48 protein-coding genes (2 of these 48 cut by a window edge) are annotated in these 57671 nt (G+C 43.1%); 28 read left to right on the top strand and 20 right to left on the bottom strand.

The features are described from left to right. On the top strand, nucleotides 1-832 hold the 3' portion of the coding sequence (locus OZ660_RS14185; protein WP_274741342.1) for a hypothetical protein. Its footprint begins 278 nt before the window's first position; 832 of the gene's 1110 nt are visible here — the last part of the coding sequence; its start codon lies beyond the left edge, outside the window; it ends in the stop codon at nucleotides 830-832. Nucleotides 833-1109: 277 nt separating this feature from the next. Then, on the top strand, nucleotides 1110-1577 hold the full coding sequence (locus OZ660_RS14180; RefSeq protein WP_159627148.1) for a DUF3718 domain-containing protein: 468 nt from the start codon (nucleotides 1110-1112) through the stop codon (nucleotides 1575-1577). Nucleotides 1578-1662: 85 nt separating this feature from the next. Here the strand turns inward: OZ660_RS14180 and OZ660_RS14175 are convergent, their stop codons facing one another. Then, nucleotides 1663-3000, bottom strand: coding sequence for a M24 family metallopeptidase (locus OZ660_RS14175; protein WP_446698935.1), 1338 nt, complete (start codon nucleotides 2998-3000; stop codon nucleotides 1663-1665). A 256-nt stretch (nucleotides 3001-3256) separates the two neighbouring features. On the opposite strand from OZ660_RS14175, the gene OZ660_RS14170 reads away from it, so the two are divergent. Next, entirely contained in the window at nucleotides 3257-3892 is a 636-nt protein-coding gene (locus OZ660_RS14170) for a transporter substrate-binding domain-containing protein (RefSeq protein WP_274741341.1), read from the top strand. 69 nt (nucleotides 3893-3961) lie between these two features. On the opposite strand, the gene OZ660_RS14165 is transcribed toward OZ660_RS14170, so the two are convergent. Next, a complete protein-coding gene (locus OZ660_RS14165) occupies nucleotides 3962-4342 on the bottom strand; it encodes a VOC family protein (RefSeq protein ID WP_274741340.1) in 381 nt (126 codons plus the stop codon). Between the two features lie 85 nt (nucleotides 4343-4427). On the opposite strand from OZ660_RS14165, the gene soxR reads away from it, so the two are divergent. After that, a complete protein-coding gene (soxR, locus tag OZ660_RS14160; protein WP_274741339.1) occupies nucleotides 4428-4907 on the top strand; it encodes a redox-sensitive transcriptional activator SoxR in 480 nt (159 codons plus the stop codon). 40 nt (nucleotides 4908-4947) lie between these two features. Beyond that, nucleotides 4948-5850 carry a 23S rRNA (adenine(1618)-N(6))-methyltransferase RlmF gene (gene rlmF / locus OZ660_RS14155; protein WP_274741338.1) on the top strand — a complete coding sequence of 301 codons (903 nt, stop codon included), beginning with the start codon at nucleotides 4948-4950 and terminating at the stop codon, nucleotides 5848-5850. On the opposite strand, the gene OZ660_RS14150 is transcribed toward rlmF, so the two are convergent. From OZ660_RS14150 to betB, 5 genes are all read right to left on the bottom strand, one after another. Further along, complete coding sequence (locus OZ660_RS14150) at nucleotides 5782-6531, bottom strand: hypothetical protein (RefSeq protein WP_274741337.1); 750 nt, start codon at nucleotides 6529-6531, stop codon at nucleotides 5782-5784. The genes rlmF and OZ660_RS14150 overlap by 69 nt on opposite strands. A gap of 200 nt (nucleotides 6532-6731) precedes the next feature. Next, entirely contained in the window at nucleotides 6732-7430 is a 699-nt protein-coding gene (locus OZ660_RS14145) for a TorF family putative porin (protein ID WP_274741336.1), read from the bottom strand. 112 nt (nucleotides 7431-7542) lie between these two features. Next, a complete protein-coding gene (locus OZ660_RS14140) occupies nucleotides 7543-8760 on the bottom strand; it encodes a BCCT family transporter (protein WP_202262134.1) in 1218 nt (405 codons plus the stop codon). A gap of 176 nt (nucleotides 8761-8936) precedes the next feature. Beyond that, nucleotides 8937-10595 carry a choline dehydrogenase gene (betA, locus tag OZ660_RS14135; RefSeq protein WP_274741335.1) on the bottom strand — a complete coding sequence of 553 codons (1659 nt, stop codon included), beginning with the start codon at nucleotides 10593-10595 and terminating at the stop codon, nucleotides 8937-8939. A 15-nt stretch (nucleotides 10596-10610) separates the two neighbouring features. Beyond that, complete coding sequence (betB, locus tag OZ660_RS14130) at nucleotides 10611-12077, bottom strand: betaine-aldehyde dehydrogenase (protein WP_274741334.1); 1467 nt, start codon at nucleotides 12075-12077, stop codon at nucleotides 10611-10613. Between the two features lie 496 nt (nucleotides 12078-12573). On the opposite strand from betB, the gene OZ660_RS14125 reads away from it, so the two are divergent. Further along, nucleotides 12574-13092 (top strand): Mpo1 family 2-hydroxy fatty acid dioxygenase, encoded by a 519-nt coding sequence (locus OZ660_RS14125; RefSeq protein WP_202262131.1) that lies wholly within the window; start codon nucleotides 12574-12576, stop codon nucleotides 13090-13092. A gap of 111 nt (nucleotides 13093-13203) precedes the next feature. On the opposite strand, the gene OZ660_RS14120 is transcribed toward OZ660_RS14125, so the two are convergent. After that, on the bottom strand, nucleotides 13204-13860 hold the full coding sequence (locus tag OZ660_RS14120; protein WP_202262130.1) for a crotonase/enoyl-CoA hydratase family protein: 657 nt from the start codon (nucleotides 13858-13860) through the stop codon (nucleotides 13204-13206). Nucleotides 13861-14086: 226 nt separating this feature from the next. Between OZ660_RS14120 and OZ660_RS14115 the strand changes: the two genes are divergently transcribed. From OZ660_RS14115 to OZ660_RS14080, 8 genes are all read left to right on the top strand, one after another. After that, nucleotides 14087-16033 (top strand): aminotransferase class V-fold PLP-dependent enzyme, encoded by a 1947-nt coding sequence (locus tag OZ660_RS14115; RefSeq protein WP_202262129.1) that lies wholly within the window; start codon nucleotides 14087-14089, stop codon nucleotides 16031-16033. A gap of 15 nt (nucleotides 16034-16048) precedes the next feature. Then, nucleotides 16049-17287, top strand: coding sequence for a hypothetical protein (locus tag OZ660_RS14110; RefSeq protein ID WP_274741333.1), 1239 nt, complete (start codon nucleotides 16049-16051; stop codon nucleotides 17285-17287). Then, entirely contained in the window at nucleotides 17284-18072 is a 789-nt protein-coding gene (locus OZ660_RS14105; protein WP_274741332.1) for a transglutaminase-like domain-containing protein, read from the top strand. The genes OZ660_RS14110 and OZ660_RS14105 overlap by 4 nt, the downstream gene beginning before the upstream one ends. 93 nt (nucleotides 18073-18165) lie before the next feature. Further along, complete coding sequence (locus OZ660_RS14100) at nucleotides 18166-18927, top strand: TrmH family RNA methyltransferase (protein ID WP_202262126.1); 762 nt, start codon at nucleotides 18166-18168, stop codon at nucleotides 18925-18927. A 49-nt stretch (nucleotides 18928-18976) separates the two neighbouring features. Continuing rightward, entirely contained in the window at nucleotides 18977-19981 is a 1005-nt protein-coding gene (gene ylqF / locus OZ660_RS14095; RefSeq protein ID WP_202262125.1) for a ribosome biogenesis GTPase YlqF, read from the top strand. 102 nt (nucleotides 19982-20083) lie between these two features. Further along, entirely contained in the window at nucleotides 20084-22144 is a 2061-nt protein-coding gene (locus OZ660_RS14090) for a glycoside hydrolase family 97 protein (protein WP_274741331.1), read from the top strand. A 24-nt stretch (nucleotides 22145-22168) separates the two neighbouring features. After that, nucleotides 22169-22678, top strand: a complete 510-nt coding sequence (locus OZ660_RS14085) for a WbuC family cupin fold metalloprotein (RefSeq protein ID WP_274741330.1) — start codon at nucleotides 22169-22171, stop codon at nucleotides 22676-22678. A gap of 316 nt (nucleotides 22679-22994) precedes the next feature. Continuing rightward, a complete protein-coding gene (locus tag OZ660_RS14080; RefSeq protein ID WP_159627131.1) occupies nucleotides 22995-23216 on the top strand; it encodes an XRE family transcriptional regulator in 222 nt (73 codons plus the stop codon). Nucleotides 23217-23227: 11 nt separating this feature from the next. Here the strand turns inward: OZ660_RS14080 and OZ660_RS14075 are convergent, their stop codons facing one another. Beyond that, on the bottom strand, nucleotides 23228-24511 hold the full coding sequence (locus OZ660_RS14075; RefSeq protein ID WP_274741329.1) for a pectin acetylesterase-family hydrolase: 1284 nt from the start codon (nucleotides 24509-24511) through the stop codon (nucleotides 23228-23230). Between the two features lie 306 nt (nucleotides 24512-24817). Here OZ660_RS14075 and upp point away from each other — a divergent pair, with 306 nt between their 5' ends. Further along, on the top strand, nucleotides 24818-25447 hold the full coding sequence (upp, locus tag OZ660_RS14070) for a uracil phosphoribosyltransferase (RefSeq protein ID WP_274741328.1): 630 nt from the start codon (nucleotides 24818-24820) through the stop codon (nucleotides 25445-25447). Nucleotides 25448-25584: 137 nt separating this feature from the next. After that, nucleotides 25585-26610: a LacI family DNA-binding transcriptional regulator gene (locus OZ660_RS14065; protein ID WP_274741327.1), complete on the top strand. Its 1026-nt coding sequence runs from the start codon at nucleotides 25585-25587 to the stop codon at nucleotides 26608-26610. 50 nt (nucleotides 26611-26660) lie between these two features. Here OZ660_RS14065 and OZ660_RS14060 read toward each other — a convergent pair whose 3' ends face one another. The 3 genes from OZ660_RS14060 to OZ660_RS14050 all read right to left on the bottom strand — a co-directional run bounded on the left by OZ660_RS14060 (nucleotide 26661) and on the right by OZ660_RS14050 (nucleotide 32464). Then, the gene (locus OZ660_RS14060; protein WP_274741326.1) at nucleotides 26661-29564 is read right to left on the bottom strand and encodes a TonB-dependent receptor; all 2904 of its coding nucleotides are present in this window, start codon (nucleotides 29562-29564) and stop codon (nucleotides 26661-26663) included. A 290-nt stretch (nucleotides 29565-29854) separates the two neighbouring features. Continuing rightward, nucleotides 29855-30433, bottom strand: coding sequence for a thymidine kinase (locus OZ660_RS14055; protein ID WP_202262119.1), 579 nt, complete (start codon nucleotides 30431-30433; stop codon nucleotides 29855-29857). Nucleotides 30434-30445: 12 nt separating this feature from the next. Beyond that, a complete protein-coding gene (locus tag OZ660_RS14050) occupies nucleotides 30446-32464 on the bottom strand; it encodes a putative bifunctional diguanylate cyclase/phosphodiesterase (protein WP_274741325.1) in 2019 nt (672 codons plus the stop codon). Nucleotides 32465-32948: 484 nt separating this feature from the next. On the opposite strand from OZ660_RS14050, the gene OZ660_RS14045 reads away from it, so the two are divergent. Beyond that, nucleotides 32949-35453: a TonB-dependent receptor gene (locus OZ660_RS14045; protein ID WP_274741324.1), complete on the top strand. Its 2505-nt coding sequence runs from the start codon at nucleotides 32949-32951 to the stop codon at nucleotides 35451-35453. A 121-nt stretch (nucleotides 35454-35574) separates the two neighbouring features. Here the strand turns inward: OZ660_RS14045 and OZ660_RS14040 are convergent, their stop codons facing one another. Both OZ660_RS14040 and OZ660_RS14035 read right to left on the bottom strand, forming a co-directional pair. Further along, entirely contained in the window at nucleotides 35575-36249 is a 675-nt protein-coding gene (locus OZ660_RS14040) for a hypothetical protein (protein WP_274741323.1), read from the bottom strand. A gap of 173 nt (nucleotides 36250-36422) precedes the next feature. Beyond that, nucleotides 36423-38672: an acyl-CoA dehydrogenase gene (locus OZ660_RS14035; RefSeq protein ID WP_159627123.1), complete on the bottom strand. Its 2250-nt coding sequence runs from the start codon at nucleotides 38670-38672 to the stop codon at nucleotides 36423-36425. Nucleotides 38673-38938: 266 nt separating this feature from the next. Here OZ660_RS14035 and OZ660_RS14030 point away from each other — a divergent pair, with 266 nt between their 5' ends. The 4 genes from OZ660_RS14030 to OZ660_RS14015 all read left to right on the top strand — a co-directional run bounded on the left by OZ660_RS14030 (nucleotide 38939) and on the right by OZ660_RS14015 (nucleotide 41807). Continuing rightward, a complete protein-coding gene (locus OZ660_RS14030; protein WP_274741322.1) occupies nucleotides 38939-39493 on the top strand; it encodes an outer membrane beta-barrel protein in 555 nt (184 codons plus the stop codon). 143 nt (nucleotides 39494-39636) lie between these two features. Further along, the gene (locus tag OZ660_RS14025) at nucleotides 39637-39894 is read left to right on the top strand and encodes a DUF3081 domain-containing protein (protein ID WP_159627118.1); all 258 of its coding nucleotides are present in this window, start codon (nucleotides 39637-39639) and stop codon (nucleotides 39892-39894) included. 125 nt (nucleotides 39895-40019) lie between these two features. After that, complete coding sequence (gene lpxL / locus OZ660_RS14020) at nucleotides 40020-40949, top strand: LpxL/LpxP family Kdo(2)-lipid IV(A) lauroyl/palmitoleoyl acyltransferase (protein ID WP_274741321.1); 930 nt, start codon at nucleotides 40020-40022, stop codon at nucleotides 40947-40949. Nucleotides 40950-41189: 240 nt separating this feature from the next. After that, nucleotides 41190-41807: a TcpQ domain-containing protein gene (locus OZ660_RS14015; RefSeq protein ID WP_202262114.1), complete on the top strand. Its 618-nt coding sequence runs from the start codon at nucleotides 41190-41192 to the stop codon at nucleotides 41805-41807. 30 nt (nucleotides 41808-41837) lie between these two features. Here the strand turns inward: OZ660_RS14015 and glnE are convergent, their stop codons facing one another. Beyond that, nucleotides 41838-44741 (bottom strand): bifunctional [glutamate--ammonia ligase]-adenylyl-L-tyrosine phosphorylase/[glutamate--ammonia-ligase] adenylyltransferase, encoded by a 2904-nt coding sequence (gene glnE / locus OZ660_RS14010; protein WP_274741320.1) that lies wholly within the window; start codon nucleotides 44739-44741, stop codon nucleotides 41838-41840. 97 nt (nucleotides 44742-44838) lie between these two features. On the opposite strand from glnE, the gene OZ660_RS14005 reads away from it, so the two are divergent. Continuing rightward, complete coding sequence (locus OZ660_RS14005; RefSeq protein ID WP_226433017.1) at nucleotides 44839-45744, top strand: DUF350 domain-containing protein; 906 nt, start codon at nucleotides 44839-44841, stop codon at nucleotides 45742-45744. A gap of 30 nt (nucleotides 45745-45774) precedes the next feature. Here OZ660_RS14005 and OZ660_RS14000 read toward each other — a convergent pair whose 3' ends face one another. Continuing rightward, nucleotides 45775-46152: a GIY-YIG nuclease family protein gene (locus tag OZ660_RS14000; RefSeq protein ID WP_342455323.1), complete on the bottom strand. Its 378-nt coding sequence runs from the start codon at nucleotides 46150-46152 to the stop codon at nucleotides 45775-45777. Here OZ660_RS14000 and hldE point away from each other — a divergent pair. After that, nucleotides 46151-47581, top strand: a complete 1431-nt coding sequence (gene hldE, locus OZ660_RS13995; protein ID WP_274741319.1) for a bifunctional D-glycero-beta-D-manno-heptose-7-phosphate kinase/D-glycero-beta-D-manno-heptose 1-phosphate adenylyltransferase HldE — start codon at nucleotides 46151-46153, stop codon at nucleotides 47579-47581. The two genes, OZ660_RS14000 and hldE, sit on opposite strands and share 2 nt — an antisense overlap. A 113-nt stretch (nucleotides 47582-47694) precedes the next feature. After that, nucleotides 47695-48762, top strand: coding sequence for an XrtA/PEP-CTERM system-associated ATPase (locus OZ660_RS13990; protein WP_202262110.1), 1068 nt, complete (start codon nucleotides 47695-47697; stop codon nucleotides 48760-48762). A 131-nt stretch (nucleotides 48763-48893) separates the two neighbouring features. On the opposite strand, the gene OZ660_RS13985 is transcribed toward OZ660_RS13990, so the two are convergent. Genes OZ660_RS13985 through OZ660_RS13970 form a run of 4 tightly spaced genes read right to left on the bottom strand, consistent with a single transcriptional unit; the run spans nucleotide 48894 to nucleotide 53784 of the window. Then, nucleotides 48894-50576: a TIGR03016 family PEP-CTERM system-associated outer membrane protein gene (locus OZ660_RS13985; protein WP_274741318.1), complete on the bottom strand. Its 1683-nt coding sequence runs from the start codon at nucleotides 50574-50576 to the stop codon at nucleotides 48894-48896. Next, complete coding sequence (locus tag OZ660_RS13980; RefSeq protein ID WP_274741317.1) at nucleotides 50545-51552, bottom strand: XrtA-associated tyrosine autokinase; 1008 nt, start codon at nucleotides 51550-51552, stop codon at nucleotides 50545-50547. Before OZ660_RS13980 ends, OZ660_RS13985 begins: the two co-directional genes overlap by 32 nt. After that, nucleotides 51552-53120 (bottom strand): XrtA system polysaccharide chain length determinant, encoded by a 1569-nt coding sequence (locus tag OZ660_RS13975; RefSeq protein WP_202262107.1) that lies wholly within the window; start codon nucleotides 53118-53120, stop codon nucleotides 51552-51554. Before OZ660_RS13975 ends, OZ660_RS13980 begins: the two co-directional genes overlap by 1 nt. Before the next feature lie 31 nt (nucleotides 53121-53151). After that, on the bottom strand, nucleotides 53152-53784 hold the full coding sequence (locus OZ660_RS13970) for an XrtA/PEP-CTERM system exopolysaccharide export protein (protein ID WP_202262106.1): 633 nt from the start codon (nucleotides 53782-53784) through the stop codon (nucleotides 53152-53154). 149 nt (nucleotides 53785-53933) lie between these two features. Here OZ660_RS13970 and OZ660_RS13965 point away from each other — a divergent pair, with 149 nt between their 5' ends. The 4 genes in view from OZ660_RS13965 to OZ660_RS13950 are tightly spaced (at most 4 nt apart) and all read left to right on the top strand, a layout consistent with a single transcriptional unit that may run on beyond the window. Then, nucleotides 53934-55346 (top strand): TIGR03013 family XrtA/PEP-CTERM system glycosyltransferase, encoded by a 1413-nt coding sequence (locus tag OZ660_RS13965; RefSeq protein WP_202262105.1) that lies wholly within the window; start codon nucleotides 53934-53936, stop codon nucleotides 55344-55346. A gap of 2 nt (nucleotides 55347-55348) precedes the next feature. Continuing rightward, entirely contained in the window at nucleotides 55349-56185 is an 837-nt protein-coding gene (locus OZ660_RS13960) for an XrtA system polysaccharide deacetylase (RefSeq protein WP_274741316.1), read from the top strand. Next, nucleotides 56166-57656, top strand: coding sequence for an exosortase A (gene xrtA / locus OZ660_RS13955; protein WP_274741315.1), 1491 nt, complete (start codon nucleotides 56166-56168; stop codon nucleotides 57654-57656). The genes OZ660_RS13960 and xrtA overlap by 20 nt, the downstream gene beginning before the upstream one ends. A gap of 4 nt (nucleotides 57657-57660) precedes the next feature. After that, nucleotides 57661-57671, top strand: partial view of a glycosyltransferase family 2 protein gene (locus OZ660_RS13950; RefSeq protein WP_274741314.1) — the 5' end (the start) only. It continues 799 nt past the right edge of the window; 11 of the gene's 810 nt are visible here — the first part of the coding sequence; it begins with the start codon at nucleotides 57661-57663; its stop codon lies beyond the right edge, outside the window.

Raw genomic sequence — 57671 nt, 5'->3', positions numbered from 1 at the left:
TCGCTATCCTACGGCGGCACTAGCGGGCTTAGATGCACCATTTATAAAACGGATGCGCTCTGAATATTTTCACCGAGTAGACGAAGATAGAAGTATCTGTCGGCCAGTAAATTTATCTTACGGGATCAAAAGTCGAGGTAAAGCCGATAACCGCTTGGAGTACGAAGTCTGGATGCCAGATGAAGCACCAGATCAAAATCCGCTACCCTTACTTATTGATTTATACGGCGAGGACCTCCCTAATGATGTGCGACATTTTGTCGAGCAGCCGTCTAAAGTCCATGGCTGGATGGGGGTGAAAAGAGCTGCATTTGAAGCGCTGTATACCCACAAAGAATGTGGTGATCTAATAATATGTGTGGCGATGAGTGTCGATGCTTACAATATTGGTGCTAAGCCAGACTTGTCTTATTCTCCCGAAGCTGAAAGCTCAATTGCCATTAACAACGCAGAATTCGAGTGGGAGGTAGAGGGGTACTATGCGCCGCGCGATTGGCAGTTTGACCACGACGCTGTATGGCATGCCATCAACCATACATTAGAAGCAATTAATGCGCCGCTAGAAGACCTTTATATAAGCGATATTATTCCTAGCACTGAAAGCAAAACCGAGCGAATCCTCTCTACGTTAGCGTCACTGGGAGTTACTCAAAACGAAATTGACGCATTGAACCTGCAGCCCTGGGAGTTCATGTTGACAGAAAGTGAGCACAGAGTAAAAGCGCACGATCCTACGCGTTCTGTGAACTTACTGGGTAGATTGAATCGTCTGTTTTACCAACCAGAGCAACAGTTGCCTTCTCTTAATTGGATCCATGACCTTATTTTGTAAGGTCATGGTATCCAAATCATCTTTTTTTCTTATCACTTTTTCCATTCTAACAGTGAATACGACGGCAAGGGCTGTCATGAATTCGTCTTATTTGTAAATTTTTAGATAAAATTACATTATTTTTGTAAATAACTTTCAGTTTTGTCGTGATCTGACTGTTTATTTCGTATTTTTTGTAATTAAATTACGAAAAGTGCTTTATTTATTGAAAGCTTTGTTCATAATGTACACATCACTGAGGTGATATCTAATTTAGTTACAAAATAGGAATTCAAAAATGAAACTGTCTACATTCGCCATTGCTTTAACACTTTCTGTTGCTGCAACTCAATCTTTTGCTAAAGACGTTCGTCTTAAGCCTGTAAACAATAATATCGAAACACAAGCGTGTTTAACTGCTGCTGAAGAAGGTTTTGGTCCAGCATTGCGCTTTATCCGCAACAGCGGTTTTAACGCAGAAGAATTCAGTGCATCTGTACGTTGTAATGGTGAGTCATTACGTACGTTTGCTTATATGTATAAAAACAATGAAGTAACTGAGAATGCAAAAACGGTTGCATTGGTTGCTAAAAATCAAGACGCTGCGTCACAAGCTTGTCTAGAAGCACTTACTATCGGTAAAGATGCTGCTTTGGTTAAGTATGGCCTAGAAGGTGAAAATATTATTTGTAACCATCAAGACATTTCAGACTTTGTACGTCAGTACAGTGCTGAAAATGTCATCGTGCGCTCTAACGCAGAGTAAGCACTAAGCAAATTATTGCTTACAAAATTGTACAGTTTCATGGCCTTTCGCTTGAGAAAGCGGAAGGCCTGACACTTTACCCAAATCACTGCTTTGAAGCGCTAATCAAGTGAAAGGCCTTTTGCCTTCCATCCAAATACACCACTTCACGCCCGTCAAAAAACGCATCTTCTTCTAGCATAATTCGAATTTCTTTATTCCACGCATTAACTACGCTAGCTGCATTTAATTCTATTGAATATACCGTTTGACCATACATAGGGTAGTCGCCCTGAACAGGCACACCTTCTTGCGCATCCCACATTCCTATTGTTGGGCCTGCAGCATGACCGTGTAATCCCAACGGGTGAGTATAAATTGATGGTGTAATGCCTTCTTCTATTGCTTGTTCTCTGGACATTTTTAAAATGGCATTACCTGTTCGCCCAAGTTTAAAGTTGCTGGTTAAAATGTCTTGTAGACGATTGGCAGTAGCTAAAGCTCTCTTTAAATCCTCGGGTGCATCAGTTTCGCCTTCTTTTAGAACATAAGCATGTTGTTGCTGGTCAGTGTTAAGCCTAAGATAAGTAATGCCGAAATCAACATGAAGTAGGTCACCAGGTCGAATCACATTTTCGCCCGGACGCTTACTAAATGCTTTTATCTGGTCAAATTTTTCGTCATCAGCGCGTTGTATTGAAACGGTAGGGTGAAACCAGTTTGTGAGTCCAAGTTCGAGAGTTTGATCTCTAAGCCACCACACCACGTCATCTGTGGTGGTAATGTTTGGGGTTATCACGTCGTTAGAAAACGCTTTTGCTATAAGGTCGTGGCCAATTTGAGTGAGTATTGGATAGTGTTGCATTTCCAGTTCACTACGTGTTTCTAACCATCCGATAGCCAGTTTTTCACCAGTCACAACTCTTGATGCAAAGGTGTCAGGCAAAGCAGTCATTAAGTTTGCGTATTCTGTTGAACTCATGCCATCTGCTAGCGCAAATTCCTCCGACGTATTAATAGCAATGCGCTTGGGGTTACGTTGTTTAATAATTTTTACCAGTGCTTGCCACTGATCAGGCTGCGCTTCCTTATCCCATGCTTTTTCAAATATATCGCCAACGGCATAACGTGCAACGGCAAGTGTCTCAAGCGCACGGCTGTCTTGAGGGCGATAAATGACAAGCATAGTATGGCGCCTTGCTGACAGCCAAGTAGAGGGAAGCATAGTCTTAAGGATAGGATCTTCATTGTATTCCCTAGACATAACGATCCACATATCAATGTTTTCTCGTTTCATTATGTCAGGAAGCACCTGCTCGAAACGCTGTTTTGTAATGCGATCAATTAGCTCGCTTCTTTCTTGCATGCTTAAAATGGGGGCAGCGCTAACAGAATAAATCGAAAACACGGCGAGCATGGCAATGGGAAATAGTTTACTTAGCATTGATTTTTCCTTGTGCATTGACTAATGACTAATACAGCCCGTATAAAAAAGCCCCTATATTAACACTAGGTCCATATATTAAACGCTAAGTGCGTTGACAGGCGTCTACCGCATTTGAGTTGATCTATATCGCGGTAAGATTGATATTATCTTTTTTGTAACACTTGTCATGGTTTGGTGAAACGGTTTCATGAAGTATTTTGCGCTCTTATTACTTTTTTTATCTGCGTTTGTTAGGGCAGAGGGAGCCACTACGGTGAAATGGGGCACTGATCAGTGGGAAGGGTTTACTGATTACGATGGTACTGGCTTCTACCACGAGCTGATGAGACAAATTTTTCCTTTGCCGCAATTTGAGCTCGAAGTGAGTTACTTCCCATGGAAGCGTTCCTTAAAGCATTTGACGCAGGAAGAAATTGACATGACGGGAGGAATGCCTAAAAACAATGCTTTCTATCAGTCTGACAAGCCTGTTTTGAGTGAAAAAATTCTGCTCGTAAGCCGTGAAACACTTGATCGTGGCGACATACAACAAATGCTAGGTGCATACCGAGCGGGGTACGATGACGTAATTTTTTATGCTGCATTACCTAACAGCGCGTCTGGCATTGAAGTGAAGAGTGTTGAGCAAGGCTTGGCACTACTAAGACAAGGCAAAGTTGATTTTTATGTGGACACCGAAATTCTGATTAATCGTGTTTTCAGTGAGGGAATTCGCAATGGTGAATTTCAGTCTGCAGAAGTGGGTGACTTTGAGCTTTTTTGGTCTTTCGCAAGAAATAGTAAAGGCAAAGCGCTCAAACGTCATTTTGATGCACAGGTAGCGTTGCTTAACCAACAAGGCACTATACCTGCACTGTATCAAAAATACGCCATTGCAATGCCTTATTAGTGCCAGTCGCCCCTGGTGTGAAAGCGTGCCTTTTAATAAGCACGCCCAAGTGTATCGTTCTAATAAATGCTAGGTGTAGCTTACCACTTCAATTTCAATATTATCTTGTGCCATAAAATAAAAGCGTCGTCCCGGTTCATAGTCGCCATGGCTGAATGTATCAATGCCCATGGAAAGTATTTTAGCCTCTACAGCATCAAGATCAGCTACCACCACGCCAATGTGGTTAACGTTGGCAAGTGTTTTGTAGTCACTCACAATAGCATTTAGTTTTACAGGTTTATACAAAGCAAGATAGGCATTGTCATCGCCAACATGCACGCTATACCCCTCATTTTTTGCACCGCCTTGCCACCGAACCTTCCATTCAAACAACGTGCAAAGTAGCTGTGCCATCGCATCAGGATCGGTAACGGTAATATTGGCGTGTTCTAGATATGCATTCTTCATTATTTACCCCTTTAAGTAGATAGTTAACGAAAACCAGCTTAATATCTAAAGCTAACTTTAGATCAAGTGCTGATTGGGATTTTTTATGTCACCAGAACCGCTAGTCAGTATCGGCTTCATTGCGAAGCGGACAGGTAATGCCGTTTCGCTCATTCGTTACTATGCCAATGAAGGGTTGATCCCGTCGGTACGTACCGAGGGAGGAAACCGCGTTTTCCCCCGTTCGGTCATAAGACGTGTATCATTTATTCTTATTGCACAGAATATGGGCTATTCACTTGCACAGATAAAGACGTTGTTATCGTCTTTGCCAAATAACAGAACCCCCACGCAAAAGGATTGGATAGCGCTTAGTGAAACATTCAACCAACATATTGAACAAAGAATAGCAGCGCTTACTAGCTTAAAAACGTCGCTGCAAGGCTGTATCGGTTGTGGTTGTTTGTCACTAGAGCGGTGTAAGCTGTACAATAGCGATGACAAAATGGCCGCGCATGGGGCAGGTGCACAATTGCTAGATGATAATGTTCAGTCTATGTATCTCGCACAGCGCCTTAAAGGGTAGCGGTCTTACTTCAACTAAATACAAGATTTCACAATCTCTCATGCACGTAAGAAACCTCCATAAAAATGGTTACCCAATGGCGGCACTTTGTCAGTCATTTCCCGCGCTAATCCCTTTTGTTGTTAATGCTAAAAGCGGGAACAAAAGCATAAATTTTGCCGATCCTAATGCCGTAATGGCACTGAACGCGGCTTTGCTCAAGCTCTATTACAAGGTCGATTTTTGGGAAGTACCAAAAGGCTACCTTTGCCCACCTGTGCCGGGGCGTGCTGATTACATTCACGCAATTGCCGATTTATTGGTGGCAAAGCCGCCCCAAAAAACAAACACGGTAAGGGGGCTCGACATTGGTGTTGGGGCCAATGCTATTTATCCAATAATAGGTGTAAGTAGCTATCAATGGGAGTTTGTGGGAAGTGATGTCGATGAAGTCGCGTTTGTAAACGCGAGCCGAATTGCCCAGAAAAATGCGCACTTATCTGAGCGGTTTAGTGTGCGTAAACAGGCTAGTTCCGACTACATATTCAAAGGTGTGATAAAAGACGACGACTACTTTACCTTTACGATGTGCAACCCACCGTTTCACAAATCGCGGGAAGACGCGTTATCGGGCACGCGGCGAAAAACAAAAAACCTCAAGCGCAACGTGAGCAAGCGGGGTGGAAAGTCTAGCGCAATAGGTAAAGCCAGCGCTAACCTTAACTTTGCAGGTCAGGCGAATGAGTTGTGGTGCAACGGCGGTGAACTCGCTTTTATACAGCGGATGATAGAAGAAAGTACCCAGTACAAAACTCAGGTAGGTTGGTTTACCTGTTTGGTTTCAAAAAGTGCGCACCTCAAACCTCTTGAAACCAGTATTCGCTATCACCAAGCCTCAGAATTCGACATTGTTGAAATGGGGCAGGGGAACAAGCTTAGCCGGTTTGTGGCATGGCGTTTTTAGCGCATTTCTGTGTTTTGCTGCAATAGGGCTCACTGCTACCCACTTGAACAAATACATGATGACCAGCTTAGTTATTCCACTTGTCACGGCTAATACTAAGAGGGGCCAACCTTTTGAAAACCCCATGGTTAGCGCAAAAGCAATTGTTGATATGTCCATCATAAAAATGAACTGACTCATTTTTAAGTCTACCGCTCCTGTGCGCCCCGATTTATAAATAAGCCTGATTTGATGAAAATAGCCCTGCGCGATTAACACTGAAACACACAATATAATAGAGGTGGATATTACCTTTCCTTTATCAGATATGGATTCACCGTAAAAAAGACCAATAACAGCAAGTAAGAGACCGCTCGCGGACAGCACAAAGCTGACTATCGACCTGGCCGATTTCCTATCCATCATGATTTCCATAATGATGCATAAAACCAGCAAAGAGGCGATTAGCCTTGGCCAAACAATGTAGTGATTAAAAGGCTCTATTGAGTATCCATACACGAAAAAAGACAAATAAGCCAAGAAGCTCACAGTAAATTGGTTTAAAGATAAAAGCTCGGTGGGATGCAAACCATTATCCGTATTTTTTCTTCGCCATATTTTCCTTAACTGTGAAAATACACCTATAAGGCTTATGAATATAAATGCAGTATTAACCGCACCTGTAATGTCGTAAAGGTTCAAGTGCTCGCCTCTTAATGATATTTTGTCGACAAAATATCATTAATAATGAGTTTATAAGTATTTATTTATCTTATAATGCAGATGTTGTCGACATTTTGGTGTTTGTAAGGCTTGATTGTAGGGAGAGCCATAAAGGCTACACGTAACGCATCGTTTGGAAAGCGGGAATGCTAAACGTGTAGCCGGACGAGATATATAGTCTAAAACCCGAACGTTTTTGAAATGCCGAACACAACTCTCTCGTCAGCCGTGTTGTAGTCTAGATTGGTATTTTCTGCCGCAATTTCTATGTTGAAGCCCTGGTAACTGGTTTGATAGGCCAAGCGGTAGTGATAAAACGACGTTTCATTGTCTTGCCATAGCCACTTATCGCTATCGAGAGAGTTTGATACATCAAAACTTGCACGCAATGCATGGTTTTCTGCTAGCTGAAATGTATGTGCAACCATTGCGATAGCATGCTTTGCGCCGGTACCAAAGTAGTCCCACGTGTACCAAAAGTTTAGCTCTGATGCGCCATAATCACTGACATAACCAAACTTGGTATAAAGCTCAGGATAGTTTCCGTCGCTTGAATCGCTTGCGCCGTGATAAGAGTAATAGGCAATGCCGTAGTCAACACTGACGGTTTCAGTGAGCATTTGGTAGCGACCAACGTAAAAGTCCCACTCAAGATTTGTGTCACCACCAAAATCGACATTTGATGCCCATGTACCTGCATATAATCCACTATCAAATGCTTTGTCTATGCCTACTTGCAAAGCGGGATCATTTTGGGTTTGGCTAACACCATTGAAGGTGTAATCTGATACGCCAGATACAGTAGCACTCCAATTGGCATGTGTGGGGAATGTGAAAAGCGCAGCAAGTGCAGCAATAATTGAATATGTTTTGTTCATTTTATAAAAACCTTTTGTCTTTATTTTTTCGTTAGTTATTACAAATCGCACGCGAGCAAACACACGGCTTGCTTTCGCAAGCCATGATGTATGCAAAGGAAAAAGCGTGAAGTTAGTTCAGATTTTCGATCTTCGTGAAATCGATTTTGTTTTCTTTAGGCGATGCTTTTATCGCCATGACCGACTTATATTTTTGGCTGAGAATATAGCCAAAGCAGCCAAAGAACAGGGCGATGACGAGAGCGCCGACCCATTGAATTTGCAAGAAGTCTAGCTTGAACAATAACGTTAGCATCGAAAGAGCGACAATGTTTAATGCAAGGTAGTTGGCACGACCGATGCGTTCTACCGTAATATTTAAATTGTCGGTGTAAAGGCGAATGAGTGAATCGAGTGAGTTGATCACAAATACAATACCAACAAATACCATGGCAAAGTTAACCAAACCATCTGTTGAAATACCCGCACTGTGGTAATGGTAAAGCACTGAGAACCACGCGGCAATTGGGATAGACGGTATCACCATCATTGCAATTAGTACCTGATAGGTTTTAAGGCCACCGACAAAGCGCGATGTAAACTGGCCAATCATAATGCTCCAGCTAAACCACCAGAATAGATAAAACTCATGATATTCATTAATCGGTAGTACAAATTTATCGATATTGGCAAAGTAGCCGCCGATTAACCCTAAGTTTGCAAAGTAGCTTGCCATCTTACTTTCGCCAAATATGAAAGCGCCTGCCCACATACCTGCAATTAGTGCGATAAAAACCCATGTTGTGGTAATACTCAATATGCGAACAAACTTGATACTGGTACTTGAATACACAGCAAACGCAATAGCAGCAAAAACAATGGCGTAGAACGTCGGCACAATTGACTCACCATCGCCTACGCTGGGCAAGTACCAAGGCAAGTTAGAGAGTAATAGAAAGGCCGTAAATGCACAGGTGCCAATGATCACAACGTTGTTAACGAACTTTACTGCTGGAAGCTCGAAAAACTTCACCTTTGGCTCGATTACGCAGAAATAAAAACAAGTTAAAAAGTAAAACCCCCAAATTAAGAACCCCCAGAAGCCAAATTCTATAGCCAACGGGTTGGTAAATGCGTATTCGGGGCTTGCGCTTATGTCAGCATAACCGGCAAATTCAGTCAGTGGGAACATAATTAAGCCCACGTCTAAACCTGAGGTAAAGAGGATAGCAATAAAGGTAAGGGTTCTCACTGGCATAACGCCAACCACTTTCACATTGCCCCATTTAAACAAAATATAGGCCACAGAAAGTAGAGTGAAAATAATGCCTGCACTAAGCCATACTGTCATTATCACCCTCCCAATATTGATAAAAATGTAACATGTTTTTTCCTTTTTTTAGTTATAAACATTGTGCCCAAATTACCTTGCTAATCGCACGATAATACACTGCACAGGGTGACCTACCCGGTAGGTAGAACACTGGTGTAAATGCTCGACTTTAATGGTGTTTCACGTTTTATTTCCTAACGCAGCGCGGTCTGCCAATTGGCGTTTAGTCCAACACTGACGTTTTGCTCAGGCAGCCTCGGCTTTCCCAAGATAATATCTGCTGCTTTTTCCGCTACCATAATGGTGGGGGCATTTAGATTGCCATTTGGAATGGTTGGGAATATAGATGAATCGACAACTCTTAGGCCTTTAATACCATGAACCTTGGTATCAGAATCTACCACCGCCATATCGTCTTCTCCCATCTTGCAAGAACAAGACGGGTGGTATGCACTTTCTACGGCATCACGAACAAACGCATCTATTTCTTCGTCGCTTTGAATGTGCTCTCCAGGCTGAATTTCACCATCGCGAAAATCATCAAATGCCGATTGCGAAATTATTTCGCGAGTCAGACGCACACAGGCGCGGAATCCTTCGATATCCTCTTTATGCTGTAGATAATTAAACACTATCTTTGGCGGCACTTTAGGATCTGATGATTGAATGGTTACGCTACCGCGACTCTTAGGCTTGTTATGGCCTACGTGCACTTGGAATCCATCGCCGTCAAACGCCGACTTACCGTCATAGCGAATTGCTGCCGGCAAAAAATGATATTGAATATCAGGCCATTCGACCTGAGGCTTTGAACGGATAAATGCACATGACTCAAAATGATTGGTCGCACCTAGCCCTGAGCGATTAAGCAACCAACGAGCCCCAATAAGCCCTTTTGAAATAAGCCCCAACTTGCGATTAAGGGTAATAGGTTGTTTACATTTGTACTGGAAGTAAAACTCCAAGTGGTCTTGCAAGTTTTGTCCAACACCAGGCAAGTGGTGTTTGACCTCTATCCCAGCAGCATTAAGGGCATGAGTTTCTCCTATACCTGAAAGTTGCAGTATATGGGGAGAACCAATAGAACCTGCGCTTAAGATTACCTCTTTACCTGATATTGCGTTATGCGTCTTTCCTTTTACTTGGTACTCAACGCCAGTAGCTTTTTTGTCTTCAAGAAGCACTTTGGTCACGAGTGCGCCTGTTACTACAGTTAAATTCTTACGCGATTTTACGGGGTCGAGATATTCACGGCTGGTTGAACTTCTAACACCATTTTTTACCGTCATATGCATGGGGCCGAAGCCTTCTTGTTGGCGACCGTTGTAATCAGCAGTAATGTCGTAACCAGCCTGCTCGCCTGCCTTTACAAAAGCAGTGTAAAGCGGGTTTTTCATTTCATTACCGTTGTTAACGCCTATTTCACCGTTACCGCCGCGATAGGCATCATTTCCTTTGTACCAACTTTCGGCTTTTTGAAAGTAGGGTAAACAAGCTTGGTAGTTCCAATCTTTAGCGCCGTGGGCTTCCCACTCGTCAAAATCTTTTGCATGCCCTCGAACATAAACCATGCCGTTGATTGAAGACGAACCTCCCAACACTTTACCTCTAGGGCAGTGCATTTTTCGGTTATTAAGGTAGGGCTCTTCTTCAGTGTGAAATTGCCATGCGTACTTGTCGGTGTTCATTGGAATAGACAAAGCAGTGGGCATCTTTATGAAGATACTTTTATCTGAACCACCCGTCTCTAATAGCAGTACGCTATGCTTAGGGTTTTCGGATAAACGGTTTGCCAGTACGCACCCCGCAGAGCCCGCACCTACAATGATGTAATCAAATGTTTGTGATGTCATTAGTAAAACTACTCCTTAAAACGGGCTCTCAATATCAACCATACCGACATAGACTGACTTCGTCTGGGTATAGCTGTTGAGTGTTTCTACGCCGTTTTCTCGGCCAATACCGGACTGTTTATAGCCTCCAACTGGCATTTCAGCAGGTGAGTTACCGTAAGCATTAATCCAACAAATTCCCGCTTGAAGCTGATGAATGACGCGGTGTGCACGTTGAATATTTTGACTAAATACTCCAGCGGCAAGCCCAAGTGTTGTGTTGTTTGCACGTGTTATCACTTCATCTTCGTCATCAAAGACGAGTACGCTCATGACGGGGCCAAATATCTCTTCTTTAACAATGGTCATGTCATCCGTACAGTCAGTAAAGATAGTAGGGGCGACGAAGAACCCGTTCGGGGCTGATTCAGGTGAAACTGCGTGTCCGCCAGTAAGTAATGTGGCACCTTCCTGTTTACCTTTATCGATATAATTTAGTACCAACTCTTGGTGCTTTTGTGAGATCAGAGCCCCCATATTGACGTTGGGGTCAAGGGGATCACCAATGATGATGTTCGCTTCGGTACGTGTTTTTAGCTCATCGATAAATCTTTGATATACAGAACGTTGTACGTAAACGCGCGTACAGTTTGTGCAAATTTCGCCTTGGGTGTAGAAGTTGCCTAGCATCGCGGCACTTACCGCCTGACTAATATTGGCATCTTCAAAGACGAGCAATGGCGATTTACCGCCAAGCTCCATGGTAACGTCTTTTAGGTTTGTCGCTGCAGCACTTTGCATAACCCTCTTGCCAGTACCGACTTCACCGGTAAACGAGATTTTTTCAATGTCAGGGTGTGAGGTTAGCCATTGACCCACTTCTGCAGCGCCGTGGACTACGTTAAATACACCAGCAGGAACACCTGCTTCTATGAATATCTCTGCAAGTTTCATAGCGCCCATTGGCGTTTCTTCAGAAGGCTTGAATATAAATGCATTGCCTGCCGCCAATGCAGGGCCTGATTTCCAACAAGCTATTTGAATGGGGTAGTTCCAAGCGCCAATACCAGCGCAAATACCTAGCGGCTCTTTTCGCGTATAAAAGAAGTCACCGCCCACACCTTGCTGTGTTCCTAATTGTGTTGGCGCGAGACCTGCGTAGTACTCAATAACATCGGCACCCGTTTCAATATCAACGCAGTCTGCTTCTTGAATAGGCTTACCCGTGTCTAGCACTTCTAATTTAGCGAGTTCGTCGTTACGACTTCTCAACAACGCAACCGCCTTATTAAGAATACGCATGCGCTCAACAGGCATCATGGCAGACCAAGCAGCAAAGCCCTGTTTCGCACTCTCTATTGCCTGTTGTTGAATGAACTCATCAGCAATTTCGACGTGATAAATCACCTCTGCTGTTGCGGGGTTAGTAACAGCGAAGGTTTCTCCGTTTTTATTTGCCAACGGCTTGCCATGAATGAAATTCTGATAAGTCGGTAATGCCATGTAAAACTCCTAACGCTGTTTACTTAAAATCATCGAGACACTTTCTATAAACACAACAAACACTACGGTTTCATGAATATGTGTTTAAAAGTTAAGCACTTAGTCTGTCAAAATCATTTAATATTTGATTAATTTATTTTGATTGACTGTTCAATAAAAATAAATTGTATAGTGCTCTAACTAATTTTTCAACTTGATAAGTTTATTAACTGATGTGTGGAACGCTTTTTTTAATCTTGTCTTTAATGTAGTTTTTTGATTTTTAATGGTTATTTTTAGGTTTTGCGGCTAGTGTTAAATTTTGCGGTAAATAAGATATTGTCATCAAGGATTTTGGTTACCCAAGTAAAAACCGAAAAATAGTTCGGAGTCTAACTATTTTGCTTGGTGAGAATTAATGTGTTTTCAAAAATGGTGAAATGTCTTTTAGGCGACAGTTTAAGTGCAAAAGCAGACATACACTTATTGCTCAATATGTGAAATGTGGTAACAACTTATGAAGACATTAGAGCAATACCTCGGCGAATACGGCCATTATCATAGAGATCAGAGAAATATATATACCCACTATGCGGGTATACCACTTATTGTCTTTTCGGTGTTTTGTCTTTTAAGTAAGCCTGCGTTTTTAACGGATGTACCGCTTTTGGGCGAGACTATAGTGAGCCCCGCTATAGCAGTATGGGTTATTGGAAATCTATTTTATTTTAAGCTCGATAAAAAACTGGGTTCAGTAATGGCCTTAATTACCGCCGTTATGGTGTACTTTGCTCAATCAGTTGCCGCGCTTGGTGTTATCTCTTGGTTATCTGTGTCGCTAGGTATTTTTGTGGGTGGTTGGGCGCTTCAATTCGTGGGCCATCACTTTGAAGGAAAAAAGCCTGCTTTCGTTGACGACATTATGGGGTTGGCAATTGGTCCCTTGTTTGTACTAGCGGAAGTGGCGTTTGAGATGGGGCTTCGCAATAAATTGAAGCAAGACATTGAACAGCGTTGTGGCCCCATTCGACACTAAAGTGTGTTTTAAAGGCGTGTTTTAAGGGTGTTATGACAGCACGCTAGGCTAAGATGGCAAAGGCCTCTTCGGTTTTGCCTGCTATGGCTTAGCGCGCTATTTCAATTAAAGCTAGCCTTTCATGTTAGCGAGAGTGGCTTTCCTTAACTGCATCTTAGATTCTGCAAAAGCCTGACGTGGCAGCATCTTAAGCTTGTCTGCATAACCTAGCGCCGTTGCCAGTACTTGGTCTTGCGGTACGGCTGCATCCAGAAAGCCTGCTTTGACCGCTTCTTTACCGTCATAAATACGAGAGAATAACAGCGCTTCTGTTTGGCATGTATTGGCAAGTCTTGCTTTTGCTAGCTCCATACCAAAAGGAGGCAATACCATACCAATTGCGGTTTCATTAAGGCCGTATTTGGTGTCTGCATCTTTACCAATGCGCAAATCTGCTGCCATTAATAAAATGGCACCCATCGCGATACTATGACCCTCTGCTGCAACCACCACAGGTAATGGAAAGCTGTATAGGCGAACGATAAGGTCAGCGCCAGCTTGAACAAGTTCAAGCTGTTTGCTTTTGTCATCAGCTTTCATTACCGACAAATCGAAGCCACCACAGAACTTACCTTCACCGCCGTGAAGCACCACGGCATTCGCTTTTTGTTCGGCCTCATCTAATGCGTTGTTAAGTTGTTCTATTAGCGTGAAGCCAACCGCATTTACCTTTCCGTCGTCAAAGGTAATTACAGCAATATCATTTTCTATTTTTAAATCGAAAGCCATGTTGTGTTTTAGCTCCATTTTAGTAAGTGACAAAGGGCAAATCTCAAAAGGGCCACTATCATACCTATACACAACGTAAAATGCCCACTTCGAGAAAGTAATAAAGTGCGATTTATAATGGTGATAGAGCAAATGAAAACTTCACACAACATGAAATTCAGCGTTACACTCTAATTTTGGTAACCACGTTAGCGCCATGCGCTAAGTAACTAATCACGGATGTTTGATGCGCCCTCATTTGAAAATTCTTGTTATAGAAGATGCCGCTGATTTGCTTGAGCAAATCACCACAAGTATTAGCAATACCATCACGTATTTTGATCGTGATGATGTAGAAATAAGTCTGATAGAGGCAAATGCGGTAGCCAAAGCGTTACAGTTTGTGCGTGACGACGGAGACATTCAAGCGGTTGTGTTTAGCTGGGACGTGGTAGCAAAAGAACACGAACTCGTTAGTCAGGTTGCTGACTCTGACGACAAAGGTGCTGTTATTCAAAACAACGCTCGTGTGATTGATGCCATCAAACGAATACGCCCTGAGCTACCGGTTTATGTATTGGGTGATGCGGTTAAAGGACTGGACATCGTTAATCAGGCCAACGGTATAGAGTCATTCTTTTATCGCAATGACATTATCTCAGACCCAGAATCTATACTGGGTTACATCATTAATGACTTTGATGATAGAAATGAAACACCGTTTTGGACTGAGTACAAAGATTATGTTGTAGAAGCAAACGACTCTTGGCATACACCAGGGCACAGCGGCGGTGCGAGCTTTAGAAACTCTCCTTACATCAGCGATTTTTACCGCTTCTTTGGACGCAACGTGTTTGTCAGTGACCTTTCGGTGAGTGTGGACTCATTGGGATCACTATCTGACGGCACACATGCTATTGGTAAAGCGCAGGCTGCTGTGGCAAATACATTTGAAGTGCGTCATTCTTACTTTGTCACTAACGGTTCTTCAACGTCGAATAAAATAATTCTGCAAACGTTGCTGCGAGAGGGTGATAAAGTTATAGCCGATCGCAATTGTCACAAATCTGTGCACTACGGCATTATTCAAGCGCGCGCAATGCCAGTGTATCTCGACAGTGTGTTTAACCCAGAGTATGGTATTTTTTCACCGCCGCGCATGGCGCAAATTAAAAACCTTATAGAGCAAAATACTGATGCAAAACTCATTGTTCTTACCGGTTGTACGTACGATGGGTTGCTCACCGACTTAAAGCAAGTGGTTCAACTTGCGCATGAACATGGCATTAAGGTTTTCATTGACGAAGCCTGGTTTGCATATTCGCTATTTCACCCAGCATTGCGTGATTATTCAGCTATTGCGGCTGGCGCTGATTACATCACGCATTCAGCGCACAAAGTAGTTTCTGCGTTTTCTCAGGCGTCATTCATTCATGTCAATGATCCTGACTTCGACAAAGACTTCTTTAAAGAGGTCTTCGCAATACACACCAGTACTTCGCCAAAGTATCAACTCATTGCTTCGTTAGACGTCTGTCGTCAACAGTTAGAGATGGAAGGGTATAAAATTCTCAATGAGTTGTTGAGCAATGTGGCTGAGTTAAAAGCCCAAATGGCTAAATTCAAGCGTTTGCGGGTGTTAAGTCCACAAGATTTTGCCACAATGTTCTCGCACTTCGAAAGCGATAACATTGGTCATGATCCACTTAAAATCCTCATTGATGTTTCCGCATTGGATTATTCCAACCAAGAAATTCATCGATTCTTAATGGACGAAGTGGGTCTTGAAATAGAAAAGTTTACGCACAGTACAATCTTGGTGTTGTTAACGCTGGGCGGCATGCGCTCTAAGATAGTAAGACTATATAATGCGTTAAAGCGTTTAGACGATGGTGCCGTAAACTTAAGTAAGCGTAAAAGCAAAAGCCCTCTGCCGGCTGATATACCACCCATTCATTTGGACGATTTACCTTCGAAAGCGTTTTTTAGCAAGCGCGAGGCAATAGCGTGGCAAAATAGTGTAGGGCGTACTGCCGCTGGTTTAATCACGCCGTATCCTCCTGGGATCCCACTGATTGTACCGGGACAAAAAATTGAGCAAGCTCATATTGATTACTTGCAGGCGTTAGCGAGTCAAAAGCTTACCGTGCAGGGAATTTACGATGGTGAAATATACGTAGTGGAAGACGAGTAAAGGAATAAAATAACAATGAAAAAAGTAAACGCATCATTAATGGGTTTGGCACTGGTGTGCAGTGTAACCCCAGTACTAGCGAAAGATTATATTTCACAAGAACAGCTTCCTGGCTGGTTCAACGACGCGGTGAAACGCGAAGTGAAAATTACTGAAAAGTCGAATGTTACACTTGCAGAGTTTCCGCTAAGCGCTGCAATTTTGGGAAAGTGGTCTGATGTAGAGAAAGCCGATACGTATTGGTATTACATCGTTGACATCGGCACTGAAACCCCAGTGGAGTGTTGGGCATTTCAAGATTACGATGGCCCCGCAAATTCACTTGTTAATATGATGAAGTATGCGACAGAGAATATCGCTACATTGCACAAAAGAGCACTAACCAGCCAGTACAACTACTCACTAAATGTGGAAAATATTGCCGATACAGCAGTACTTGATTATCAGGTGCTTTATAACCTGGGAACAGGTGCAGAGCAGTTAACAGGTTTAATGAAGGGGTTATCCGCCGAGTCTCCTAATGGTCTTCAAGTTTGTCTACACAACGAAATTGGCTATCGCGAAACCTTTAAGGATGTCTTTACCTCGTTTGTTAATGCGACGGATAAAAGCGCTCATGCAACACCGTTTTTTAACTCAGTTAATTCGGTATATATGAATAACGAATTGGTTGGTGTTGCGGTTGAGAAGTTCACTAAAGATGCTGATGGTGATGTTGAAATCAGAGAAGCGCTTTCAATGATTTTGCCTGTAGATGCAAACAATGTTGCTACAACAGATACTGTTACGCGTTCATGGAGTTATGCTGATGGCGAGTTAATAAATGCTTATACCTATTCGGTAGAGAACAGCGAAATGTCTTCGTCGCTATCGTTATCGGCATCTGAAGGTGTATGGGCCGTTGAAGGCGAAATACAAGGTAAGCCCATTTCTGCACAGTTAGAATATCAAGGTGAGTTTGTCTCTAACTTTGGTACTTACTTAGTGGTTGACGAACTGAATAAGACTGACAAAGAAACCACCACGTATGTAACTTGGTCTGCCGATACCGACCCAACAGCACCCACAACGACAACGATGTTGAAAGAGGGGCAGCAGGATGGTCTACATCTGTATAAGGCTGATATGGAAGGTTTTGAGGTAAAGTATAAGGCCAACGATGACCTAATAATGCAATCTGCTACCATGAGTATCGGGCCTGTCTCCATGTTAATAAAACCGCTTTTCGTTTCTGGTAAACCTACAGCGTTATGATGCGTTTATATACGTTAGTGTTGTGGCTACTTGCGAGTGTTGCCCATGGGCAAAGCTCGCCTACCTTCGCTCAAATCGAATTAACGCTTCATTCAGAACAAGCGTTACCCCTACCGTCAAGCATCCAGTTTGAAGTGGTGGTGAGTAAACCGTCTGAGTATCAAACTTTGTTAGCTGGCTGGGAAGGTGTGCAAGTGGATAACGTGTCAGGTAATACGCTCACGCTATCACTAAATGAACATTACGTAGCGAATGCGCCGGTAATAAATAAGCACACCCAGAGCAGCTTTGTCATTGATTATGACGAGCCTCAAGTTCAATCCGTTCTAACGCAGTTTAAGCAAGCCAATCTGGTATCAACGCCAGATTTGCTTGGGCAAAGCATAGAGCAGTACGTGTCGACGTATATTACTGAACCTAGCTACATTCACAATTTTGCGTTTGCCTCTACCGTTGCTAAAAGTAAAAGTGGTGACTGTACAGAGTTTGCGGTGTTGACCGCAGCGTTGGCTAGAGGTCTTGATGTGCCCGCTCGCGTGGTTGTGGGCTCAGTTCTTGTGGAGGTCGATAAAACACTAGAAGCGTTTGGTCATGCTTGGAATGAACTGTATATCGAAAACAGGTGGCAGCGTATTGATGCGGCGCTAACCAATCAGCAAAACGCGCGCGTGTTTTACTTACCGAGTTACGTGCTTGATAACGAGGGACCTGGGTACGCGTTAGCGCTGGGTAAAAGCATGTTTACGTTGCCACAGCGCATAACCGATGTAAGAGGGCGAAAATAGGCGTAACAATAGTTTGTTGTGTACCACGCAGTACTTGAGTTTTCGTCTGTTTGGCTTACACTTGCGCCGCAAAAGATTTTAAGGTCAGGTTTAATGAAACTCAGTGATGTAAAAAAGCTCCACCAAAAGAAATACCGGTCTCAATTCGGCTATTATTTGGTGGAAGGAGAGCATCTGGTACTTGAGTTAATTAAGGCCATTAATGATAAACAGGCTTTTTTGAGTCTGAGTGAAATCACCTTTTACGCAACCTCACAGTACGCCGATTGGCTTTCTAAGAAGCTTTCAACAAACTATAAGGTTGAAGTTCTTAGTGAACAACAAATGGTATCGTTGAGCGATACTAAATCACCTCAGGGCATTATTGCCCTTGTTCCATTACCGAAAAAACGCTCCACCGAAACAAGCAATAAAACCTCTGCGAACACCTATTATGTGTACCTTTATGAAACACAAGACCCAGGCAATTTAGGCACGATATTAAGAACGTTGGCATGGTTTGGCAACGTCACATTAATGATGAGCCCAAATAGTGTTGACCCTTACAATTCAAAGGTAGTGCGAGCCAGTATGGGGGCTATATTTCACGTTGATATGGAGCTTAATGTGCCCCTTGAGTCATTGAATGATAGATTTCAGCACTTTGCTTACTTAGACATGAATGGCAAAAAAGTAATGTCGCCCACATTTGGTGATTATCAGTGCTATCTTTTTGGTAACGAAGCGAGAGGCGTGCCTAGAGAAGTGTTAGCCAGCCTCAACGCAGAAGCATTCACAATTCCAGGGTGTGGCAAAATTGACTCATTGAATCTGGCCAGTGCCGTCAATATGTGTGTCTATGAACTTTCGCGTTAACTCGCAGCTGTTGCAACCCCTTAATACTCGCAAAATATAGGAATAAACCGTGGCATTACAATGGTTCCCAGGGCACATGCACAAAGCCTTGAAAGAAATTAAAGAGTCGTTAAATCAAGTAGATATTCTAATAGAAGTGCTTGATGCGCGTATCCCATATTCTAGCGAAAACCCGGAAATTGCAAAAATTCGTGGCGACAAACCCTGTATAAAAATTCTGAATAAATATGATTTAGCTGACCCTGACATTACGGCTCGCTGGCAGGAAAGTTTAGAAAAAGAACGCGGCGTTAAAACGATTACCACATCAAGTGATAACCCGGGTAATAGTAAACAAATAATGCAGATGATAAGAAGCATTTGCGCCCATAAAGACGCTCAACCGAAAGCGATTAAGGCTATGATCACAGGTATCCCTAATGTGGGGAAGTCGACCTTGATTAACATATTGGCCGAGCGAATTATTGCTAAAACGGGCAATGAACCGGCCGTTACCAAAAGTCAGCAGCGGATTAACCTTGGCAGCGGCATTATTCTTTTTGATACGCCAGGAGTACTTTGGCCTAAGTTAGAAAACCCAAATTCGATTTACCGTTTAGCATCCTCAGGTGCAGTAAAAAATACGGCAATGGAGTATGACGACGTGGGATTTTTCGCGGCTGATTACCTTATTAAAGCGTACCCAGAAGTTATGCAAGAGCGCTACAAGCTTGATGAACTGCCAGACACAGAAATTGAGTTTCTAGAAGCAGCGGCGAAAAATCGCGGCGCAATTCAAGCTGGGGGTAGGGTTAATTTACACAAAATATGCGAGATATTACTGAAAGAACTTCAGTCGGGAAAACTGGGGCGTATTACGTTAGAAACGCCAGAGATGCTTGAACAAGAAAAAGAAGAAATGGCGAAAGAGGCGGCAAGAAAAGCTGAAGCAAAAGCCAAGCGCAAGCAAAAATTTAAAACTGGCTCGTTAACGCCAGATAAAAAAGACCGCAAAGAAAAACGTGAAGAAAAGCGTCAAGAACAAAGCCGTAGAATGAAAAAAGCGCGAAAATAAAAGTGTAATTAAATCAGTTGATCTTAATCGTTTAAGAAATTGCTTGCAAAATAGGCAAATTGCTTGATACTAACATAACATTAACAATGTTAAGGTTAGTCCATGCGAGCAATTTGCCTGTTACTTTTACTGTCTGCCACCTCCGTTTTCGCCAGCGAAGTTGTTGTTAAATCGCCGGACAAAAAAATCGTACTCACCTTTAGTAGCGACAAAAGTATCGCGCAGTATCGCATTGACTATCGCGGTACGCCGCTTTTTGCATCAAGTAAATTAGGTTTTACTTTTGCAAGTGCGGCACCTATGTATCGCGATTTTTCTGTTAAAGAAATCAGTCGAAATCGCGTAGATGCCACATGGACACAGCCATGGGGAGAGCAAACTCAAATCCGTGACTACCACAACGAATTAGTGGTTGAATTCATCGACAATGGCAATAATGAAAATCGTTTTCAGGTGCGTGCCAGGGTTTTCAACGACGGTGTCGGTTTTAGATATGAAATTGTGACTGATGAAAAACGGACAATTACGCGAGAGCTGACAGAGTTTAATTTTGTCAATTCTCATCAGGCAACGGCGTATTGGATCCCTGCTCATGGCCGCGAGCGATACGAATATCTATATCGTAAAACCCCACTTCAAGAAGTATACAAAGCCCACACGCCATTTACAGTTGCTTATGAAAATGGTGTTCATGTTGCCGTGCACGAAGCGGCACTTGTCGACTATGCCGGTATGAGTCTTGATAAACAAGAGTTGGGTCGCTTTACCGCTGCTCTTGCGCCTTCGCACGATGGTGTTTTGGTTCGAAAGCATGGCTCGTTTACTACGCCTTGGAGAACAATAACGATTGGTGATGAAGCCGTCGATTTAGCCAACTCGTTTATTTCTCTTAACCTCAATGAGCCAAACAAGTTGGGAGAAGTAAGCTGGGTAGAGCCCGGTAAATATGTGGGAATATGGTGGGGAATGCACATCGACAAGTTTACTTGGGGCTCTTCAGATAAGCACGGTGCAACTACTGAGCGAACCATGGAGTATATGGATTTTGCCGCAGCTAATGGTTTTGATGGCGTTTTGGTAGAGGGGTGGAACAAAGGGTGGGATGGCGACTGGATTGCCAACTCCGAGCTCTTTTCGTTTACTGAAAGCTATCCAGACTTTGATATCAAACGAATTACAGAGTACGGTAAAAGCAAAGGTGTGAAGCTTATTGGACATCATGAAACTTCTGGCGGTATTAGTAACTATGAAGCGCAAATGGAGGATGGATTCGCGCTTTACCAGAAGTTAGGCGTCTCTCAAATTAAAACAGGCTACGTTGCACACGGACAAAATCTAAAAGTAAAGGATGACCAAGGCCATGTTCGCTATGAATATACTGACAGTCAGCGCGTGGTGAATCACTTTTTGCACAACGTAAAAACAGCCGCAAAATATGAGCTTGCTATCAATACTCACGAATCGGTAAAAGACACGGGCCTTCGCCGTACTTACCCAAACTGGATCTCTCGAGAAAGTGCCCGCGGGCAAGAGTATAACTCGGGTTGGGCTGCCCCAAACCCACCAGAACATATTCCTATGCTAGCGTTTACTAGAATGCTTGCAGGCCCTATGGATTTTACGCCCGGTATTTTCAATTTTGATTACATCCGTCAACAAGATGGCGGCGTAGAGTGGGGTAAAGGTAATATAATGCGCCCGCAAACTACACTGGCCAAACAGTTGGCTCAATACGTGGTGCTATACAGCCCTATACAAATGGCCGCAGATCTACCCGAAAATTATGAAGCCAAGCCTAATGCTTTTCAATTTATTAAAGATGTGCCAACTGACTGGTCTGAAAGTATTGCGTTGCAAGGCGAAGTAGGCGATTTTATTGTCATGGCAAGAAAGGAAAACCAACATAAGCACTATTTAGGTGATGATTGGTTTTTAGGTGCTGTTACTGACGAGAACGCGATCTCGCTAGACATTCCACTTAGTTTCTTAGACGAAGGCCAGCGTTACGAAGCGCAAATATACAGTGATGGTGAAGACGCGCATTGGGAAACTAACCCCTATGCATTGTCGATAACCCACAAGCAAGTTAGCGCCAAAGATACGCTAACGCTGAAACTGGCGTCATCAGGTGGAGCGGCTGTGCGTTTTAGAAAGCTGCCCTAAGATTTTTAAACACAGGATTACAACGTGAAGCAGTTAAAACGGTTTGATAAACGGACATTTGAGGCATTACTGGAAAACGCGGCAAAAAGTGAACGGCGCAGAGCGAATCTCAATGTGCATGATTCTTATGAAGATGTCGTGCAGCGTTTGTTTATTGCTATGATGCCTGACTCTTATGTGCGTCCACACCGTCATTGCCAAATGCACAAATGGGAGTTTTTCATGGTGCTAGAGGGGGAATTAGATCTCATATTCTTTGATGATAAAGGCACTGTCTCAGAACGCTTAACGTTAAGTAGCAATAGAGATTGCTCGGGTGTGGAAATTCCGCCTAATGTATGGCACGCCACAGTGTGTCATGCACCTGTTGTATTTATGGAAGTTAAACAGGGGCCTTATGAGGTAACCGATGATAAAGGTTTTGCAGCATGGGCGCCGACTGAGGGAAGCAACGATGTGAGCACGTTTTTGGCCAGTCTTAAAACGGCCACAGTGGGGCAAAATATGGCGCTAGATGTGATGGATAGCGTATAGCATCAGATTACCTATCAACTTTCCGATTTGGAAAGTCGTTGCTATTGCTTATTTTGATGGTATGGTAAAGGATAAATGACACAAGCAGTCTGCGTATAAAGAGCACTGCGTAACCACACTTATTGTGAGAAAGAGAATTATCATGCGAAACGTTTCTACAGGCTATTTTTATAATTTTAATTACTGATTGCACCTGACCATCGGTGTTCAGGGGCAATTATTGGCTTCTGGGCACGCAGGTAGAACGTTTTGCAAAAGCCCAGAAGGTGTAAACTATCTGGGCTTTTTTAATGCCCATTATTCTCGGTAAAGAACAATGAAAGAACTCACATTAGGCGAAATTAGAAAGCAACACAGGGTGAAGCAAGAAGTTGTGGCGATGGCGTTATCAGTAACAGCATCGGGCGTCAGTAAGCTGGAATCTAAACGTATTCAAGATGTTTCTTTGCAGCGCGCTGCTGCCTATTTGGCAGCTGTTGGAGGAAATGTCAAAATTGAGGTAACTATGCCAGATGGCGCTACCCTACAAGTAGGGTAGCGATGTGGAGTTTAGTGATAGTAGGCTACGCTGTTTTCTCTAAAGCGTCTTGTTGTTGCGAATGTATATAGCCACTCGTTAAACGAAATACCTTTGGCACTTCGCTCATTGTAAAATGGGCTGGGTGACGAGACCGGAAATGCATTATCCTCACAGAAGTCGTTTAGTACCATGTGGCAGGTACCTTCTCCCAGATAGAATTGGTAGTTCCATGTGAATGCAGATAGGGCATGCACTGATGAGTGTGCTTGAATTTGCCAACCTAAGATGTAACCCAAATCAGACTCGTTTACTCCCCATGTTGAGGGATCAACGTTACCTTTTGCTACTTGGTCTGAAATTTTAGAAAACTGTATTTGAACAAAGTCGGTACCGGTAGAATATTGCGCAAACCTATTCCAAGGGTATTGATAAGCAAGGCGAAGCATAACTTGCTTATTGAGCGAAAGGTGGCTGAAATTGCCGATAAGCGATTGGAAATTCTCAGGTAGTGTGTCCTCAATAGCCCACGGACCACCATAGTTCAACACAGTCTCCGTAAAGCCTTTTGAGATTACGCCAAGAGACGCATCTGCAAATAGAGCAACCTTTTTACGACCAAAGAGCTGTTGCACATAAGGGAAGTTGAAAATTGCGCCATACCCACCGGCACTACTGCCGCTTAACAACACCTTGTTGGGTGAAAGCGTATTTTGCTGTAGTTGTTCTCTTAGCCAATCCATAACAACCATGGCGTTATCATGACCTCGGTGTCTAATTGTGACGTCAGCGCCTGGAAGTCCCGTTACTATGCCTAAGTCGTCAGTATATGTTGTGTCAGAAGAGCCCAAGTGAAGGTCGCCGGTGCAATAAGGAATGAATACTTTTGACCACGACTTGAATGGATTCTCTTCTACATCTTTGAATATTCCACCTGCTACTTCAGGTGTGTTTTCAAATTGCGCAGAAGGATTATATGCAGCTCTACTCATCGGGTCGTTGTCGAATTCCAACTGCATCGATGCTAGGCACGTTGAACTGTCCCAACACGCGCCGCCACCGTTAAAGTAAACTAACAGGTTATCGCTTTCACCTTGCTCAAAATAGAATGAAAACGGGTTTGGCTCTATTCCTTGAGGACCAACGAGTGCAGGTAGGGCACAAGAGGGATAAACAGTTTGTTCAGCGCCACTTGGGAGTGTTACGGCAACTTCTGAATCAGGGGTGATGCGCTGCCAGTCAGCAAAAGCGTTTGACGATACCACCAAACAAACACTGGTTACTATCAGGCGAATGCACGTAGATAGCGAATTCATAAAGCAATTTCCTTTTGTCATTTCATTGTTAACAGGGTAATAAATGATTATCTTTTAGAGGCTTACTAAGAGCACTACTTTCTAATAACGCTCAAATCAGTAAAATACAAACGATATGGAGAGTAGAGATTTGTACCAACAACGATTTCTACTACACCATGTAGATACAGATTAAATGAAATATAAATACTGTCTATACTTTGAGCAAGATTTTATAGGTCTGCTGAAGTGTCATGCAAAATAGAAACATCTCTAAAGGTCGCTTGAGGTATTGTTCTACTAATTTAACTCAACAGGAGCTTCGTCATGGCTGTTCATGAAATTACACACCCGCTTATTGCACATAAACTAGGCTTAATGCGCAACGCTAAAATAAGCAGCAAAGACTTTCGCGAACTTGCTTCAGAAGTTGGCAACTTACTGACTTATGAGGCAACAAGAACACTGCCGACCGAGCGAGCCAAAATACGCAGTTGGTCGGGAGACGAAGTAGAAGTTAGACAAATAAAAGGCAAAAAAATTACTGTTGTACCTATTTTACGTGCTGGATTGGGCATGCTAGAAGGTGTTTTAGAGTTAATTCCAAATGCCAAAATAAGTGTGGTTGGGCTGTATAGAGATGAAGAATCGCTGCAACCTGTGGCCTACTTTGACAAGGTTGTAAAAAATATTGATGAGCGCACCGCGCTGATTGTTGATCCTATGCTGGCAACAGGTGGAACTTTGATTGCCACTATCGATTTATTAAAGAAAAAGGGATGCACAAAAATTATGGGGCTATTTCTGGTAGCGGCACCTGAAGGGATTCGAGCCGTCGTTGATGCACACCCCGATGTTGATATTTTTACCGCAGCTATTGACGAACGACTCAATGATAAAGGTTATATTCTGCCTGGCCTTGGTGATGCAGGTGATAAGATTTTCGGCACGCGTTAATCAATTCTTCTTAAAAGTATTACAGTATATCTGCTAGACGTTAAATTACATGGGTTAAACGTTTAAGATAATGTTATAGTTCTTATGTAGTAACAGGACACGACAGACGTTAGCGTTCGTGACAAGAGCTAATAATAATGAACAAAACAAAATTAACCCTAAAAGATGTGGCACATCAGCTTGGTGTGTCTACAGCAACCATTTCAAATGCATTTAACCGCCCCGATCAGTTGTCAAAGGCGAAACGTGAAGAAATTCTAGAACAATGTAAAAAGATTGGTTATAGCGGCCCAAATAAGGCGGCGCAAATCTTAAGAAAAGGGACGTCAAATATAGTTGCATTGGTGCTAGCCGATAGTATTTCCTATATGGTCAGCGACCCTGTCGCAAGTACGTTTATTAAAGGAGTCTCCACGGCATTAAGAGAGCAGGGTAAACACCTTTTACTTTACGCTGGCGACTCTGATAGTCTTCTTGATGTTGTCGATTTTGTCGATGGATTTATCTGTTACGGTCAACCACGTAACGTAAAGCTTGTTGACGAATTGTCAGTGTCGGTTAAACCTGTTGTCACGGTAGACTTTGATATTGAAGGTAAGCCTTCTATCAACATAGACAATGAAGAAGCCGCTTATCAAGTGGCGCAACACGCCTTACAAAAAGGCGATAACGTGGCGATATTTGGTTTGCGTCTAATCGACTCACCTTCTACTTGCCGTATCTACGATAATCCTATTATCGGCGTAGATTCTTCTATTTCTCATAGACGTTTAGATGGTTATTTGCGAGCTGCAGATGAAAAGCAAGTGGCAATTAGTCGCGAGCGTATTTGGCATTTGCCAGAGAGTGAGCGAAGCTTTGCCCGTCAAGCTGCGAAAGAGGTGCTGACGAGTTCTCCACGCCCTAACGTAGTGTTGTGTATGAGTGATATTATTGCACTTGAGCTATTACATATGGCACTGGAAATGGGTATTAAGGTACCAGAAGAGTTGAGAATAACTGGGTTTGACGGAATTGAGGAAGCGGAGCGAGCGCGTCCTAGCCTAACTACGGTATGCCAATCAAGTATAGAAAAAGGCATTAAAGCTGCCGATGCGTTACTTGAGCAAATTCAAGATAAAACAGTATTGCCGTTTGAAGTGAGATACGGCGAAACGGTATAACGACTGGCTAGGAAAAAGCAATGCGCCGTCAAGGACGGCGCACTGTAAGGTTAGTAGAAAGAGTAGTTTAGGTTTAGCATGTAAGATGGGCCGAATTCTCGACGCAAGGTAACAATGCCGTTTCCGTCAATTGTCTCTTCTTTTTCATCGGTCAGGTTTACACCTTGAAGCGCAATACGTAAGCCTTCCAGATATTCAATACCACTTTGTGCAAAGTCGTAGCTGATTTGAGCATCTACCTGAGTAACAGCATCACGTGTTGCGGCTTCAATTTTGTTCGAGCCACCACGTTGGTAGGTCAAAAATTCCGAACGGTCTGTTGCAGCCACCCTTACTTCAAAACCATTCATTTCGTAGTAAGCCGTAATACTGTATGTGTTATCAGATTGACCAGGAATTGCCGTTCCATCTTCTAGCTCAGCATCAAGAATAGTTGCAGAAGCAGCAATACCAAATCCGTCTAGCGAATCAGTCAGCATACGAAGTGGAATATTCGCGGTTAGCTCCACACCTTTCATACTGCCTTCAAGACCATCTTCGAAGAATGAATAGAAACCTAAGTCAGGTGGTGTAACAAGATCACCAGCTTGATATGGTGTATCTTCTGGTCCGTAGTTACCATCAACATCAATGACACGGTCGTGGAAACCTGGAATGAAGTAGTTAGCACCGCCGTTCGTTTCATCATTGGTGAAGTCTATTAGCTGGTTTCCGTCACGGGTCCAGTTAACTAAGTCTTTGTAGAAGAGGGCAATGGATATATAGCCTTCATCTTCAAAGTAATTTTCAAACGACAAATCGAAGTTATTAGCTTCTAGAGGTTGAAGTGTTGGGTTACCAGTAAACTTCGACCAAGGTGAACCATACTCTTCTACAGCTGCTTGTGTATTTGGTGTAGCAATTAGCTCAATATTTTGGTCGAACTTCACAAACCCAGAAGCTTTCATCTGGTCAATTCGCGCACGGCTAATTGTTTTCGATGCACCGAAACGCAAGTAGCGGTTTTCGGTCAACTCAACACTCACATTCAAGCTTGGTAAGAAGTGTGAGTAGTCATCGCCATCATTAATAATACAATCGGCATCTACAACCTGGTTGCCATCGTCATCACAAACCGCGAAGTTATCGCCCACAATACCGATAAAACCTGTAGAGCTTTGATCGGTTTGAACATATTGCGCACCGACATTACCTTTAACGTTAAATCCGCTTACTTCGGTTTCAAAATCTAACTGAGCGTATAAAGTGACTACTTCTTCATCTACCGTGTATGAGTCGCCTAGTCTATCTGGCTCCAGAAGACCTGCATCGTTTAGGGTATATTCACCATCGTTGTATGGTGCAAATCCATCATAGGCAACCACATAGCCTAGACCCGCCCATGTAAGATCAGCTAATCCGTTGTAGAGGTACTGTGAAGGAATTGATTCGGAGAATGGATAAGAAGAAGCCGTTGCAAAGAATCCTTTGTTGTCCTTTGATTTAAAGCGATCACTGTAGTTCACACCTGCGGTAAAGGTGTTAAAAATACTCCAATCTACAAAACCAGTCACTTCAAAGCGCGCGGTTGTTAACTCTTCTTCAAAGTCAGCAAAGTTAAGGAAGCCGTCTTGCGCATTAAAGTAGCTATAGGGGTCGCCATTGGCCTGAAGTTCATTGGTAGCAAATTGATCTGCAATGTTTGCCATACCGCCACCCCATACTTGTGGGCCCGCTAGCTGCAGTAGCGCAGGATCGGAAAAGGCGTCAAGGCCTGTGCTATCGGTAAAGAAAATACCATCAGCACTCATTTGGAACTGTCGAGAACCAAGTTCATCATTGCTTAGCGCGCCTGAACGAGCAAGGCCCGCATAGGACTCACCACGTAGGTCACGCTTGCTCGACTCGCTATCAGCAACGTCAAGTGTCATCGACCACTCGTCGTTAATGTCGTAACGAATATTTAAACCGAAAGTTTGTAACTCACCGTCTTTTTGTGCTGGGTCGGTACGCAAAACCGGATTCGCGTTAATTTGAGTACCTGTATTATTAACACCACTGCCCGTAACATTCGCAGCGGCGAATGGTTCGATGAAACCACGGATTACGCCAGAATCTGAATAATCGATATCAAGAGCGTCAACGACAATGTCGAGTCTATCGGTGGGACGCCACTGGAATATTGCAGACACCGTGTCGCGCTCAAGTACGCGGCTAATAGCTTGTGTATCAAGACCAAATGGCAATACTTGGCCGTCATCATTTTCGCCATAACCCCATACACCGTACTTTCTTTCGTTACGCGGTGACTCGGTAGACGCAATGGCAAGTGCTAAGCCCATGGTATCGTCAGCAAACTTTTCAACAAAAGAAAGTGCAAAACGATTACCCGTATTATCAAATTCAGGGTTGTCTGAGTCGTTGCCGCCAAGTTCGTATACACCCGTTACTGTGAGGGTTTCTTGCGCAGACAGTGGACGGACTGTTTGAAGATCAACGGTACCACCAATTCCTTGTACTAATAGCGTTGCATCAGAGGTTTTGTAAATTGTGGCACCTGTCATGATTTCCGCAGGGTAAAGGTCGTATTCAACGCCGCGGTTGTCACCAATACCAATTAATTCACGGCCGTTAAGTGATGTGCCGGTAAAGTCTTCTTTGAAACCACGAACTGAAATACCAGATGTACGGCCACCTACGCGTTCACCAGATAAGCCCGGGAGGCGAGCAAGCGATTCGGCAATTGAAGAATCGGGTAACTTACCAATATCTTCCGCTGAGATAGCTTCAACAATTGAGTCGTTGTCCATTTTAACTGCTTGGGCACGCATGAGTGAACCGCGAATCCCTGACACTTGAATTACTTCTAAGTTGTCTTCGTCTGGCGTTTCTTGTGCTAATGCAACGTGACCGTGGAGCGCTGCAGTAATTGATAATGCAATAACCGCAGGTTTGAATTTTCCAGTGTGCTTCATATGCTTTACCTTGCTAAAAGTGTGTTAAATGCAGGTTTTTTGTTTTACAACCTCTTAACAATAGTCCGAAAAATACACGTTGGCAAGAATTTTCTTAATTGATTAAGTTAAAAAATGTGTTTGATTATTAGATCTGACAGCGCGGTCATATAATATTTACTTAATGCATTTTTATAGAGGCATGCAAAATGGGGAGATAAGAGATCGGTGCTGCGCTTTTAGTGAACTTGCGCCATTTGTGACATAAGCGTAGCGCTAAGTTCATAAAAGCGCCACGCGATAGCAAGAATTTAATCCCAGACTAGACTTTTGAAGTGCTTTCGACACATGGACTCATAGGTGTCATTGCCACCAATCTGGACTTGATCGCCACCTTTAACGGCATTGCCGTTTTCGTCTAGGCGCACAACAAAACTGGCTTTCCTACCACAATGACATACGGTTTTAAGCTCAGATAATTTATCAGCCCACGCAAGGAGGTAATGACTTCCTTCGAAGGTTTCGCCAAGGAAATCGGTTCTAAGCCCATAAGCCAAAACGGGGACTTTTAGCTCATCAACTACATCAACCAATTGTCGAACTTGTTCTTTCGTTAAGAACTGAGCTTCGTCAATGAATATGCAGTCTAACTTGCGTGTATTGTGGTCGTTGTTTATCGAAGCGAATAGGTCATCACCTTTTGCATAAAGTTTGGCGTCAGCCTGAAGGCCAATACGAGAAGTCACTTTACCCACCCCGTATCTATCGTCTAATGCCGCGGTATATATTACAGAGTGCATGCCGCGTTCACGGTAGTTGTATGCAGATTGAAGGAGTGATGTGGATTTACCTGCGTTCATTGCAGAGTAATAAAAATAAAGTTGTGCCATGGTTGAGAGGCTCTAATAGTTTTTGTTATACCAAGAAATAAAGTCGCTGGCACTCATGGGTTTTGCGTAGTAATAACCTTGTAAATAGTCTGTACCTAGGTCTGCAAGGTGGACTCGTTGCGCATCAGTTTCGATACCTTCTGCAATAGTCTTACAACGAAACTCTCGTGCCATCAACAGTGTCGCTCTTATTATGGTATCACTCTCTTCTGAGGTATTCTGTACAAATGAACGATCAATTTTTATAAAGTCAAAAGGCATTGATTGTAAACGGTGGAGTGAAGAGTATCCCGTACCAAAATCATCAATTGATATCTTTACGTCGCGGTCAACAAGATCATGTAGCCGCTGAGTAACCAATTCCGCATTATTGGCAAACACGCTTTCCGTTACTTCTAAATACAGGCGTTGTGGCGCTATTGAAGTTGTGTTTAGTGCGCTATCGAGTACTTTAACAAAGCCATCATCAAGAAGTTGAGTGATTGATACGTTAACTGACATACACAAACTTTCAGCAAACTGCCAGTGTGACAAGTCGATAAGCGCTCGGTTGAGCACCCAAGCCCCAATCTCAGGCATTAGCCCGCTTCTTTCAGCAAGAGGAATGAAAACATCAGGCGTGATCATTTCATCATCGCACTTCCATCTGAGTAGGGCTTCTACAGATGACACTTTATCAGATTTAACGTCGATGATAGGTTGATAGAAGACGCTGAGTTCGCCGTTATCTATCGCACAACGTAAACGTTCGCATAGCCGTTGATCACGCTTAATTTCTGCATGCAACAGTTCATTAAACACCCCAACTGACCCACGTTGTTTACGCTTTTGATCGTACATTGTGAGATCGGCCTGTTGAATAAGGTCAACCGCACTATCGCCATGCTCTGGATACATGGCAATCCCGATGGTCGCATCAAGCGTAACTTGATTGTCGTTCGCCATGATGGGAATAGTAACGCCGCTTCGCATTGCATGCGCTACGGCCTTTGCTGTGTCTACTGTTGCATAGGGGATAACGGCGACAAATTCGTCGCCACCCCAGCGCGCTAAATGATTTTTCTCACTATAGTTGCGAAGCCTAGCGGCTATTTCTGCCAGCACTATATCGCCAACTTTGTGGCCTAAGCTGTCGTTGACTTGTTTAAAGCCGTCCAGATCGATAAACAAAATGGCAAGCGAGTTATTAAGCACTTTTGTAGTGTCTAGCAAATTATTGAGGTGTTTAAGAAAACCGTTGCGATTAAGTAAATTAGTAAGAGGGTCTCGATTTGATAGCCTAAATAAGTCTTCAGTACGACGCTCAACTTCTGCTTCAAGATTGGCGTTAGATGCGTCGAGTTTTTCATTGGTGGCAATGAGTAACTGATTGACCTTTTCGGTTTCGCTTCGTTCGACGCGCATTTGTGCTAACAGCTTCTCGTTGTTTTCTTTTAGATAAAGCGTATTTACAAAGAAGCGGTTGTAGCGAGAAGCACTAAGGAATATACCTATCCAAAATACTAAGCCGAGCACACCGAGAATAAAAAACTCTCCAGACTCGTCAGCTAACACACACATCGACATAGGTACAAGGAGCGCGGTGCAATAAAAGGAAACCAAACGCTTGCTTGGTGAAAGCACTGTACCAGCACCACCTGACATTGCTGACAGTATTACCATGGTGGCGGAGAGTTCTACTGCGCCCATGGAGGGATAGAAAACTACCGAATAGAAGGCCCATACGCTTGCGGTAAGACAAACACCGACAGAAAAACGCTTTATGACGGCGTCGGGAGCGAAAGATTTATTTGCCAAACCAAAACGCCAGTAGCAGGCATCGATGAAGCGCAGCAAGCACACTATCATCATCACTAGCCACACTTTGTGTTTTAACAAAACTAGCGATTCATTATCTGTTTCAAAAAAGAACACTAAGCCAGAAAACGCAAATATGGTCATTAACAAACCGACAAAACTGTTGCCAACAAGCATGTTGGCAGTATCGCGTTTTATTTCTGTTGTAGATATCGTGTTTTGTTCAAGCTGCAATGGTTGGATTACCTAATCTACTTTGAGCAAATAAGCGACGTCACACGGCTCTAGATAGTCTATAAAGCGTATGAGCATGTCACACTATCTTATATACCTTATAAGGCTAGCAGAGTAAATTTATACCCGCGATTTTATACCCGCGAAGCATCGAGCCATATTACTTTGTTCATATATCACAAATCCCCACACTTCATCTCATTATTTAGTGACTAATGGCTTAGATTATTTTATCTAGTACTTTTCATCTTAATCGATTATGTGTTTTTCTCATAATTTGTCTTCTAGTTCCATTAGCAAAAAAAAATTTGTTAAGACTTAGTTAAATATGATTTTTATTGATATTTTTTACTGTTTTTTATTTCACAGAATGTTTACAAATAATTTTCTATGATATAGATTCTTAAACGATTAAGTTTTTCTTGGTCTACCATCACACACGAATTTGTATTTAACGGCGCCAACCTAAACCGCTGGAGAAGACATGAATAAAAAACACACATTAAACACAATAACCTTGGCTGTTTGCGCGGCTCTAACGAATTCTGTAGTTGCTCAAGAAGCGGTTTCAGAAGACACAAGCAGCAAAGAGAAATACGAACAAATTGTTGTTACCGCGACACCTGGCGGTACAACTATGCAAGAAGCTAGTGTTTCAGTCAGTGCATTTGACGAAGATGATATCGTCAAGCTAGCACCTCGTTCTACGGCGGAAGTATTCCGCGCGCTTCCTGGTATTCGCGCAGAATCCTCAGGTGGCGGCGGTAATGCCAACATCACAATTCGCGGTATTCCGCTAGCAACCGGTGGTTCTAAATTCTTACAAATTCACGAAGACGGTCTGCCGGTTTTAGAATATGGTGATATTAACTTTGGTAACGCTGATAACTTCCTACGCTACGACTGGTCTGTGGCAAATGTAGAAGCAGTGCGCGGTGGTTCTGCTTCTACCTTCGCAAGTAACTCACCTGGTGGCGTTATCAACATGATTAGTAACACCGGCCAGATTGGTGGTGGTGCAATCGGCACTTCATTTGGCGTTGACTATGAAGAGTTTCGCCTAGATTTTCGCTATGGTGGTGAAATCAGCGATGATTTGTATTATCACATTGCTGGATTTGCTCGCGGCGGAGAAGGGCCTCGTGAAACAGGTTATAACGGCGACCAAGGCGGCCAGGTGAAATTTAATATCACCAAAATGCTCGACAAAGGTCACATTCGTTTTTATTACAAAAATCTTGATGACAAAGTGTCTACCTATCTACCTTCACCTGTTTTGGTGAAAGGTGACGGTGAATATGGTCCAGTACCTGGGTACGATGCTAGCTCACAGGCGCTTAACTCTGCGTACAACACAAATATCTCAACGTTTGATAGCTACGGTAACCCAGAAAATCGTGACGTTCGCGATGGCATAGAATCAAAAGTAAGTTCATTTGGCGTGGAAGTTGATTTAGAAGTCGCTGAAAATCTGTTTCTTTTAAACAAATTCCGCATCTCTGATATCTCAGGCGGTTTCATTGCGCCTTTCACTGATGGCTTCCCAGCAGGCCCGGGGGATGTGTCTAACTTTGCATCTGCATTATGTTCAGGCGCGACAGACGGCGATGGTAATGCGCTTAACTGCGACAGCACGACAGTGACGTTAGCAAATGGCCCAGGTGCTGGAGATGTCTACACAGGTCAAGCTTTTACTAATCTGCAGTTTGACACGCGCATCAATGACCTTGGTAATATGATTAATGATTTCAGCTTGCGTAAAGAGTTCGACAACGGTGTTAACCTAACGGTAGGTTATTACTATTCGAATCAAGATATCGCCACTAGCTGGTCAAGCTGGCAAACTTTCATTCAGACGTTAGACGGAGACAACTCTCAGCTTCTAAATATTACAGACGCTGATGGTGTTGAATTAGTGTCTGATGGTTTACTGTCGGCGAGCTTCTTGTCATGGGAGTGGGACTTAAACTACGTCACTAAAGCGCCTTATATGAATGTTGGTTTTGAATTGTCTGACAACATCATTATTGATGCATCGGTACGTCATGACACAACAGAAGCGTCTGGTGAATTGATCAGTTCGTGCTGTGGCGGTAACGCCGATTTCGACCTTAACGGTAACGGCGTAATAGAGCAAATTGAAGACGCGTCTGCAACGAATAGTGGCTTTATTCGCGGTGGTGTAATCAATCTCAACCGCGCTGGTGCGGCGTCACAGATTGTCGATTACTCAGCCAATAATACATCTTACTCTTTTGGTGGCTCATATTTGCTAAGTGACAGTCAAACATTTTTCGCGCGCTACTCAAAAGGTGGGCGAGCGATTGCTGACCGCTTACTACAAATTGGCGGTACGCTAAATGCTGACGGTAGTCTAACAAACACAACATCAGGTTATGACACCACTAAGCAGCTTGAAATTGGCTATAAGTACGGCACTAAAGACTTAATGGTAAACGCTACCTTGTTTGATACTGTCACTGAGGACACGCAAGCAGAGGTCACCAGTGGCCTTACGTTTATGCGCGAATACGAAGCGACAGGTCTTGAACTTGAAGGTCGTTGGAATGCAACTGATAACTTTGTTGTATCTGGTAACCTGACATGGACAGACGCTGAAATTAGCGATGACGTGAACAACCCTGCGCTCGAAGGGAATACGCCTCGTCGTCAGGCTGACTGGATTTGGACCATAACGCCTGAGTATGTCACTGATACGTGGTCTGTAGGCGCATCATTACAAGGTTCCACAGAGTACTACGTACAAGACAACAATGACCTTAAGCAGGAAGGCTATAATTTAGTTAATCTATTCGCTACTTACTGGGTGAACGATCAATTTTCGGTTTCGCTTAACGTAAATAATGCGACAGATGAGTTCATTATTACCGAGTCTGAAGAGGGTTCTGCGGCCGTTGGTAGCTATGTACGTGCCCGCCCACTGAACGGACGTACAACAGTATTATCACTTAAATATATGTTTGATTAATACCCAGTGTAGAGTGTGAACTCACTCTTCTAAATGATTGAAAACGTCCGCCTAGCGCGGGCGTTTTTTTATGGTAATGCTCACGATTCCCATAAGATAAGGCAGGTGAAAAAGTAAAACGCTATTCGTTTCCATCCTGATTTATGCGATTGGCGATTGCATTTGACAATGCACTATAAAGATATGCGTGCTTCTTGTTTATAACATGTACCAATTTATGCTCAACAATGGGCAAAAACTCAATGCCTTGCTTTTCGAAAATAGCATTTTGTGTAAAGTCGCTGGGCAGAATGGCGTAATTAAAACGACCATTCACAAGCAGTTCTAAAACATGATTGAAATCATCAAACTCGAAAATGTTAGCCGCAATACTGGCCTTGGGTTTACCCATGTTAGAAAAAAAACGAGTTGTTACCGCTATGGCATTACTGGCGTCATTAATGATGTCGCTGTGACACGGTGCATTGCGAATGCACAACAAGAAAGAGGCACCCTGTGAGAAAGGCGGTTCAATCGCTATGATATTGTTTGAAGGCGTAGCAACAACGTCGTAGCGAATAACATCGGCATCAGTCATTCCTTCTTCTAGCAGGCGTAAACCCCGCTCTCCACCCACTTCAACAAATTCGGCAGTTATACCAATATCGGCATACACCTGCTCCATAAATGGTTTGTAATGGTTTAGTACTCTGGGGTGACTGACATAACCAATAATAAAGCGGTCTTCGTTTGCTGAAACACAAAGTCCAATAGAAAACAATGTTATTGCTAACAGAAAAGTAAACGCAATTCTCACTCTTACATCCTTGAAACTCGAAAAATACGCATGTTTGCAGCTATGGGATATCGCAATAAAAGTTAGACTATAGTTGAGGTATTGTCTAATGAAGTGGTGCGATAAGAAGTTAAATTTAATTCAGGTAAAAAAAAGCCCCGGCTATTGCCAGGGCTTTGGGTTACTAACGCTGCTTAGGCTGCGTTTTGACCGCCATCAATCGCTTTAAGCGTTTGTGACGCTGGAACAAGTTCCATGTCAAACGTGTATTCGTCTACACGAACCGCAAGTTTGCGTTTTTCGTTGTAGTCGTGAAGCTTAGCTGCTTCATCGGCATTAACTACACCTTTTTCTTGAAGCTTGTTAAGCGCATGCTCGAAAGAGATAAACGGTACAACCGGCTCTTTGCGCAGTGCTTTTTGCACTTTACCAAGAAGGTGAGCAACTGCGTGCTTGGCTTTAAACGCCTGCTCGTTAATGTCGTTACCGTCACCTGGGCTTACGCGCACAAGGTGCGTTAGCTGTGCCTTAACACTGTTGTCTTGCATAGATGCAATTGACAGCTCACGCACTAGATCATCGCTGATACCAGCAACACTGTTAGAGTACGTGTTTGTTAGCAGACGCATTAAACCGCGTGTTGCTGTATTCGGGAAATTGTTGATGAAATTAACAATTGCCTGATCAGCTTGTTGTAGTGACCACTGCATTGCATACTCAAAGTACGGTAGAGCAAGTTTTCTATCTTCGATGCGCTGCTCGTAGAAACGAATTGCAGCCATTGCGCCGTAAAGGTAGCTCATTACGTCACCTAAACGTGCAGATAGAAGCTCAGCTTTCTTCAAGTCACCACCAAGTACCGCAAGTGACAAATCAGCAAGAGGTGCTAGTTTCGCAGAGATGCTGTTAACGCGCTTCTCGTACTTACGTACTTCTGGAAGAGCAGACTCGCTGCCGCGTAGGAACGGAAGGTATGCCTTACCGAAGCTACGGAACGCGTTCTTCACACTGAAACCTACAGTTTTACGAAGCACTTTGTTGAACTCTTTATCCGCAGAACTTTCGTTGCTGTGAATTAGGTCAACCATGTCTTTTAGGTAAGGGTGACAACGCATAGCACCTTGACCAAAGATCATAAGGTTACGCGTTAGAATGTTTGCACCTTCTACCGTAATGGCGATAGGCAATGCTGCGTAACCGCCGGCTAACGTGTTTTGTGGGCCGCGTTGAATCGCTTTACCTGCTTGGATATCCATTGCAGAGTTCATTACATCACGACCTAGTTCAGTCATGTGATATTTCGCGATAGCCGTTACAACAGATGGCTTAACACCTAGACCAAGACCTTCAGTAGTTAATACACGCATCGCTTCTAGTAAGAATGTCTTACCAGCGATGTCTGCCATTTTCTCTTGAATACCTTCGAAGCGACCAATTGGAAGACCAAATTGCTCACGTACAAATGAATATTCAACCGTACCTTTAAATGCTGACTGTGCTGTTGCCACGCCCATTGCTGGAAGTGAAATACCACGACCTGCACCAAGACAGCTAACTAGCATCTGCCAACCGCGACCGATGTTCTTCTGCCCACCAATGATGAAATCCATTGGAATGAATACGTCTTGACCACGAGTTGTACCATTGTAGAAACGTACGCCCATAGGATCGTGACGGTTACCAAGCTCAACACCAGGGTGTGACTTAGGTAGAAGAGCACAAGTAATACCTAGCTCTAACTTGTCACCTAGAAGTTGGTCTGGGTCGAATACTTTAAAGGCAAGACCAAGAACTGTCGCAATTGGTGCAAGCGTGATGTAACGCTTGTCCCAGCTTACGCGCAGACCAAGTACTTCTTCACCGTTGTACTCGCCTTTCGTTACGATAGCTGCGTCAGGAATAGCACCTGCGTCTGAACCTGCTTCTGGGCTTGTTAGCGCGAAGCATGGAATATCGCGACCATCAGCAAGACGAGGCAGCCAGTAATCTTGTTGCTCGTTAGTACCATAGTGCATTAGTAGCTCGCCTGGGCCTAACGAGTTTGGAACCATTACGGTTACCGCAATCGCACCGCTTTTTGCTGCAATCGTTGCAACAATAGTCGAGTTTGCATATGGGCTAAATTCAAGACCACCAAATTTCTTTGGAATGATCATTGAGAAGAAACGGTTCTTACCTAGGAAATCAAGAATTTCCTGAGGAATGTGCTTGCCGTTACCTAGTTCGAAATCATCGACCATGTTCAGTAATTCTGTTACTGGACCGTCCATGAATGCTTGTTCTTCTGCGCTCAGTTTTGCCTGAGGGATATCGCGTAGTGCCTGCATGTCAGGCTTACCCTGATAAATAGAAGATTCAATCCACACGTCACCCGCATCTAGGGCTTCTTGTTCTGTGATTGAAATTGGGGGTAATACTTTCTTTAAGCTAGTTCTGATACTCATAATAACTCATCCGCTCATCTGACCAGTTGTGTGTATTAATACTACACCAGATTCGAAAAAGATCAAATTTTGTAAAAATTAATTAATATTCATGTGTTTAATCATTTATTTTGACAGGGGCTGTTACAAATAATTCAAACAGTTGTTCAATATTGCGCCGTTTTAACATTTGTTAATTACGTGCTGCCTAAAATTGTGCGCATTCAAGTTGATTTCCACAGGTTCTCTTTTATAGTTGTGAGTCAACTTCAAGGAGAGTTAAGTTAATGATTAAGTGTCTTAGTCCACTGATGAAAGCGGCCGGTTTAAGTGTGCTAGCAGCAACAGCAATGTTTTCGACAAATGCTTCAGCGAACGGTTACGGTGTAGTTAATATTGGCTATGGAAATGTTGATACCGAAGTGGACAGCGAAAGTGACGTCAGCTATTCAGCAGCTATTGGATATCAATTTCATAGGCAGTGGTATGTAGAGGGTGGTTACGTATCGCTTATTGATGTCGATACTGACGAACAAATACTGTCTAGCAAGGGACCTTATGTTGCCTTATTAGGGAAAGCAAGTAGTCAACAAGGTGAGCTTTTTTACAAAATTGGTGTGGCTAACATCGATATTGAACAAGCGTCGATTAATAGCGGTGCATGCGGTGACGATGTATTGGTTTGTGGATACGACGATGATGTTATTGCTGGATTGGTAGGGCTTGGCTTCGACTACTACGTAGGTAACCAATCCATGTTGCGTTTTGAATATTCGTATTTTGGTGGGAAAGACGATTTTTCCGCTCATGTTCTTAACTTGGGATTCAGGTATAACTTTTAAAGCGAGTGGTGTAGAGGCGTGGTAAATCCTTTGCCGTGAATTAGTCAATACGCCCACCGTTTGGCGAACATATTTTTTCTAAAAGCAAATCCAACTATTGGTGTTGTGTGTATCAAACATAACTAAATAACAACGGATTAATTATGAAAAACGAACTCGACAGCAAGTTTCTTCTTCAAGTATTCGATAAGATTCGTCAAAACGGCGCAAAAGAAAACGAGCAATACCATTTGATGGGTATAACTGCGTTTACTGACCACGATGGCTATACCTTGTTTATTGAAGATGCCACAGTTAAGTTACAATTTGGTTTTCACAATCAATATCATTTTGATTATGACACTAAAGAACAATACGAAGCATTCGAGAAAAAACTAAAGCAAATCGATAAAGCCTACTAAGCGCGCGCCAGCGCGCTTTTATCTTATTTTCACTCGGTGCTCACCGTATCCTGACTTGCACCACATAGCCGCAAAAAATTCCTTCTGTTACAATACTCGCTTCGTTTATTGTAAGGAAATCGACATTGGCAGCGGCAATCAAAGCTCCTCAATTTAAACTCGCCTTCCTAGGGCCTAAATTTTGGCCAGTGTGGCTGGGTGTATTTATTTTGTATCTTATTACGTGGCTTCCACTACCCGTGATAAGACGCATTGGTGCAGGTACTGGGCGCTTGATAGCACTCATTGTACCTAAGCGAGCAAAAGTCGCGAAAAAAAACCTAGCCTTGTGGAACCCGGCACTTAGCGAGAAAGAAGTCGAAGCTCTATTTAAAGAAAACGTGCGCCGCACGGGAATGGCCCTATTTGAGACGGCTATGGGCTGGTGGTGGCCTTCGTGGCGCGTAAAGCGAGCTATCGAGATAGAAGGCACCGAACATGTTGAAGCAGCCTTTGCTAGAGGGAAAGGGGTGTTTGGTATGGCACTTCACAATATGAACCTTGAATTTGCATGTCGCGGGATTGGCTTTTTTCACCCGAGCATCGCGTTTTACAGAAAGCATAACAATCCGTTAGTTGATTACCTTCAATATCACGGTCGCAATCGTTCAAATAAATATATGATAGACAAGCGCAATGCCAAGGCGCTGTTGGCTGCATTAGATGAGCGAGAATTGTGTTTGTATTTACCTGACCAAGATTACGGACCTAAACAAAGTATATTTGTGCCATTTGGTGGTGTTGAGGAAACAGCAACAACTACGGCGACATTGATGTTTATTCGCCGCAGTAACAGTGAGCCTATGATCATTACATCCCAATATACTAAGCGTGGTTACAAAATTAAGATTTATCCACCACTTCACGGTCTTGGTGAAATGGAAGATAGAGAAGCGCTTGCCATGTTAAATGTGCATATTGATGCGGCAGTGAAAGAGCAGCCCGAAAGCTATCTTTGGATGCACAAACGATTTAAAACAAGACCTCCACACAATCCTACATCACTTTATGATTAAAGCGTCTTTGCACATTCATTGGTGATGTCTTTGATTTGGCTGGTATTGGGCGTTCTGTTTGATTTTGGCCTTTACAGTGGCAAATTTAGATAAATAGGCTAATGGGTTAACCACACTACTTAGACTAAAATAAAAGAATATAAGTTGAATAAAGCGATGTTCTACACGTAATGTGTTACACCATTATTTGATATAAAAAATATGAAATGTCACTAATAAAGCAGTAGGTAAAAAGGAATTATGGCACAAACAGGTTACTCAAGTTCATCATTTTGGGCAAAACAAATAGGGCTTGCTGTAGCACTTGTCGTTATTGCAGGAGTACTAATCTTTGTTCTACAAAATAGAGAACAAAGCGCTGTGCCAGAGTCGCAAATTGAGGAAAAATCCATTTCCCGTGGACTCAGCGATTTTTACCGAGACTTTAGAATGTCAGCGACTGACCCTGTGGAAGAAGAGCAGGGGGACTTTGTTCTTGATATCGCTGGTGTGGATCCAAATTTAGATAGCAAGCTTGCGCAAATGTCTAGCCAAACTCGTCCAGTGGAAAAGAACTGGACTGGCGAGCATAAGTATCGCACCTTTAAGGAAGGTAACACCTTAAGAGAAGCCATTTCACAATACGCCCAAGCGGAAGGTATGCAACTGATTTGGAACCTAGAGCAAGACTTTGTCATTAAATATCAATTCCAATTGGACAATACTGTGTCTGGTTCATTGGCTAAAATTGCCAGTGCCATTGATGGTAGTTTTGAGGGTGAAGTCAAAGCGTACTTATGTGCCCGTCAGCGCTCGTTAGTGGTGACGGCGAATGAAACTGAGTTTCTAACCACTAATTGTGAAATTGTTAGAGGGTAAATTAACCGCTGTAATCTGTTAAGTGTGGTACTACGATGTACCACACTTCCCAAATAATGCGTTGTATTGTGTTGTTACACGTTCTCGAATGACTTCAAGCTCTTCTGTTTGATCTGCAAATTTAGTGTCAGCCAGCGTAAGATGATGGTATTGCTCACGCAATGCTAAGTAGGCATTTTGCAGTTCGTTTGCCGTTTCTTGTTTAATTAGGTTTCCCGATGCTGCAGCATCAAAGATACGCAAGTTGTCAGGGTATACAGTAAGTGCGTCTAACTGATGCGCATGGGCTAAAACCCAGTATTGCGCCATAAACTCGATATCGGTAATGCCGCCTTCACACTGTTTCAAGTCAACTTTATCATCGCTATTATTCAGTAAATGCTCGCGCATTTTTATGCGCATTTTACACACATCTTCAGCAAGGGTAGCGACATCTCTTTTTTGGCACAATATTGCCTTTCGCACATGCTTAAACGCTTCAAGTAAAGATGCATCGCCACATATAGCGCGAGCTCTTACTAGTGCTTGATGCTCCCACGTCCACGCTTCTTCTTTTTGGTATTTCTCAAAGCCATCAATATGGCAACACAACAGCCCTGCGTTACCAGACGGCCGCAGCCGCAAATCGGTTTCGTACAACTGCCCAAATAAGGTTTTGGTGTTGAGCAGATGCATAATGCGTTGTGCAAGTTTGATATAAAACTGTTGTGACTCAATCGATTTAGTGCCATTTGTTGTGCTACCTCTAGGCGCATTGTGCAAGAACACTAAATCAAGGTCAGAGCCATAGCCAAGCTCATAGCCGCCAAGCTTGCCATAACCAACGACAGCAAACCCTTTGTCAGCACCTTCTAAGTGGCTGGGGATCCCGAAACGGGCCTGCATCTGTATCCATGCAGCGTTAACTACATTGTCTAGAATAACTTCGGCTAAAACTGTTAATTTATCGCTCACATTGTTGATGGGCAAAGAATCACTAATATCACTAGCCGCAATACGCAGCTGCTGACAAAGCTTAAACTGTCGCCATGCATCCATCAGCATTTCAACATCGTCTTGTTCAATGCGCAGCATGGTTTCTCTAAGTTCTAGCTCGTATTCACGTTTGCTGGTGACAATGTCGGTATTTTGTTGGCCTAAATAGAGCGGCGTGAGTAACTCATCGAGCAATAATGGAAAGCGCTTAATTTCCTGTGCTATCCATTCACTGCGTTCACACAAACGGACTAATTGTCGCAATACGTCAGGGTTTTCAAGTAGTAAGTCAAGGTATGTTGTTCTACCTGTTATGGCCTCAATCACACCTAGTATTCGGTGTAACACATAGATTGCATTAGTTGGGTGTTGATTTACCAACACATATAAAATTTCAGGAAGCAGTTTATTTAGGGTGTCTTCACCTTTTTGCCCCATGCGGTAGTGACGTTGTTTTTCTTTAAAGTCAGATAAGGCGCCAAAAATACCGCTTATTTCAATGTTGGATAAATGGTTGCAAAATGCATCACGAAACTCTTCTTCTTGAAGTGAAAGACGCCATGCGTCTTGGCAAGCAGAAAAGAGTGTATCTTCTTCGTCATGGGTTTCTTGCGACTCCTCGACTAGCTCATTAAAATGACCATGGATCCGCGCCATGGTAGCTTCTAATGATTTTAAAAAATCCTCATAGCGTTCAAAATTCATGACGTCAGTCAACGCGTTTTGCTGCCAGAGCGAATCTGGAAGTGTTTGCGTTTGTTTATCTTCACATTGTTGAAGGGTGTGTTCGACTTTACGTAAAAACAAATAGTCGTTGGTTAACTGCTGAGTTACTGATTGCTCAATAATTCCAATCTCATGAAGCGCACAAAGCGTAGTAAGTAATGACTTACTTTGAAGAGAAGGCTCTCTGCCACCGTGTATAAGCTGAAAGCTTTGCGCAAAGAATTCCACTTCTCTAATGCCGCCTGCGCCCAATTTGATGTTGTTGCTTAAACGACGACGGCGAATTTCAGTGGCAATAAGCTTTTTCATATTGCGAAGTGCGTCAAGCGTAGTGAAGTCTAAGTAACGTCTGAACGTAAAAGGATGAAGAATACTTTTTAGCCATTTCGCATTGTCAGAGTTATCGTCATTCACTATACGTGCTTTCACCATTGCAAAGCGCTCCCAATGTCGACCTTGATCTTGGTAATAGTCTTCCAGCGCAGCAAAATGCATGACTAATGGACCAGAGTCACCGAAGGGGCGCAAGCGCATGTCAACGCGGTAGACTTGTCCATCATTGGTAACCTTGTTAAGGGCTTGAATGAGCTTTTGGGCTAGCTTGGTAAAGAACTGTTGGTGCTCTATAGATTTCCGCCCTCCCTGGGTTTCCCCTTTTTCAGGGTAGGCAAAAATGAGATCGATATCAGAAGAAAAGTTGAGTTCTTTACCACCTAGCTTGCCCATGCCAAGAATATACATGTGCATCTCACCGCTATCACACGTGGGTTTTCCGTAACGATTTATAAGATTGTCGTATAACCATTGGTAAGCTGAGCAAATCAGAGCATCTGCTAGTGCTGACACTTGATGCAACGAGTCTTCAATTGACTGTTTGTTTAGTACATCGTGAAAGGTAATGCATGCCATCTGTTGATTGCGAATGTTACGCAAACATGACATCAATTGGTCTTCATTAGAAACCTCGTCCAACGCTTCTGCTAACAGCCCTTTATAGAAAGAAAAATGCGCTTTTGTGGGGGGCGCTTGCATGATGGTTGTTAGTGCATCAGGGCATTTTGTGAGTGTGTCAGCGAGAAAAGACGAGCGAGAAAATGCCGTAATTAATGTTGTTTTATGGGCTTCAATGGCTGCATTGCTCTGCTCGGTTGAATGCGGTGATGACAACAATTGCTGCCACAACTTTTCGCTGTGTTCTCGGTTTGTCATGCTATTTTCGTCGTCTATTGGCATAATACTCGCTTATTACTTATTGGTAGCCTTGCATGGGCAAGCAGGCCCTAATCGAATACACACGAACTATAAAAAGAGTTCAGGGAGCAAAGATAACGTGGAAGCCTTGGTAAAACTAGTACCTCTATCGGAAGAATTATTGATCTATCTTGCAATGGATGTAGGCATAGCACTAGTACTATTGATGATCATGAAATGGGTGACGGGGGCAGTACGCGAGTACTCTGTTACTGAAGAGCTAGGCGTTAAGGACAATTTCGCGTTTGGAATAAGTATTGCCGGTGGCATGTTATCGCTTTGTATTGTGCTGAGCTCTGTTGTAGGTAGACATGTAGGGCAGGGCTTTAAAGAAGCGGCAATTGGCATGGTTACGTTTGGTGTAGTGGGTATATTACTCGTGAAACTAGGCCGATTCGCGCACGATAAGTTAGTACTTAACAAAATAGATACCCATGAAATGATTGCCGAGCGCAGTGTAAGTGTTGCGCTAGTAGACGCTGCCAGTTTGGTGGCAAGTGCCATCGTACTACGAAATATCATGCTTTGGGTCGACGGCAGTGACATGAATGCGCTCATCGCTATTGTCACAGGCTTCTCAGTGGTTCTCACTATGTTGCTCGTCATGACGCGTATTTTGGAATTTAGGTATGCTAAAGACAACCAAAACGATTCTTTTCAAGGTGCGCTAGAAAAAGGCCAACTGGCGTTAGCAATAGAACACACGGGGAATTTATTGGGTACTGCTATGATAGTGTCTGCTGCGAAGAACCTTTTGATTTACAGTCCATCGGGGTATGTGAGTAATGTTACTGGTTGGCTGATTGTGAGTGTTTGTATGGCGGTGGCACTGCACATTCTTGTGTTGGTAAGTAAGAAAATTATTTTGTTTGGTATGAACTATCGCCAAGAAGTTGACCAACAGCATAATGTCGGCGTCGCCGCGCTTGGTTTTACCTTAAGTATCGGCAATGCAATGATTATCAATGCAGTATTAGGCGGCTAACCGTTATTCTGCAAAGAACCCTCTAGTTACTCAGCTAAACTGTTCTTTAATACATACTAGGTCATTGAGTACACCTTGCTCGATGACCTTGTTTTTTTGCGACCGACTAAAGCGCTTTACTTGTACTTCAAGCTTAGCCGCCTGAGATTTACCCTCTACCTTAAAAACAGCGCGAAACTCTAGTGGTGCTTTTCCCTTTAGGGCTTTTGCGCCGCCTTTTTTCTCACCGCGGTGTTGTGCAATTCGCCGAATTGGGTCGGTGGTAATGCCAGTGTAAAGCTGACCTAACTTGTTCTCGATTAGGTAAAGATACCAAGGGTTATTTACGTCGCTACTGTGGGTATTGCCCTTGTTGGCTGTTATACTCTGTGCCAATGTACTCACTGTCTTATAAGTTATTTTCAGCATGATATTACCAGATTTTACAAAAGCAAAAGTGCTTATTGTTGGCGACCTAATGTTAGATCGTTATTGGAGTGGTGGCACCGGACGTATATCGCCCGAGGCACCTGTGCCTGTGGTCAATGTGAATAGTGCTGAAGATCGAGCCGGTGGAGCTGCAAATGTTGCGGTAAATGTGGCAACCTTAGGCGCTCAGGTAACCTTGTTGGGCATGTGCGGTAATGATGAAAATGCCCGCATATTAAAAGAGCGTTTACAAACCTACGATATCAATTGCCAATTCTTCGCCGTTCCAGGTTTTGACACAATTACCAAATTGCGTGTTATGAGTCGTAACCAACAACTGCTTAGACTCGATTTTGAAAAGAGTTTTGCTGATGCCAATAAGCAAGACTTAGAAAAGGCTTTTGACAATGCCTTAGATGATGTTGATGTTGTGATTTTGAGTGACTACGCCAAGGGGTGCTTGAGTAACCCTCAAACACTGATTGCACGTGCAAGAGCAAAAGGTAAGCGCGTAGTGGTTGATCCCAAAGGCAGTGATTTTTCTAAGTACGCTGGCGCTACGCTTATTACGCCAAATATGGATGAATTACGCGGAATTGTTGGTGACGTTGATTCAGAGAAAAGCTTAGTTGAAAAAGCCAACACATTAAAAGCTGACTTAGCGTTAGATGCGCTGCTTGTAACCCGTTCAGAAGACGGTATGACGCTATTTGAAAGTGAAAATACTGAATTTCATCTACCTGCAAAGGCCAAAGAAGTTTACGACGTGACTGGTGCTGGCGACACGGTAGTATCAACCTTATCAGTGGCTATGGCGTGTGACCTTCCACTACAGGCTGCTTGTGTGTTGGCTAACCTAGCGGCTAGTGTGGTTGTGGGTAAGCTTGGCACGTCAACGGTGTCTAACACTGAGCTTGCTCTTGCACTAGGCGAGCAGTCTGTGCATCTAGACGGTGGGGTTATGACAGAAGACCAACTGGCTATAGCGCTAAAAGCAGCTAAAGCCCGTGGCGAACGAATTGTAATGACCAATGGGTGTTTTGATATATTACATTCCGGTCATGTGTCTTACCTAGAGGAAGCGGCGCAGCTGGGTGATAGGCTGATTGTGGCGGTAAACACCGATGCCTCTGTTACGGCGTTGAAAGGCCCTGGTCGTCCGGTAAACAATGTTAATCGTCGTATGGCTGTCTTAGCTGGGCTAAGTGCGGTTGATTGGGTAGTCCCGTTTGAAGAAGACACGCCTCAGCGTTTAATTGCACGATTACTTCCCGATGTCCTTGTGAAAGGCGGCGATTACAAAGTAGAAGACATCGCTGGTGGTAAAGAAGTGATGGCTAATGGTGGTCGTGTCGAGGTGTTATCCTTTGAAGATGGCGTTTCTACTACCGGTATCATTGAGCGCATTACGCAAAACAAACTTCGATAAGCGGTGAATGATGTAAAATCATCTTCTGCGCACATTTAACACTTCGATATAAGCGTGTTGTTGGGTACTATAGCTGCGCGCTTTTTAAACACGATATTCAACGGTAATTTTGCATGTACGAAAGTTATTACGGACTTAACTCGAAACCGTTCCAGTTAACCCCAGATCCTGCCTTCTTCTTCGCCAGTAAGTGGCACAAACGAGCCATGTCTTATTTGCAGTACGGCCTGTCGCAAGCTGAAGGATTCATAGTTATTACAGGTGGTATTGGTACCGGTAAGACGACTATAGCAAATAGCCTGCTTGAAGAGATAGAAGACGATATTGCCGCAGCACAAATCGTGACACCTAAGCTATCACCTGATGAGTTAGTAAAAATGGTGGCAGCAAAGTTTGATATCGCCACTGAAGGACGCTCAAAAGCAGATATTCTCAAGGCACTAGAGATATTCCTGTATGACCTGAATAGAGCAGGGCGCAGAGCGTTATTGCTTGTTGATGAGGCGCAAAACTTACCTCTGGAAACAATTGAAGAATTGCGGATGCTAAGTAATTTTCAGCTTAACGGAAAGCCGCTTATTCAGAGCTTTTTGTTGGGCCAAGAAGAGTTACAGCCAATATTACGCGCGCCAAATATGGAGCAATTCCGACAACGCATCGTGGCTTCATGCCATCTTGCGCCACTGACACTTGAAGAGTGTAAGGAATACATTGACTACCGTTTACATCATGCAGGTTGGAACGGTTCGCAATTGTTCAGTGATGAAGCGCACGAGCGTATTCACTTGTTCACACGTGGGGTACCGCGCAAAATTAATACCCTTATGGACCGCGTCATGCTTTACGGCTTTCTTGAAGAGCTAGATACATTTTCAGCTGAAGCTGTCGATGAAGTCATAGAAGAAGTTAAAGCGGAAATGTTTGAGCCAGATAAAACTGGCGCGGAAGTGACCGAGCATATGGGCTTCGCAGACAGCCCTGAAAGCAAAACGGTGATGACACCTAAAGGTAATGTAATACGCGATACTAAATATTATCTTGATATGTTAGCTGAGCTTGTAGACGCGTTAGACGACGCGATATCGCAAAAAGTGAAAATGACACAGTACGTAGATAAACTGATGAAAAAGAAGTTCAAAACCTACGTTCGCTTAAAGAGTGATGACAAAAAAGAGCAGTAAAACTACTCGCTCAATTAAAACGCAAACAACAAAAAAGCGCCTGATACGTTTTTACGTACAGGCGCTTTTTTATTAGACCGTTGTTGTCAATTCAGCATTTATTCATGCCGTCGACGGTGACAAATGGAGAATTAATCGTAAGTGTAGGTGATCCCTAACGTAATGCGTCTATCGGTGAAGTTAGCGCCAAAGAAGCCGTTACTGATACCGCCACCACCTATTAGGTCTCCACTTCTATCGACATAGTTCAAATTCGTGTAAACCTTCAATACGCGACCAAACGTACGCTCAATACCTAGCGTAGCATTCCAGTTGTCACTTTCGCCACTGTTAAGCGTTTCAGAACGTTGAGTTATATTGGCGTAGTTAACACTTGCATTCACATTAGTATAATTACCAATACGATAAGCCAAGGTAGAGCCCAAAGAATATGTACGTGTAAGCCTATCTTGATCAAGCGCATCATCTTCTGAATAGCGCCACGACATACCTAGCGTTACCCGTGAAAAGTCGTATCCCATTTGAAAGTTACTACTTTTACGAACAATGATGTCATCGTTAAACTCAAGGTTCTGCGTGGTGATTTGTACAAATTGCTCGTCTGCATTTGGCACATAGCTTAAGCTATTTGGCTGAAAGCAACTTGCGATTGAGCCTGAGTTAACAGGGCAAACAAACACGCCCAAGTTTTCCGGGTCTGCCAATAATCGGCTTGTGTTTGTCACATCTTCTGTGTACCCAAAAGACGTTCTAAAATACTTGGAATTGTAACTTATATTGGCGCCAGCCGTTTCACCAAAGAATCGGCGGCCGTAGTTTGCGCTCAAACTAGTGCGTGAACTAAACGCCCACTGAAGGTCAACTCCAACAAAGCTTTCGCCGTCATCATTTTCAATATCTGAATCAGTGGTATTGGCGGTGAATGAAATGTACCTATTTTGGCTTTGGCGATACGTTAAACCGGCACCATATGAATTAAATTTGCGAACCAAGCTTGTAGTATCATTTCTGTCTGATACTTGGTTACCTTCATGAGTACCGGTTAATCGAATTGCCCAGTGCTTTACGAAATGGATATCTAAAAAGCCCGATGCATTGCGCGATATAAAGTCACCTTGTCCTGCTTGTGCGCGGTCAGTGTTTTGGAAACTGCCCGTAACATTCCATATTACGTATTCTGCTCTATCACCATTAACAAGGTTAGCTGACATCTGATAAGTGTCATTGTTCAGTGCAAAGCCGTTATTCAGCGCATTCTGTTCAGATGCTACATCTGAATAAGAAGCTTGCCCACGGCCTCGTACCCAGTCGCCTTGCGTTAGGGCAGTAGACACGCCAATACGATTTGAGCGCGTCTTGGCTAGAGCGTCTGCGTTTGTGAAAAAGTCAGATACCAAGAAGTTTCCAGCCTGGGCATTTCGATAATTCAATGCACCAGATGCTTCAAACTCTAATAATTCATCAAAAGGTGCCCAATTAGCAGAATAGCTATACTCGCCATAGGTATCTTCTCGGCTAGCATCGTCGTTGTCACGTTCTAAATGAGTAAGTTTACCTTGCCACAACCCATTGAATGTCCGAGACTCATACGAGGCGTTAACGCTTGGATTAACCGAAAGTGTCGTTAACGAAAACGTGCCATTTTCTTCGGAGTCAACATCCTGAAAAATACCTTCGGCCGAAGCGTTTGCTGTGACTTTTAGTTTCGCTAGCGCCACATTACTGTTTGCAAGCAGTAAAGTGGCGACAACAGCACAAAGCGGCTTTTTCGCAAAGCAATACTTAGTTGCTTCGTTCTGAGTAATAGTATCCATAATATCCGCTTCCATCGGTGTCATTATGTATTGATTTGTTCACAACAAAACCAATTGCCATATCTGGGTTTAATCGCTCAACCGACATTTTAATGTCATTTATTTTCGCTCTACCTTCTTCCACCACAACAACAGCTTGACCCGCAAAGTTAGCAAGTATGGCACTTTCGTTAATACCGATAAGCGGTGGCGTATCAAAAATAACAATACGATCAGGATAGCGGTTGGCAAATTCATCTACAGTATCGTGCATCTTCTGACTGGCTAGCAGTTCCGTAGACAAGTGGTGTGATTTACCCGCCGGAATTATCTTAAGTTTGTCGATATTCGTTGGGTACAACACATCAGCGATATCTTCAACATCACCTGTCAAATACTCCATCAAACCTTTTCGACGCTCTAAACCTAACGTATTTAATACATTAGGTTTTAGCACGTCAGCGTCAACAAGCAGTACAGTTTTGTCTTGCTCTGACGCAATACTCATTGCAAGGTTAGTTGCCGTAAAGGTTTTTCCTTCAGACGGTCGACTACTTGTCACCATAATAATATTAGGGTTGTGGAGCGTTTTTGACAGAGAACCGAAAGAGTTTGCTAAAAGCTTACGCTTTATTTCACGATACTCTTCGTTAATTTGCTTTCTTTCACCGGTTAATGAAATATGACCATTCTTTTCCAAACGTTCGAAATCAATCACGAACTCAGGAAGTGGAGAACGCTGTGGTTGATTACTAGAAGCGGGTGATTGCTGAGCTTCACCTTTGGGTAACTCTGCTTCTTGAGTAACTGTTTGAGCTGGAGTTTCGCCTGTAACTGGCGTATTGGCTTGAACAGAGTCAGCAGAATGCTCTGTGGGCGTGTTAACCTGTGCGTCCACCTGAGGGGATTCTTGATTCAAATCATCCGTGCTGGCTTTCTTACTGTTCGCCTTTGCTTCTCTTTGTTTCTGGAGTGCTTTTTCAATTGTATTTTTCATTAAAATAAGCCTCCGAATAAATCAATATTCATAATTTCCGCGGCAATTAAAACACTGTACATCGCGACAATAGCACCGCTGGACATTAAGAATATAATCAAGCGAGACCTATTGGTTTTATTAATTTGTTCAATATTTAAGTGAGTTACTGTTCCCCAAATAGGGTAGTCAGATACGCTAAGTAACTGCTTAGGTCGTATTAGTACCGGTTTAAGCTGGCTAACTAAAAACGCCATAGCAATACCTGCACCAAAGCCAAGAATTAGCACGGCAGTATAGAAAATTATTCTATTAGGGCCTGAAGGACGTTTGGGCAGTAGTGGCGGCTCAATTATTCTGAACTGCAAGTCTTCTGCAGATACATCAGCTCTTCTTGATAAATCCGCAGACTCTTTTCTAGAGAGCAATTCTTCATACTTACGCTTTGTAATACCGTAATCACGGTTTAACGCACTAGACTCAGCTTCAATTTGGGGTATCAAGTCTACTTTGCTTTCAAGCGCAGCAATTTTACCCTCAAGATCAGTTTCTTTCACGCGAAGCGATGCAATTTGACTCTCAAGGCGACTTGCTTCAAGGGATATTTCGCGATTAAGTTCTGTTAGTGGTTGGCTTCCGTTGTCATCAGCTTGATTTAAAAACGCATCTATTTCAGTTTGACGAGACTTTTCTAAGCTTTCAAGTAACGCTGTCGCTTCCACAACATCTGGGTGCTTATCGGTAAAGCGAAGCTTTAATCGGTCAAGCTCTTCTTCCAGTGTTTTAATACGGTCGTCATATCGGGTACGAAGCACGGGCTCTTCCGCATCGGTAACACCAAAACTATCGCTGCGTTTCGCATTGTTAATCTGATTTTTTAGTGACTGAGCTTGTTGTTGTGTTTGCTTTATTTGAAGCTGTGTTGCCTCTAGCTCGTTATTGAGCGACTGCAAACTAGAATAATAGGTACCCGCAAGTGGCAAAATGTCATTGTATTGACGCTTAAAATCAGCCAGACGCTGTTCAGCCTCAGACAATCGCGATTCATACTCGGCTATTTGCTCATCTAGAAAGCGACCCGCCGTGTCAGTATCTTTTCGATTGTTACCCAAGGCACCTTCAACAAATAAGTCTAAGGTTTCTTGCACAACACGCTGAGCTACTGTGGGCGATTCATTTTCAAATGAAATATTGAAAATGTTATCTCTTCCTGTCGATTGCAGTGCAATATCTTTTGACAACGACGTAACCAAGCTTTCAAATTCAGCCTCGGTTGATGTTGTAATATCTAAATCACTTTCACGCGCTATTTTTTCAACATTACTGCGGCTTAGTAATGTTTTCGCCATCATTTGAATTTCTTGGTCAGGGTTAGTTTGAATGGCGAGGCCGCGAAGAAGCGGTTGAAGTACTGAACGTGTATCTACATAAACCTGAGCTTTTGAAGAGTACACGTCCGGAAGTGTTGCTACATATAAAAAGCCGATCGGACAGATCAGCCATGAAAATATAATTACGTAACGCTTCTTTATCCAGACACCCTTGACGTAGTCAAGGATCTGAGTGAGCGTTTGCTGTAAATCCTGCATTTTATTTTTTGTTCCGTATACTACTTAACAACTAGAACCAGGCTTCTGGAATAATAACGATATCACCCGGTAACATATCCACGTTTTCTGAGATATCACCGTCGCGAATAAGATCGTCAATATTAATATCGAACGTTTTCTGATTACCATTTACTACGCGTACAAGTTTTGCCCCGTTACCGTTAGCAAATTCGGTAAGACCACCCACTGCTATCATCAAATCTAGCAATGTCATGTGTTCTGTGTAACTCACAGCGCTTGGATTAGTTGCTTCACCAATAACTCGAACCTGCTCACTTAAAGGCCCTGTAAAGTTGTTAACACTTACTGTCACGCGTGGGTTGTTAATATAAGTAGATAGTTGTTCTTCTATTTCACGAGCGAGCATGGTGGGAGTTCTTCCCGCAACGTCAATATCTTCAACTAGCGATGTGGTTACCTTTCCGTCGGGGCGAACAATAAAGTTGCCAGACACTTCAGGGTTACGCCAAACAAAAATGGTCAGCGAATCACCTGGACCAATAAGGTATTGGTAGTCGTTAACGTCGGTAGTTAGCGACGCGCGGGTTGTTGCTTGTGGCAAAACGCCAGTGTTACTACAACCACTAAGGCCTATTAAAACTAATGTTGCACAGCAAGTAAGTAGCGTTCTAAAACGGAACATAAGAGATCATCCTACACTCATTATGGTTAAATTGTACTTTAGTCGTTTACCCTACGGTAAATGTCACTATAATGCCAATAACAATTCTAGTCTATTGGAATAAATCCCTTTATGATGGGAAATATCGCTGTAGTTTTAGGGGGCCAGGGGTGGCAGTAAACAAGCGCAATCAAAATAAACGCTCAAATATTTTAGTAGTAACAGAGGCGTTGCTCATTGCATACATGGGGTACATTTCCCATTTCATACTTACTCAAATAGGTATGTCAGCAACGGTCTCGGTAGAAAAGCTCATTATTAATGTGGGTATGCTCACCGTTTCTATACTGCTTTGTTCATTGTCAGTGGGATTATACGAGGCCAAGCTTCGTGAAACATTCCGCGGCATCATTCGTCGTATCTTTGTAAGTGTAGGTCTTAGTTACTTTTTAGTTGAAGTGCTTAGTCGTGCATTCTTTGACGAACTGGTAATGGACTCCTACTTTTTACCCGCTGCTGTTAGCTCAATTATAATCACACTAGTGGTATTCAGGTATTTCACTAATCGTTTAGGGCTACTTGGCTTAGGGAAAGTTCGTATTCTTGTATTAGGTGCAGGAGAACGTGCTTCCATTATTGAAAAGAGAATGCGCCGCGACGTAGACCGAATTGGTTTTGAGTTAGTGGGTTTTATTCCTATTCCTGGCGATAACCGTGAAGATGGCATTAGAAAAGAAAAAATCATACATCTGAAAATTGACGATAGCTTCCAGCAATTTATTGCTGACAACGACATTGAAGAAATCGTTATCGCGTGTGACCAACGCAGAGGTACTTTGCCTGTTGAGGTGTTATTTGACTGTCGTTTACGTGGAATCGAAGTAACTGAATTACTCGATTTTATGGAGCGCGAGACTGGTCAAATTGTTGTGAACCTGATGTACCCAAGCTGGGTTATTTATTCAAATGGTTTTCAGAGCCAGAACTATTTACGAGATGCATTGGATTACACCTTAAATGCCGTGCTCGCCATATTCATTCTGTTTTTTGTATGGCCCATAATGCTATTTACTGCCGCTTTCATTTATTTAGACGATGGAAGACGCACAGGTGTTTCTGTTTTCTACAAACAAGAGCGTGTTGGACTGAACGGAAAACTGTTCAAAATTATAAAATTTAGAAGCATGCGCCCAGACGCTGAGAAAGACGGTGCGAAATGGGCAAGTAAAAATGATGATCGTGTTACACGTATTGGTCATTTTATCCGTAAATACCGCATAGACGAACTACCTCAGTTACTGAACGTCTTTAGAGGCGAGATGGCGTTTATTGGTCCACGTCCTGAAAGACCACAGTTTGTAGAGCAGCTTGTAAGAGAAGTGCCTTACTACAATCAACGTCACAACGTGAAGCCAGGATTGGCGGGTTGGGCACAGTTGAATTACCCTTACGGTGCAAGCGTTGAAGACTCAATGGAAAAGCTTAAATTTGATCTTTACTACGTAAAACATCAAAGTTTGCTGCTTGATATTCTAATTTTGATAAGAACCGTTGAAATTGTTTTATTCGGTAAAGGGCGATAGAAATGAAGTTAGATAGTCGCCTTAATGCGATGACTGTAGATGTAGAAGATTACTTTCAAGTATCTGCCTTTGAAGATGTCATCAATAAGGAAAGCTGGGATTCTCAACAGCTGCGAGTTGGACAAAATACTCATCGCTTACTTGATCTTTTTGCCGAAAATAACGTGAAGTCGACATTTTTTACGTTAGGTTGGGTAGCTAAGCGTTGCCCTGACGTGATTAAGCGAATTGTCGACGAAGGTCATGAGCTTGCAAGTCATGGTCTAGAACACCAACGTGCGACAACTATGTCACAAAGTCAGTTCAAGGAAGATGTTTATGCGAGCAAATCTATCCTTGAAGACGTGGGCGGTACAGCAATAAAAGGCTACAGAGCACCTAGCTTTTCAGTTAACGATTCGAATACATGGGTGTACGACGTGCTTGTTGAACATGGTTTCGTCTATTCATCTAGCACCTATCCAATAGAACATGATTTATATGGTGTTCCGCAGTGGCCAAGATTTAAATACGAACGCAAGGAGGGTATCACTGAGATACCTATTCCTACCATTCGCAAGAAGGGAACAAACGTGGGCATAGGCGGCGGAGGCTTCTATAGGCTTTACCCGTATTGGCTTTCTAAAAAGCGTATTATGGCGTTCATGGAAGCGGAAAGCGCTCCGTATAGCTTTTACTTTCACCCTTGGGAAATAGACCCTGATCAGCCATATATAAAAGAGGCAAATTGGCGGTCTAAGTTCAGGCATTACATCAACCTCTCAAGAATGGAATCCAAAATTGAAAAGCTGTTAAAGGATTTTAACTGGGGTAGCATGTATGACGTCTATATCAAATGATGTCCCTAATACATATCGAAACGTTACTATAGCGCCTATGCAAGCGGCCTGCTTACTGGCCCTTGCAGTGCTTTGGCTGATTGCCTATTTCAGTACGTTTGAACAAATTGTTTTAACGTGGTTCGAGTCGACCACCTTTGAACATGCGGTTATTATCGCACCCATTGCTATTTGGTTGATTTACCGAAAGCGTTATGCCTTCGGATTGGCTCGTCGACGCAATATAGATGTCACTCTAGGCTTTGCTGGATTGCTAGCGGCCGTTCTGCTCTTTGTGGTGGGCAAACTATCTTTAATAAACGCATTGCAGCAATTTGCGCTTATGTCTATGCCTCTTTTCTTTGTATGGGGAATTTTTGGCTTTGTCACACTGCGGCATTTATTCTTTCCACTTTTTTTCCTGATTCTGTCAGTGCCTTTCGGCGAGTTTATGATTCCGCATCTTCAGGAAGTGACGGCCGATTTAACTGTCATGATGCTAAAAGTGGTAGGCGTGCCCGTTTACCGTGAGGGATGGTATTTACAAATTCCAGAGGGACTTTTCCATGTCGCTGAAGCTTGCAGCGGTATTCGCTTCTTATTTTCTACTATAACCATTGGCTTACTTATTGCGCACTTGGAAATTCGTTCCAGAATTAAACAAGCCGTTTTTCTTGCCTGTGTACTTGTTATTCCAATCCTTGCCAATGGTATGCGCGCATTTATCATGGTTTATATAGGCCATGTAAGTAATATGGAGGCGGCCGTTGGGTTTGACCATCTTGTTTACGGATGGGTATTCTTCTTCTTTGTTACAGCCTTGGTGCTGGCATTTTCACGCCTATTCTATGACGAAAAGTACGTGCCCAAATTTAGTGACAGTACAACGACAGTGGCGTTGCCTAAAAAGCGTTTCGCTGCTGCAGTCATTGTAATTGCATTAGGTCCTGTTTTCATGGGGGCTTTCCACAGTCAGCAAACACAAGCACTGGAGCAAGTGAGTGAAGATGGCGTAGTACTAACCGACATTAAATCACTATCGGGTTGGCAACCAATTTATACGGGTTTTGACGAATATCGTTTTGAGACAGTTCAAATCAACGAAGCGACTATCATACTGCATGAAATTACCTATGTGACCGAAAACGAAGAGAAAGAGTTAGTTACATGGAACAACAAGCCATATGACCCTGAAGTTTGGTCGGTGGCAGAGTCTGAGGCGCGAGTAATAGATAAGGCGCAGCAGCGCTTCCACTATAAGTATTTGCAGCTGAAAAATGGCACGGGCAGATCGATCCACCTGGTATATATGTGGAAAGTTGGTGATGTATACACGGTAAATCCGATCACTGTGAAAGGAATGCAAGTATTGAATAAGCTTTCTCTTAATGACTTTGGTGGTGTGGCATTATATGCTGCATCTGAAGGGAACGTATCACAACAAAGCTTGATCGAAGCGCTGATAAAACTAGAACAACAAAAGAGTGAGTGAGCAAGTGGATATTTC

Source organism: Alteromonas sp. 009811495, assembly GCF_028865455.1.
Lineage (GTDB): Bacteria > Pseudomonadota > Gammaproteobacteria > Enterobacterales > Alteromonadaceae > Alteromonas.
Note: the sequence above shows the minus strand (reverse complement) of the source record. Positions and strands in the feature narration are given on the sequence as shown.

What these genes read in the sequence shown, in the direction of transcription:
- OZ660_RS14180 (WP_159627148.1), top strand. Translation starts at nt 1,110, where the DNA reads ATGAAACTGTCTACATTCGCCATTGCTTTAACACTTTCTGTTGCTGCA.
- OZ660_RS14175 (WP_446698935.1), bottom strand. Translation starts at nt 3,000, where the DNA reads ATGCTAAGTAAACTATTTCCCATTGCCATGCTCGCCGTGTTTTCGATT.
- OZ660_RS14165 (WP_274741340.1), bottom strand. Translation starts at nt 4,342, where the DNA reads ATGAAGAATGCATATCTAGAACACGCCAATATTACCGTTACCGATCCT.
- soxR (WP_274741339.1), top strand. Translation starts at nt 4,428, where the DNA reads ATGTCACCAGAACCGCTAGTCAGTATCGGCTTCATTGCGAAGCGGACA.
- rlmF (WP_274741338.1), top strand. Translation starts at nt 4,948, where the DNA reads ATGCACGTAAGAAACCTCCATAAAAATGGTTACCCAATGGCGGCACTT.
- OZ660_RS14145 (WP_274741336.1), bottom strand. Translation starts at nt 7,430, where the DNA reads ATGAACAAAACATATTCAATTATTGCTGCACTTGCTGCGCTTTTCACA.
- OZ660_RS14140 (WP_202262134.1), bottom strand. Translation starts at nt 8,760, where the DNA reads ATGACAGTATGGCTTAGTGCAGGCATTATTTTCACTCTACTTTCTGTG.
- betA (WP_274741335.1), bottom strand. Translation starts at nt 10,595, where the DNA reads ATGACATCACAAACATTTGATTACATCATTGTAGGTGCGGGCTCTGCG.
- betB (WP_274741334.1), bottom strand. Translation starts at nt 12,077, where the DNA reads ATGGCATTACCGACTTATCAGAATTTCATTCATGGCAAGCCGTTGGCA.
- OZ660_RS14125 (WP_202262131.1), top strand. Translation starts at nt 12,574, where the DNA reads ATGAAGACATTAGAGCAATACCTCGGCGAATACGGCCATTATCATAGA.
- OZ660_RS14120 (WP_202262130.1), bottom strand. Translation starts at nt 13,860, where the DNA reads ATGGCTTTCGATTTAAAAATAGAAAATGATATTGCTGTAATTACCTTT.
- OZ660_RS14115 (WP_202262129.1), top strand. Translation starts at nt 14,087, where the DNA reads ATGCGCCCTCATTTGAAAATTCTTGTTATAGAAGATGCCGCTGATTTG.
- OZ660_RS14110 (WP_274741333.1), top strand. Translation starts at nt 16,049, where the DNA reads ATGAAAAAAGTAAACGCATCATTAATGGGTTTGGCACTGGTGTGCAGT.
- OZ660_RS14105 (WP_274741332.1), top strand. Translation starts at nt 17,284, where the DNA reads ATGATGCGTTTATATACGTTAGTGTTGTGGCTACTTGCGAGTGTTGCC.
- OZ660_RS14100 (WP_202262126.1), top strand. Translation starts at nt 18,166, where the DNA reads ATGAAACTCAGTGATGTAAAAAAGCTCCACCAAAAGAAATACCGGTCT.
- OZ660_RS14090 (WP_274741331.1), top strand. Translation starts at nt 20,084, where the DNA reads ATGCGAGCAATTTGCCTGTTACTTTTACTGTCTGCCACCTCCGTTTTC.
- OZ660_RS14080 (WP_159627131.1), top strand. Translation starts at nt 22,995, where the DNA reads ATGAAAGAACTCACATTAGGCGAAATTAGAAAGCAACACAGGGTGAAG.
- OZ660_RS14075 (WP_274741329.1), bottom strand. Translation starts at nt 24,511, where the DNA reads ATGAATTCGCTATCTACGTGCATTCGCCTGATAGTAACCAGTGTTTGT.
- upp (WP_274741328.1), top strand. Translation starts at nt 24,818, where the DNA reads ATGGCTGTTCATGAAATTACACACCCGCTTATTGCACATAAACTAGGC.
- OZ660_RS14065 (WP_274741327.1), top strand. Translation starts at nt 25,585, where the DNA reads ATGAACAAAACAAAATTAACCCTAAAAGATGTGGCACATCAGCTTGGT.
- OZ660_RS14060 (WP_274741326.1), bottom strand. Translation starts at nt 29,564, where the DNA reads ATGAAGCACACTGGAAAATTCAAACCTGCGGTTATTGCATTATCAATT.
- OZ660_RS14055 (WP_202262119.1), bottom strand. Translation starts at nt 30,433, where the DNA reads ATGGCACAACTTTATTTTTATTACTCTGCAATGAACGCAGGTAAATCC.
- OZ660_RS14045 (WP_274741324.1), top strand. Translation starts at nt 32,949, where the DNA reads ATGAATAAAAAACACACATTAAACACAATAACCTTGGCTGTTTGCGCG.
- OZ660_RS14035 (WP_159627123.1), bottom strand. Translation starts at nt 38,672, where the DNA reads ATGAGTATCAGAACTAGCTTAAAGAAAGTATTACCCCCAATTTCAATC.
- OZ660_RS14030 (WP_274741322.1), top strand. Translation starts at nt 38,939, where the DNA reads ATGATTAAGTGTCTTAGTCCACTGATGAAAGCGGCCGGTTTAAGTGTG.
- OZ660_RS14025 (WP_159627118.1), top strand. Translation starts at nt 39,637, where the DNA reads ATGAAAAACGAACTCGACAGCAAGTTTCTTCTTCAAGTATTCGATAAG.
- OZ660_RS14015 (WP_202262114.1), top strand. Translation starts at nt 41,190, where the DNA reads ATGGCACAAACAGGTTACTCAAGTTCATCATTTTGGGCAAAACAAATA.
- glnE (WP_274741320.1), bottom strand. Translation starts at nt 44,741, where the DNA reads ATGCCAATAGACGACGAAAATAGCATGACAAACCGAGAACACAGCGAA.
- hldE (WP_274741319.1), top strand. Translation starts at nt 46,151, where the DNA reads ATGATATTACCAGATTTTACAAAAGCAAAAGTGCTTATTGTTGGCGAC.
- OZ660_RS14000 (WP_342455323.1), bottom strand. Translation starts at nt 46,152, where the DNA reads ATGCTGAAAATAACTTATAAGACAGTGAGTACATTGGCACAGAGTATA.
- OZ660_RS13990 (WP_202262110.1), top strand. Translation starts at nt 47,695, where the DNA reads ATGTACGAAAGTTATTACGGACTTAACTCGAAACCGTTCCAGTTAACC.
- OZ660_RS13985 (WP_274741318.1), bottom strand. Translation starts at nt 50,576, where the DNA reads ATGGATACTATTACTCAGAACGAAGCAACTAAGTATTGCTTTGCGAAA.
- OZ660_RS13980 (WP_274741317.1), bottom strand. Translation starts at nt 51,552, where the DNA reads ATGAAAAATACAATTGAAAAAGCACTCCAGAAACAAAGAGAAGCAAAG.
- OZ660_RS13975 (WP_202262107.1), bottom strand. Translation starts at nt 53,120, where the DNA reads ATGCAGGATTTACAGCAAACGCTCACTCAGATCCTTGACTACGTCAAG.
- OZ660_RS13970 (WP_202262106.1), bottom strand. Translation starts at nt 53,784, where the DNA reads ATGTTCCGTTTTAGAACGCTACTTACTTGCTGTGCAACATTAGTTTTA.
- OZ660_RS13960 (WP_274741316.1), top strand. Translation starts at nt 55,349, where the DNA reads ATGAAGTTAGATAGTCGCCTTAATGCGATGACTGTAGATGTAGAAGAT.
- xrtA (WP_274741315.1), top strand. Translation starts at nt 56,166, where the DNA reads ATGACGTCTATATCAAATGATGTCCCTAATACATATCGAAACGTTACT.